Annotated in this window: 64 protein-coding genes, 3 tRNA genes, 1 pseudogene and 1 riboswitch (1 of these 69 cut by a window edge); of the genes and pseudogenes, 30 read left to right on the top strand and 38 right to left on the bottom strand. The window is 47.3% G+C overall.

All coding sequences use genetic code 11. From position 1 onward, the window contains the following. The 5 genes from NWE92_01240 to NWE92_01220 all read left to right on the top strand — a co-directional run. Positions 1 to 491 carry the 3' portion of a hypothetical protein gene (locus NWE92_01240; GenBank protein ID MCW4028258.1) on the top strand. Its footprint begins 469 nt before the window's first position, so only the last 491 of its 960 coding nucleotides appear in the window; its start codon lies off the left edge, out of view; it ends in the stop codon at positions 489 to 491. A gap of 319 nt (positions 492 to 810) precedes the next feature. Next, positions 811 to 2,226: an RtcB family protein gene (locus NWE92_01235; protein MCW4028257.1), complete on the top strand. Its 1,416-nt coding sequence runs from the start codon at positions 811 to 813 to the stop codon at positions 2,224 to 2,226. A gap of 136 nt (positions 2,227 to 2,362) precedes the next feature. Then, positions 2,363 to 3,901 carry an oligosaccharide flippase family protein gene (locus NWE92_01230; protein ID MCW4028256.1) on the top strand — a complete coding sequence of 513 codons (1,539 nt, stop codon included), beginning with the start codon at positions 2,363 to 2,365 and terminating at the stop codon, positions 3,899 to 3,901. Positions 3,902 to 3,961: 60 nt separating this feature from the next. After that, positions 3,962 to 4,618: a PHD finger domain-containing protein gene (locus NWE92_01225; protein ID MCW4028255.1), complete on the top strand. Its 657-nt coding sequence runs from the start codon at positions 3,962 to 3,964 to the stop codon at positions 4,616 to 4,618. A gap of 31 nt (positions 4,619 to 4,649) precedes the next feature. Continuing rightward, entirely contained in the window at positions 4,650 to 5,174 is a 525-nt protein-coding gene (locus tag NWE92_01220; protein MCW4028254.1) for a hypothetical protein, read from the top strand. Here NWE92_01220 and NWE92_01215 read toward each other — a convergent pair. The 3 genes from NWE92_01215 to NWE92_01205 all read right to left on the bottom strand — a co-directional run bounded on the left by NWE92_01215 (position 5,171) and on the right by NWE92_01205 (position 7,205). Next, positions 5,171 to 6,259, bottom strand: coding sequence for a hypothetical protein (locus NWE92_01215; GenBank protein MCW4028253.1), 1,089 nt, complete (start codon positions 6,257 to 6,259; stop codon positions 5,171 to 5,173). The two genes, NWE92_01220 and NWE92_01215, sit on opposite strands and share 4 nt — an antisense overlap. A 106-nt stretch (positions 6,260 to 6,365) precedes the next feature. After that, positions 6,366 to 6,836, bottom strand: coding sequence for a hypothetical protein (locus NWE92_01210; protein ID MCW4028252.1), 471 nt, complete (start codon positions 6,834 to 6,836; stop codon positions 6,366 to 6,368). Between the two features lie 81 nt (positions 6,837 to 6,917). Continuing rightward, positions 6,918 to 7,205: a hypothetical protein gene (locus NWE92_01205; GenBank protein MCW4028251.1), complete on the bottom strand. Its 288-nt coding sequence runs from the start codon at positions 7,203 to 7,205 to the stop codon at positions 6,918 to 6,920. A gap of 233 nt (positions 7,206 to 7,438) precedes the next feature. Here NWE92_01205 and NWE92_01200 point away from each other — a divergent pair, with 233 nt between their 5' ends. Beyond that, entirely contained in the window at positions 7,439 to 7,639 is a 201-nt protein-coding gene (locus NWE92_01200) for a hypothetical protein (protein MCW4028250.1), read from the top strand. Here NWE92_01200 and NWE92_01195 read toward each other — a convergent pair. After that, entirely contained in the window at positions 7,634 to 8,293 is a 660-nt protein-coding gene (locus NWE92_01195) for a hypothetical protein (GenBank protein ID MCW4028249.1), read from the bottom strand. The genes NWE92_01200 and NWE92_01195 overlap by 6 nt on opposite strands. Positions 8,294 to 8,452: 159 nt before the next feature. On the opposite strand from NWE92_01195, the gene NWE92_01190 reads away from it, so the two are divergent. Then, positions 8,453 to 8,531: transfer RNA gene (locus NWE92_01190), tRNA-Gly, on the top strand. 17 nt (positions 8,532 to 8,548) lie between these two features. On the opposite strand, the gene NWE92_01185 is transcribed toward NWE92_01190, so the two are convergent. Next, positions 8,549 to 9,352, bottom strand: a complete 804-nt coding sequence (locus tag NWE92_01185) for an N-acyl homoserine lactonase family protein (GenBank protein MCW4028248.1) — start codon at positions 9,350 to 9,352, stop codon at positions 8,549 to 8,551. 184 nt (positions 9,353 to 9,536) lie between these two features. On the opposite strand from NWE92_01185, the gene NWE92_01180 reads away from it, so the two are divergent. Both NWE92_01180 and NWE92_01175 read left to right on the top strand, forming a co-directional pair. Further along, positions 9,537 to 10,037, top strand: coding sequence for a hypothetical protein (locus NWE92_01180; GenBank protein MCW4028247.1), 501 nt, complete (start codon positions 9,537 to 9,539; stop codon positions 10,035 to 10,037). Between the two features lie 23 nt (positions 10,038 to 10,060). Then, positions 10,061 to 10,264, top strand: a complete 204-nt coding sequence (locus NWE92_01175) for a hypothetical protein (GenBank protein ID MCW4028246.1) — start codon at positions 10,061 to 10,063, stop codon at positions 10,262 to 10,264. Positions 10,265 to 10,294: 30 nt separating this feature from the next. Here NWE92_01175 and NWE92_01170 read toward each other — a convergent pair whose 3' ends face one another. Continuing rightward, positions 10,295 to 10,795: a peptidylprolyl isomerase gene (locus NWE92_01170; GenBank protein MCW4028245.1), complete on the bottom strand. Its 501-nt coding sequence runs from the start codon at positions 10,793 to 10,795 to the stop codon at positions 10,295 to 10,297. An 83-nt stretch (positions 10,796 to 10,878) separates the two neighbouring features. Continuing rightward, a complete protein-coding gene (locus tag NWE92_01165) occupies positions 10,879 to 11,529 on the bottom strand; it encodes a peptidylprolyl isomerase (GenBank protein MCW4028244.1) in 651 nt (216 codons plus the stop codon). Positions 11,530 to 11,711: 182 nt separating this feature from the next. Between NWE92_01165 and NWE92_01160 the strand changes: the two genes are divergently transcribed. From NWE92_01160 to NWE92_01150, 3 genes are all read left to right on the top strand, one after another. Next, on the top strand, positions 11,712 to 12,440 hold the full coding sequence (locus NWE92_01160) for a zinc-ribbon domain-containing protein (protein MCW4028243.1): 729 nt from the start codon (positions 11,712 to 11,714) through the stop codon (positions 12,438 to 12,440). 155 nt (positions 12,441 to 12,595) lie between these two features. Further along, complete coding sequence (gene proS / locus NWE92_01155; protein ID MCW4028242.1) at positions 12,596 to 14,038, top strand: proline--tRNA ligase; 1,443 nt, start codon at positions 12,596 to 12,598, stop codon at positions 14,036 to 14,038. Between the two features lie 128 nt (positions 14,039 to 14,166). After that, positions 14,167 to 15,405: an aminotransferase class I/II-fold pyridoxal phosphate-dependent enzyme gene (locus tag NWE92_01150; GenBank protein MCW4028241.1), complete on the top strand. Its 1,239-nt coding sequence runs from the start codon at positions 14,167 to 14,169 to the stop codon at positions 15,403 to 15,405. Positions 15,406 to 15,530: 125 nt separating this feature from the next. On the opposite strand, the gene ilvE is transcribed toward NWE92_01150, so the two are convergent. The 4 genes from ilvE to NWE92_01130 all read right to left on the bottom strand — a co-directional run bounded on the left by ilvE (position 15,531) and on the right by NWE92_01130 (position 19,585). Next, entirely contained in the window at positions 15,531 to 16,415 is an 885-nt protein-coding gene (gene ilvE / locus NWE92_01145; GenBank protein ID MCW4028240.1) for a branched-chain-amino-acid transaminase, read from the bottom strand. Positions 16,416 to 16,498: 83 nt separating this feature from the next. Beyond that, positions 16,499 to 18,400 carry a threonine--tRNA ligase gene (locus NWE92_01140; protein MCW4028239.1) on the bottom strand — a complete coding sequence of 634 codons (1,902 nt, stop codon included), beginning with the start codon at positions 18,398 to 18,400 and terminating at the stop codon, positions 16,499 to 16,501. An 11-nt stretch (positions 18,401 to 18,411) separates the two neighbouring features. Then, positions 18,412 to 18,681, bottom strand: a complete 270-nt coding sequence (locus NWE92_01135) for a hypothetical protein (GenBank protein MCW4028238.1) — start codon at positions 18,679 to 18,681, stop codon at positions 18,412 to 18,414. Then, positions 18,659 to 19,585, bottom strand: a complete 927-nt coding sequence (locus tag NWE92_01130) for a carbohydrate kinase family protein (protein MCW4028237.1) — start codon at positions 19,583 to 19,585, stop codon at positions 18,659 to 18,661. Before NWE92_01130 ends, NWE92_01135 begins: the two co-directional genes overlap by 23 nt. 151 nt (positions 19,586 to 19,736) lie before the next feature. Beyond that, positions 19,737 to 19,814, top strand: a riboswitch (Fluoride riboswitch). Between the two features lie 14 nt (positions 19,815 to 19,828). On the opposite strand from NWE92_01130, the gene crcB reads away from it, so the two are divergent. From crcB to NWE92_01115, 3 genes are all read left to right on the top strand, one after another. After that, positions 19,829 to 20,218, top strand: coding sequence for a fluoride efflux transporter CrcB (crcB, locus tag NWE92_01125; protein ID MCW4028236.1), 390 nt, complete (start codon positions 19,829 to 19,831; stop codon positions 20,216 to 20,218). Further along, the gene (locus NWE92_01120) at positions 20,215 to 20,526 is read left to right on the top strand and encodes a DUF190 domain-containing protein (protein MCW4028235.1); all 312 of its coding nucleotides are present in this window, start codon (positions 20,215 to 20,217) and stop codon (positions 20,524 to 20,526) included. Before crcB ends, NWE92_01120 begins: the two co-directional genes overlap by 4 nt. Before the next feature lie 140 nt (positions 20,527 to 20,666). Continuing rightward, positions 20,667 to 21,599: a methylenetetrahydromethanopterin dehydrogenase gene (locus NWE92_01115; GenBank protein MCW4028234.1), complete on the top strand. Its 933-nt coding sequence runs from the start codon at positions 20,667 to 20,669 to the stop codon at positions 21,597 to 21,599. Between the two features lie 116 nt (positions 21,600 to 21,715). On the opposite strand, the gene NWE92_01110 is transcribed toward NWE92_01115, so the two are convergent. Beyond that, positions 21,716 to 22,765: a sodium:calcium antiporter gene (locus tag NWE92_01110; GenBank protein ID MCW4028233.1), complete on the bottom strand. Its 1,050-nt coding sequence runs from the start codon at positions 22,763 to 22,765 to the stop codon at positions 21,716 to 21,718. Positions 22,766 to 22,931: 166 nt separating this feature from the next. Next, a complete protein-coding gene (locus tag NWE92_01105; protein MCW4028232.1) occupies positions 22,932 to 23,996 on the bottom strand; it encodes a mechanosensitive ion channel family protein in 1,065 nt (354 codons plus the stop codon). 241 nt (positions 23,997 to 24,237) lie between these two features. Between NWE92_01105 and NWE92_01100 the strand changes: the two genes are divergently transcribed. Then, positions 24,238 to 24,495 carry a hypothetical protein gene (locus NWE92_01100; protein MCW4028231.1) on the top strand — a complete coding sequence of 86 codons (258 nt, stop codon included), beginning with the start codon at positions 24,238 to 24,240 and terminating at the stop codon, positions 24,493 to 24,495. On the opposite strand, the gene NWE92_01095 is transcribed toward NWE92_01100, so the two are convergent. The 10 genes from NWE92_01095 to rpl7ae all read right to left on the bottom strand — a co-directional run bounded on the left by NWE92_01095 (position 24,492) and on the right by rpl7ae (position 32,134). Continuing rightward, on the bottom strand, positions 24,492 to 25,652 hold the full coding sequence (locus NWE92_01095) for an LL-diaminopimelate aminotransferase (GenBank protein ID MCW4028230.1): 1,161 nt from the start codon (positions 25,650 to 25,652) through the stop codon (positions 24,492 to 24,494). The two genes, NWE92_01100 and NWE92_01095, sit on opposite strands and share 4 nt — an antisense overlap. A 1-nt stretch (position 25,653) precedes the next feature. Further along, a complete protein-coding gene (dapF, locus tag NWE92_01090; protein MCW4028229.1) occupies positions 25,654 to 26,490 on the bottom strand; it encodes a diaminopimelate epimerase in 837 nt (278 codons plus the stop codon). Then, the gene (lysA, locus tag NWE92_01085; GenBank protein ID MCW4028228.1) at positions 26,490 to 27,779 is read right to left on the bottom strand and encodes a diaminopimelate decarboxylase; all 1,290 of its coding nucleotides are present in this window, start codon (positions 27,777 to 27,779) and stop codon (positions 26,490 to 26,492) included. The genes dapF and lysA overlap by 1 nt, the downstream gene beginning before the upstream one ends. Before the next feature lie 38 nt (positions 27,780 to 27,817). Beyond that, the gene (gene asd / locus NWE92_01080) at positions 27,818 to 28,876 is read right to left on the bottom strand and encodes an aspartate-semialdehyde dehydrogenase (GenBank protein ID MCW4028227.1); all 1,059 of its coding nucleotides are present in this window, start codon (positions 28,874 to 28,876) and stop codon (positions 27,818 to 27,820) included. 63 nt (positions 28,877 to 28,939) lie between these two features. Beyond that, positions 28,940 to 29,734 (bottom strand): 4-hydroxy-tetrahydrodipicolinate reductase, encoded by a 795-nt coding sequence (gene dapB, locus NWE92_01075; protein MCW4028226.1) that lies wholly within the window; start codon positions 29,732 to 29,734, stop codon positions 28,940 to 28,942. Continuing rightward, entirely contained in the window at positions 29,727 to 30,764 is a 1,038-nt protein-coding gene (gene dapA / locus NWE92_01070; protein ID MCW4028225.1) for a 4-hydroxy-tetrahydrodipicolinate synthase, read from the bottom strand. Before dapA ends, dapB begins: the two co-directional genes overlap by 8 nt. A 152-nt stretch (positions 30,765 to 30,916) precedes the next feature. Next, the gene (locus NWE92_01065) at positions 30,917 to 31,219 is read right to left on the bottom strand and encodes a hypothetical protein (GenBank protein MCW4028224.1); all 303 of its coding nucleotides are present in this window, start codon (positions 31,217 to 31,219) and stop codon (positions 30,917 to 30,919) included. A gap of 98 nt (positions 31,220 to 31,317) precedes the next feature. Further along, a complete protein-coding gene (locus NWE92_01060; GenBank protein MCW4028223.1) occupies positions 31,318 to 31,515 on the bottom strand; it encodes a 50S ribosomal protein L24e in 198 nt (65 codons plus the stop codon). Positions 31,516 to 31,535: 20 nt separating this feature from the next. Then, on the bottom strand, positions 31,536 to 31,754 hold the full coding sequence (locus NWE92_01055) for a 30S ribosomal protein S28e (protein ID MCW4028222.1): 219 nt from the start codon (positions 31,752 to 31,754) through the stop codon (positions 31,536 to 31,538). Continuing rightward, positions 31,754 to 32,134, bottom strand: a complete 381-nt coding sequence (gene rpl7ae / locus NWE92_01050; protein MCW4028221.1) for a 50S ribosomal protein L7Ae — start codon at positions 32,132 to 32,134, stop codon at positions 31,754 to 31,756. Before rpl7ae ends, NWE92_01055 begins: the two co-directional genes overlap by 1 nt. A 164-nt stretch (positions 32,135 to 32,298) precedes the next feature. Here rpl7ae and NWE92_01045 point away from each other — a divergent pair, with 164 nt between their 5' ends. From NWE92_01045 to NWE92_01025, 5 genes are all read left to right on the top strand, one after another. Next, a complete protein-coding gene (locus NWE92_01045; protein ID MCW4028220.1) occupies positions 32,299 to 32,562 on the top strand; it encodes a Gar1/Naf1 family protein in 264 nt (87 codons plus the stop codon). Between the two features lie 16 nt (positions 32,563 to 32,578). Then, entirely contained in the window at positions 32,579 to 33,526 is a 948-nt protein-coding gene (locus NWE92_01040) for a transcription initiation factor IIB (protein ID MCW4028219.1), read from the top strand. Between the two features lie 26 nt (positions 33,527 to 33,552). Next, complete coding sequence (locus tag NWE92_01035; protein MCW4028218.1) at positions 33,553 to 33,819, top strand: hypothetical protein; 267 nt, start codon at positions 33,553 to 33,555, stop codon at positions 33,817 to 33,819. Between the two features lie 65 nt (positions 33,820 to 33,884). Beyond that, complete coding sequence (locus NWE92_01030) at positions 33,885 to 34,499, top strand: DUF116 domain-containing protein (protein ID MCW4028217.1); 615 nt, start codon at positions 33,885 to 33,887, stop codon at positions 34,497 to 34,499. Between the two features lie 59 nt (positions 34,500 to 34,558). Continuing rightward, positions 34,559 to 36,907 (top strand): PQQ-binding-like beta-propeller repeat protein, encoded by a 2,349-nt coding sequence (locus tag NWE92_01025; protein ID MCW4028216.1) that lies wholly within the window; start codon positions 34,559 to 34,561, stop codon positions 36,905 to 36,907. Positions 36,908 to 37,244: 337 nt separating this feature from the next. On the opposite strand, the gene NWE92_01020 is transcribed toward NWE92_01025, so the two are convergent. The 10 genes from NWE92_01020 to NWE92_00975 all read right to left on the bottom strand — a co-directional run bounded on the left by NWE92_01020 (position 37,245) and on the right by NWE92_00975 (position 46,167). Beyond that, a complete protein-coding gene (locus NWE92_01020) occupies positions 37,245 to 37,670 on the bottom strand; it encodes a hypothetical protein (protein ID MCW4028215.1) in 426 nt (141 codons plus the stop codon). A gap of 13 nt (positions 37,671 to 37,683) precedes the next feature. Beyond that, entirely contained in the window at positions 37,684 to 38,352 is a 669-nt protein-coding gene (locus NWE92_01015; GenBank protein ID MCW4028214.1) for a DUF4386 domain-containing protein, read from the bottom strand. Positions 38,353 to 38,515: 163 nt separating this feature from the next. Next, positions 38,516 to 38,594 (bottom strand) — tRNA-Arg (locus NWE92_01010). A gap of 84 nt (positions 38,595 to 38,678) precedes the next feature. Then, positions 38,679 to 40,301: an ATP-binding protein gene (locus tag NWE92_01005; protein MCW4028213.1), complete on the bottom strand. Its 1,623-nt coding sequence runs from the start codon at positions 40,299 to 40,301 to the stop codon at positions 38,679 to 38,681. Positions 40,302 to 40,400: 99 nt separating this feature from the next. Further along, on the bottom strand, positions 40,401 to 42,020 hold the full coding sequence (gene lysS, locus NWE92_01000) for a lysine--tRNA ligase (GenBank protein ID MCW4028212.1): 1,620 nt from the start codon (positions 42,018 to 42,020) through the stop codon (positions 40,401 to 40,403). A gap of 74 nt (positions 42,021 to 42,094) precedes the next feature. Continuing rightward, the gene (locus NWE92_00995) at positions 42,095 to 42,436 is read right to left on the bottom strand and encodes a hypothetical protein (GenBank protein ID MCW4028211.1); all 342 of its coding nucleotides are present in this window, start codon (positions 42,434 to 42,436) and stop codon (positions 42,095 to 42,097) included. Positions 42,437 to 42,444: 8 nt separating this feature from the next. Next, entirely contained in the window at positions 42,445 to 43,422 is a 978-nt protein-coding gene (locus NWE92_00990) for an SPFH domain-containing protein (GenBank protein MCW4028210.1), read from the bottom strand. After that, on the bottom strand, positions 43,422 to 43,961 hold the full coding sequence (locus NWE92_00985; GenBank protein ID MCW4028209.1) for a hypothetical protein: 540 nt from the start codon (positions 43,959 to 43,961) through the stop codon (positions 43,422 to 43,424). The genes NWE92_00990 and NWE92_00985 overlap by 1 nt, the downstream gene beginning before the upstream one ends. Positions 43,962 to 44,030: 69 nt before the next feature. Further along, positions 44,031 to 44,777, bottom strand: coding sequence for a hypothetical protein (locus tag NWE92_00980; GenBank protein ID MCW4028208.1), 747 nt, complete (start codon positions 44,775 to 44,777; stop codon positions 44,031 to 44,033). Position 44,778: 1 nt separating this feature from the next. Next, the gene (locus NWE92_00975) at positions 44,779 to 46,167 is read right to left on the bottom strand and encodes an NAD(P)/FAD-dependent oxidoreductase (protein ID MCW4028207.1); all 1,389 of its coding nucleotides are present in this window, start codon (positions 46,165 to 46,167) and stop codon (positions 44,779 to 44,781) included. 162 nt (positions 46,168 to 46,329) lie between these two features. On the opposite strand from NWE92_00975, the gene NWE92_00970 reads away from it, so the two are divergent. Next, positions 46,330 to 46,791, top strand: a complete 462-nt coding sequence (locus NWE92_00970; protein MCW4028206.1) for a PadR family transcriptional regulator — start codon at positions 46,330 to 46,332, stop codon at positions 46,789 to 46,791. Positions 46,792 to 46,866: 75 nt separating this feature from the next. Here NWE92_00970 and NWE92_00965 read toward each other — a convergent pair whose 3' ends face one another. Beyond that, on the bottom strand, positions 46,867 to 47,145 hold the full coding sequence (locus NWE92_00965; GenBank protein ID MCW4028205.1) for a UPF0147 family protein: 279 nt from the start codon (positions 47,143 to 47,145) through the stop codon (positions 46,867 to 46,869). 75 nt (positions 47,146 to 47,220) lie between these two features. On the opposite strand from NWE92_00965, the gene NWE92_00960 reads away from it, so the two are divergent. From NWE92_00960 to NWE92_00945, 4 genes are all read left to right on the top strand, one after another. Further along, positions 47,221 to 47,598, top strand: coding sequence for a hypothetical protein (locus tag NWE92_00960; GenBank protein MCW4028204.1), 378 nt, complete (start codon positions 47,221 to 47,223; stop codon positions 47,596 to 47,598). A 10-nt stretch (positions 47,599 to 47,608) separates the two neighbouring features. Further along, a complete protein-coding gene (locus NWE92_00955; GenBank protein ID MCW4028203.1) occupies positions 47,609 to 48,130 on the top strand; it encodes a hypothetical protein in 522 nt (173 codons plus the stop codon). Between the two features lie 124 nt (positions 48,131 to 48,254). Beyond that, a complete protein-coding gene (locus tag NWE92_00950) occupies positions 48,255 to 49,202 on the top strand; it encodes an ABC transporter ATP-binding protein (GenBank protein ID MCW4028202.1) in 948 nt (315 codons plus the stop codon). 2 nt (positions 49,203 to 49,204) lie between these two features. Next, positions 49,205 to 50,320, top strand: a complete 1,116-nt coding sequence (locus tag NWE92_00945) for an ABC transporter permease (protein ID MCW4028201.1) — start codon at positions 49,205 to 49,207, stop codon at positions 50,318 to 50,320. Positions 50,321 to 50,390: 70 nt separating this feature from the next. On the opposite strand, the pseudogene tmk reads toward NWE92_00945, so the two are convergent. Then, a pseudogene (tmk, locus tag NWE92_00940) lies at positions 50,391 to 50,984 on the bottom strand (dTMP kinase). A 93-nt stretch (positions 50,985 to 51,077) separates the two neighbouring features. Here tmk and NWE92_00935 point away from each other — a divergent pair. The 3 genes from NWE92_00935 (at position 51,078) to NWE92_00925 (ending at position 53,172) form a co-directional block, all read left to right on the top strand. Continuing rightward, the gene (locus NWE92_00935) at positions 51,078 to 52,358 is read left to right on the top strand and encodes an HD domain-containing protein (GenBank protein MCW4028200.1); all 1,281 of its coding nucleotides are present in this window, start codon (positions 51,078 to 51,080) and stop codon (positions 52,356 to 52,358) included. Positions 52,359 to 52,434: 76 nt separating this feature from the next. Next, positions 52,435 to 52,968, top strand: a complete 534-nt coding sequence (locus NWE92_00930; protein ID MCW4028199.1) for a hypothetical protein — start codon at positions 52,435 to 52,437, stop codon at positions 52,966 to 52,968. Positions 52,969 to 53,097: 129 nt separating this feature from the next. Further along, positions 53,098 to 53,172, top strand: a tRNA-Glu gene (locus NWE92_00925). Here NWE92_00925 and NWE92_00920 read toward each other — a convergent pair. Beyond that, positions 53,173 to 54,417 (bottom strand): MFS transporter, encoded by a 1,245-nt coding sequence (locus NWE92_00920; GenBank protein ID MCW4028198.1) that lies wholly within the window; start codon positions 54,415 to 54,417, stop codon positions 53,173 to 53,175. 72 nt (positions 54,418 to 54,489) lie between these two features. Here NWE92_00920 and NWE92_00915 point away from each other — a divergent pair, with 72 nt between their 5' ends. After that, complete coding sequence (locus NWE92_00915; protein ID MCW4028197.1) at positions 54,490 to 55,137, top strand: winged helix-turn-helix domain-containing protein; 648 nt, start codon at positions 54,490 to 54,492, stop codon at positions 55,135 to 55,137. Positions 55,138 to 55,193: 56 nt separating this feature from the next. Here the strand turns inward: NWE92_00915 and NWE92_00910 are convergent, their stop codons facing one another. Both NWE92_00910 and NWE92_00905 read right to left on the bottom strand, forming a co-directional pair. After that, complete coding sequence (locus NWE92_00910; GenBank protein MCW4028196.1) at positions 55,194 to 55,397, bottom strand: MucR family transcriptional regulator; 204 nt, start codon at positions 55,395 to 55,397, stop codon at positions 55,194 to 55,196. A 96-nt stretch (positions 55,398 to 55,493) separates the two neighbouring features. After that, a complete protein-coding gene (locus NWE92_00905) occupies positions 55,494 to 56,198 on the bottom strand; it encodes a DUF996 domain-containing protein (GenBank protein ID MCW4028195.1) in 705 nt (234 codons plus the stop codon). Positions 56,199 to 56,306: the final 108 nt, after the last annotated feature.

Here is a 56,306-nt window from a genome sequence, read left to right as displayed (position 1 = left end):
AGGCAGTCTCAACTAATAATGTTCTATCTACACCATGGTACGAAACAGCCATTATGGTAATGGCGGTTTCGTTTATGGCGCTAGCTAGTGGTTTAGTTACATTCCGTAGAGTAGCAAATAGAAGTGCTAAATACACTGATCAAAACGATTGCTTAGGTTATCTTTGTGGCAACCATGGCGTATATTCTGAAATGGACAGATATTATGACAAAAGCGAGGTATTGTTTAGAAATGAAGCAGACCGCTTAACGGCTATTGCAGTTAAAAATCCAGAAGAGCGAAAAAAAATTCAAGCCGTGCTTCTGGACCTTCTAGGATATGCGGACCATGTTTCACCTGTAAGTAAAGGAATTATATTTTTTAATTTGGCAAAGATTGCTAAATTGATGGGAGATCAAACGCAGCAAAACCAGTATCTCGAAGACGCAAAAAAATATGCTAAGGACACAGTTGAAGCAAGACTAAAAATTGATCAGATTTTAAAGACTTAAACCGTTTTGATTACCACTCTTTTGGGGAAAATAAGTTCCTGCAACTTTTTCAGATGTATAATACCAGAATACAACTTTTGTTGCTTCATATACTACGACTATTTTTTAATTGGCGACTTGGAAATCTATTGCAGATAGCAAAATCTGTCTTGGAAAATTAATCCATGGGTTAAGATTGTTAAGCAAAGGATAGAAAAAGTCAGTAGTCATAAACATTTTTAACATACCAGCACTTTTGTTGTGACGGTGAAATGTTTTGGGCGAAAACGAAAGCCGAGCCTCCCCAGAAAAAGTTCCATTACAGAAAATTAACGATTACATGTGGCAAATTCCCAAATACAAACATGCAATGCAAGTCCCCGGCATGATATTTGCCAACCAAGACCTGCTAGAAAAGATGCAGACCGACCGCACCCTTTGGCAGTGCAGCAACGTAGCGCAGCTTCCCGGCATCTACAAACACGCCATCACCCTACCCGACGGACATGAGGGCTATGGGTTCCCTATCGGCGGCGTAGCTGCAACCGACTACGAGACAGGCGTGATTAGCCCCGGCGGAGTCGGATACGACATCAACTGTGGTGTGCGCCTTCTTTCAACCAACCTCTCAGAGGGAGATGTAAGACCTAAACTGTCGCCGCTAACAGAAGCGATATTTCGCAATGTGCCTTCAGGGTTGGGTAGCCGCAGAAAAGACTTCACCATTTCTACCCGCGACCAAGAGACCCTCGCGGTCGAAGGTGTGCAGTGGCTCATCGACAGGGGATTAGGCTGGGCAGAGGATGCTAAGCACTGTGAAGAAAACGGGCACATGCCAAACGCAAACCCTGACAAAGTCTCCAACACCGCCAAAAGCCGCGGAATCAGCCAAATCGGCACCTTAGGCAGCGGCAACCACTTCCTCGAAGTGCAGAAAGTGGACAAAATCTTTAACGAGAAAACCGCCAAAACCTTCGGCATCACCCATGAAGGACAAGTAACCGTTATGATTCACTGCGGCAGCCGCGGTTATGGCCACCAAGTCTGCAGCGACTACCTCCACGTAATGGAGCGGGCAGTCCAAAAATACAAAATAAACTTACCTGACCGCGAATTAGCATGCGCCCCCGGTGGCAGCCCAGAAGCCAAAGACTACGCCCAAGCCATGGCATGCGCAGTCAACTACGCCTTCTGCAACCGCCAAGCCATCATGCATTGGGTACGCCAAAGCTTCCAACAAGTCTATGGGCAGGATGCTGAGAAATTTGGGCTCAAACTCGTCTACGATGTGGCACATAACATAGCTAAAGCGGAAACCCACAACATCGATGGTGTTTCACGCAAGGTCTGGGTGCACCGTAAAGGAGCCACACGTGCCTTTCCAGCGGGTCACCCCGATGTGCCGGCCGATTACCGCAGCGAAGGGCAACCCGTCCTTATCCCGGGCAGCATGGGCACCAGCAGTTGGGTGCTTGTGGGTTCGCAGAAAGCCATGGACCTCACCTTTGGCTCCACAGCGCATGGTGCAGGCAGAATGATGAGTCGCTCAGCAGCCAAACGCCAATACTGGGGCAGCGACGTCAAAACTGGTCTTGAGAAACGCGGCATCGCCGTTAGGGCAGCTAGCGCTTCGGTGCTGGCTGAAGAAGCTGACCCCGCATACAAGAATGTCGACATGGTTGCTGAAGTCAGTGATAAAGTGGGTATAGCCACTAAAGTGGCGCGGCTTGTGCCCATAGCAGTTGTAAAAGGCTAAACTTTTACGCTGCAATTTGTCTTCTTTTCTTTTGTTTTTCAGGTTATTTTGGGGTGGATTTAGGAAATTGTATATGTAAGGGTTAGCGATGCATATATGAAACCCAATCTCAGGCGCCAGCAGGAACCCTCACCCCTTGAAGAACAACATACGAGTCCAGTACTCAGGCTTCATCATCTTTAGCTCCCAAATCTTTAGCATAGCCACTGGACTCATCTTCACACTGTTGCTTACTCGAAACATGAGTGAATCCCAATTTGGGATTTGGACCAACATTTTTGATTACACCAGCTACTTTGCCATGTTCAGCGGTGTCATACCGTTTTGGGCAACCCGCTTCATAGCACGCGAAAAAGAAGGCACAGTCAAAACCAGTACCCTCTCACAGCTAACAATAGCAATAGTTTCCACAATAATCTATTTACCAGCCATCATACTGATTTCGGATGCCATCCACACCCAGGTATATTTGCCCATTTACCTAATCGCAGGCATCTACATCTTCAACATCTACATGATTGGCATCTTTGAGGGCACGCTACGTTCAATTCGCCCACAAGTAATCGGATTTGGCTTACTAATTGAAGAAGCCGCCAAAGTTGCAATTGCCGCTGTGTTAATTATCGGATTTAATGAACTGTTCTTGGGCGCCATTTTAGGACTGGTGCTCTCAGGATGCATCCAAGTACTCTACTATCTTTGGCTGCTTCGAAAGGAAATGCGTGAAAAAATCAACTGGGGCTACCTCAAGGAATGGCTAAAGGGTTCAGCAGCCATCGCCTACAACATCATCGGCGGTCAACTGGTAACGTTCACGATGGTTATGCTCTTTGTGTATGCAGGTTCAAACACCCGAGCCTACTATCAAGCCGCCTTCACCTTCACCACCGTCATCGGCTTCTCAGCATCGCTAGCCTTTGCCCTATACCCCAAACTCTTATCGAAAAGCTGCCCCGACAACCAAATCCGCACGTCGCTACGCACAGTTCTGATGCTGGCAATTCCGCTCTCCGCATTAGTGATAACTATGGCTACCTCGTTCCTCACCATCCTACAAGCTGACTACGCCGTCGCTTGGCCCGTTGCGGTAGCTTTAACGTTTGACACTTTGATTGTGCTATTATACACATTCTACACGCAGTGCTTGATGGGCACAGAAGGTTTTGATGCCACAGGAAAAATCTCGCTTCGTGAATTGCTAAAGAGCCGTATCTTTAAGGTCTTTTCTGTGCCCTACATCCAAGCCGCCATCGCCCTGCCCATAGCCTATTATGTGCTCACCAACTTTGCGGTTGCAGGCACCGTTGAGGCAGTAGTGGATGTGGTGCTGATTTTGATGGCTGTCCACTTATCCACGTTCATAGGGCTCTACGGGTTTATGCGTAAATCTGCCCGCTTACCGCTGGATTTGAAGAGCATAGCCAAATATTCCCTAGCCGCCACAGCCATGGGTCTCATACTATTAGCTATCCCAGCCACCACGACGCTGATATTCACTATTCTAAAAGCAGTCGCAGGCTTAGGCATCTACTTCGCGATTCTGTTAGCCATCGATAAAGAGGCACGAAAACTCCTCAATTTAATCATATTTGAAATTCGAGGCAGCATCAAACAGTTAACGTCTAAAAACAACGGATTCAAAGAAGAAAACAAAGCCTTAGCAACTCAAAATTAATATTCACAAAAAAGACTGTTTTAGGGTAGGCGATTTTTCCTCGCAAGGTGGACCCCGCCATTGAAGGATGAATGTGGAATCTGCGGCAGAGTTATGCGGACAACGTACATGCGGCAGTGTCAACGTTGCAAGAAAATGTTTTGCCGCGACTGCATGACCCCCGACGTAGCCACCGGCGACCCCAACGCCATGCTCTGTCTGCATTGCGCCAGACGCATCGTCGCCCCCCGAACCGTATCCAAATACGCTGGGCTTGAGAGTCACCTAAAATTCCGCGCAGCATTCACCGACAGCGTCAAGTTAACGTTTGCCCGCATTGACGGATTAATCGGCAGCAACCTCCCTATGAACGCGTACCGTGACCCCGCATGGTGGAGCAACACCTCCCAAAGCGCCCACGCCAAAGCATGGCTAGAGGCGGGATGGGAGATGCAAGAAGTTAACCTAAAAGAAGGCTACGTGGTTTTCAAAAAAGTCCGCAACCTTCCCCGAAAAAGGTCCAACCGTAAAACCCAAGAAATCACCCAACCCTTCACCCCCGTACCCGTGCGACCCCTAAAATCGAAGGTGCCCTCCAAAACCAAAGTCTCCAAACTCTACGCCCGAATCAAAAACATGGAACGCCAACGCAACATGTCACGGCAGCCCATCCGAGGCTTCAAACCCCGCTCGCGTTATCAGAAAAAACTTTTCAAACCCGACGAAAAACCACAATAGACAGCACACCCAACAAGTAAGTGGTGACCCCTTGCTTACGCATAGCATAGATTTGTCGCTTCCAGAAGCCTACCGAAAACTCAAAATCTGCTTTGTCGAAAACGGCTGTGTAGCCATTGACGAATCGGAGCCGACTCAAATTCGGTTTAGGCAGGGCTCAATGTGGGGGGTTACACCTAAAAACGCCAAAAAAACCATAAACGCCACCCTAAAGGCAACTGGGGGAAAAACTGAAGTTGCGATGGCATCGGCGTGGACGGAGGATTGGCTGTACCTGACGGTGGGCGGCTGCATTTTTGCGGCGCTGTTTGCTGGGATAGCCTTTTGGTTGGCTGTGGATTTGTCGGGTTTTTTGGCGGGTGCCGGGGTGGGGGTTTGGAGCAGTCTAATAGCCGCTAATAGCCTATACCTGGGTCCTCTTAGGTCCTTGGTTAGTTTGGCTTATGGGTTAGGCGTGTTTCTTTTAGCAGTCATACTAGTTGAAGCAGCCATTACTGTTAATGTGAAGAAAAATTTGGATGCTTTTGCCCAAGAAGTCCTGTGCAAGTTGGGTTAAGCAATTTGTTTGCCGCATCGTTCACAGTAAACAGCATACGCCTTGTTGGGTGAGCCACAGTAAATGCAGTATTTAACATCCTCAGCCGCCTCGGATGCGGGAGGTTCATCGTTATTGTCTTCTGTAGTGAGAATCGGTGGAGATGTGGATGATGCCGCGAGGCGGGGGCGACGCACCGACCAAATCGCGAGCGTGATGGATAAGCTGATGGCGAAAACTATGATAACAAACAGTACGGGTTGGTCCGTGATTAAGTTAAACGATAAGGGTCGGACGGGTTCAATTGTTGGTTGACCCATGGTGGGGGAAGGGGTAGTGTTGGGTTCTTGAGTAGGAGCAGGAGTGATGTCTAGGGGGGCACCAGCCTCGGTGGGTTGAACAACAGGCACCGCAGAAAAAGACGCCACATACTGAGTGCTCTCATATATGGGGTACACGTAGGCGCTTTGCCCGCTAAACTCTTCGGGTAAATCTCCGATTTTGAAGTTGTTGCCCGTGGTTTCACAGTAATAGTAGGTTTTGTTGTTGTAGGTAAAGTAGACGCCCTTCAAATCGTTACCCAAGATGCCCACCGCATAGTGGTCGGGGGGGTTAAGGAAAACGGTGCCATACCCCAAATTCAGGGTTAACGCCGCAAACAGAATAGAAGTGTCTTCACAGTCTCCTCCGTCATCCACAAGGGTTTCTATGGGGAAACGGGGATACTCATTGTAGCCTTCAGTCACGTTATCGGAAGTGTATGGTAGACTTTGGACAAAGGCAAGAACAAAACTCACCTGATCATAAGAGCTGTATCCTAAGCTAGTGGTGGTTTTGTTGAGTTCGGTGGCTAAGCTTTGGACGTAGGGGTCACGTGTGGTGGTGCAGAAACCATACCCTGCTGGACCATCCCGAACCCGCGTCGATACAGGAACAGAGCGATATTCATCATAGAGGGCTTTGGGGATACTGAGATTCCAAGTCCAGTGTTTGCCTGAATAATCCCACTCAAAGGTCTTGTTATAGTACTGGTCGGAAGATTGCGCAGCTGCCGAGTCACAAGTGAATAGGGTGAGTAGGGGACACGCTAAGAGGATCAGCAACAAACAAACTATTGAGAACTTGAAGGGTCTAGAGCTTAACCTCAAGGATACATCTATCCATTAAAAGTAAACTATAATTAACGTTTAAAACTCTTCTCCCAAATCAAACCTACTTTTTCCCATTAAACTTACGCCAAGTGGACAAGCTGTATATGGACAACGCCAAGAGGGATGCAAGCACAAAAACCTCAAGAGGCGTACAAGACAACGCGATGCTCATACTGATAGCTAATAAGGGCAAGGGGAACAGCAGGAAATAGATGAGGATAACTGCATCTAGGCGTTCTTCGATGCTTGCCCGCTTAATTAATCCGCGAGCAAAAAATGCGCCAGCTATTTTACCGAATCCGTCGGTGCAGGGTTTACAGCGGCTACAGCATTTACAGCCGTATCGACGCAGGATGCCATAAATCATGATAACCATGAAGATGAGGTACAGCCACCCAAAAACTGGGTTGTAGAATAATATCGCAATGCAAGCAAGCATAACCCAAAGCCCAAGGGCAATATTGCCTAAAATAAGAAAAGTCCGTGTGAATTGCAGTTTTCCCTCAGTCAAATCAAACCACGTGTACTCCAACCAACGCCACACCCACCCTAATAGGCAGTATGTTTCTGAGGTGCCCTGTTTTTATGGAACAACTGCCACAAAAGCAAGGAGTTACTTTTTGATTATACCGTAGCTTTGTTTTTTCCAAGCGTCGCGGAATTTGTTATAATAATCAATAGGTTGAAAGACGGGCGCATATGTTAAGGGCCACTCAAGTCCACATTTGCAGACCGCGAAAACTTCCTTGGTTTTGGTACTTGCATAAATTTGGAGAAGCTCTTTACGGCATTTGGGGCAGTAATAGGGGCCGTTGACCATTTGTTTGGCGTCTTTGGTAAGGATTTTCATGCGGCTTCCAGGGATTTTTTGCCTGCTTTTAGTGGGTTTATCGGAACTCATCTTGAAATCAAACCTATCTTATGCTGGGCAAAGATATACTCTTCCATTCTAAAAACGGTTTTTTTGAGCCGAATCCGCCGATTTTACGCATAATCAACATCACGCGGAGAAACCGGCCATTCACCTCACCCGAAGTGAATTACATATTTAGTTTACAAAAATGTTTGCAATGCAAAATATGTACATAAAAATTTATATGAAATAATCAATGATAAGGAGCAAAGGGTGGCTAAGTGAATACAAAGACCAAAGTTTCCGCAGGGGCACTCTTTATCATAATAGCAATGTGCCTCTCGTTTGTCACTGGCGGAACCATAGGAGCATACCGTAGCGACGGTGTTTTTTACGGCGTCATGGTTGGAGTTCCAGCAGTCGCGTTTCTAATTTCAGGAATTCTGCTTTTATGGCCGAAACTTTTTGTTCAAAACTCATAGTGCATTTGAATGCCTCTTCCTTGTTCTCTTAAAGTAAACCAGTGAAACAGCAGCTACTGCCACTATTACTGTTAGGCTAATTATCTCCAGTACGGTTATTGTGGGTAAAGACTGATTGTTGTCTAAGTCTGCGTCTTGAGTGGGGGTCGGATTATTTTGAGTTTTATTATCTGATACAGTAGAGTAGGTTTGAGAGTAGAAATAGACTTGAGAGTACCCATCAATGATGAAATAATTATGGAAGTCATAAGAAGCACCCATCGCCCTAATTTTTAGACTGTGATTACCTGCAGAAAGAGTAGGCGTTATTATGGAAGTACTATATTGACAAATATTGGGACCCTGCACAAGAGTCCATAATTGATGGGGTATAGTAACAGTTGAATTATCTACGGTATAAAATACATCGACTATGGCAGATCTAGAGTAGTATTGAGGCATAATGACACTAAAGCTAATGTTGAACGTTCCTGGATAGTCCGTGTTATTTTGAGGGCTATTTATGGAAATAACGGGTGGTTTAGCGTCTAATGGAGCATCAATCTGCTTAGCAAAACCAAAAGGGTTAGCCTCCACCCCACCAATTACCTCTGTTCCAACCAATACAAAAACTGTAACAAGTACCGCTAAAGCAGCTATTCTTCTCATATCCACCAATAGCGTTAGGTTGCTATACCTTATGAGGTTTTAGAATTCTCACCAGTTGAAACCAATATGGGTCAAGGGAGGAATTGAGTGTTCAAATGCTTCCCAAAGAGCAGTACAATAAGCTTAAATTAAGCCCAGATATTGGAAATAGAAGTAGTACCAAATGCGGTTGTCGTCTAGTCTGGTTTAGGACTTTAGCCTTCCAAGCTAATGATCCCGGGTTCAAATCCCGGCGACCGCACCAATTACTCCTTCAAAATTTTACTGATAATATCTTGGTGCCAGTTTCAGCGTCTTAAAGAAGGGCATATCATGGGAAAACATGATTTTTGCATCGTACTTTTGCTGTAGGGCTCTTATTTTTTCTATTGAGGCTCTGAAGGATACAGAGTCGTAAACTATTCCTGACATTTTTGTTGGGGGACCATAGTTTTCTTGGGTGTAGAGAGCATCCGCTGGAAAAATCAGTGTGCCCTCCTCTTTGAGATACACCATTAAGCCTAGAATGCCAGGGGTGTGGCCGGGTAGTGAAATAAGCTCGACGCGGTTAGTGAGCTTGTAATCGTCATCTATTAAGTGGAGTTTATCTAGGGGAAGGTTAAGGTCGGCCTTAACGTATGCTCCATAATTCTCTGGGTTAGGGCTTGAAGCCACCAGTTGCTTTGCGTAGTCAAAATCTTTTTTGTGCACATAGAACTCGGCGTTCTTAAACAAGTGGGTGTTCCCGGCATGGTCGAGATGTAGATGTGAGAGAATCACAGTTTTGATTTCTTCAGTAGCGGTGCCGGTTAAGGTTAGTTGTTTAGCTAAGAGCTGATTATCATGATAGTAGTATGGAAAAATCGAGGTTAAGTTAGGCGGCCAATACCCCCTCATTGCGTCTGGGGGGCAACCGGTGTCGTAGAGGATTTTCCCTTCCGGCCCGTCGATTAGGACACAGTATACGGGTATGCTGATCCATTTTATAGGCGGCGTCTTGTTTTCGAGTGTACCAACAGTTGACATTGCTACTATCCAGTTAGAGTCCCCTTCAAGCCAGCCGTTGTCTAAAATAAAGAGCCTCAAACTAAACACCCACCAAAAACCCAAGCAATAATGATTCAGCAGTTTTTCATATTCATTTCGCTGTAACAGCTATTGCTTTCTAAGGGTTTTGAATCCCGAAAACTCCACCATACCATCTAACACCTTTTGCGGATAGAAGTCAAAATTTAAAAATGACTATAACCTTCTACGCTTCGGAGTCCACTTGGCTAGAAACCTCCTAGTTACCGGGGCAGCGTTGGTTTTAGCATGGGCGCTAATGGTTAGTTACCAAATATTCACCCAAACCGCAATCAACAGCGTCACCGCCGCGCTAAGTGACCCCATGCCGCTGGTTGCCGTCTGGCTTAGTTCCAGCTCCGCCGTGGCCACGTTTGTCTGTGGGTTCGCCTGGATGTTTGTGCTCTCAGCCAGCATCGAGTCCTTGATGTTTGGAAAAGAACGTCGCTTATCTATTCAGTTTCTGGTCAGTTTAGGGTTAACCGCGGCTGGTTCAGCTGTCTTGGCTCTGCTTGGACAGGTGGGGATAGATTTAGCGCGTCCCGACCTGCTTTCGAAGCCCTTTCCAGTTTTGTTTAGCAACATGTATTTTTCCCTTTTTTATTTGGCTTTACCGTTCATTTTTATGTTAGCGATAGATTACCGCGCCGTCCTCAAAAAACGAAGAAAACATTTTAGCGAAAAGGTGAAAAGGCACACCGAGTAATACACAAGAGAGGAGAAACAACCATGAGTGACCAACCAAATATGGCAACTATCCAATTAAACGGCGACAAACAAAACTTCATAATCGACAAGAAAGATTTCAAAACCGGAAGCCGAGGATACTATGGAACAGGAAAAATGGTAGCTGGAGGAAAAAAGTACCAAATAAGTATCCAAGTCGTAGAAATCGGCTCAAAACCCAAAGAGAAAGAAGAAAAGAAAAAGTAACTAACTTTTCCTAATTTTTGTTTTCGCCCTTTACGGGACTATCGAAGCGTTGATTATAACAACGTCTTGAAGCGGCTTATCCATGCGGTTGGTTTTTACTTTGGCGATGGCATCAACAACTTCCATGCCAGAGATGACTTTTCCGAACTGCGGATGCTTGCTATCTAAGTAGTTGTTGTCGACGAGGTTTATGAAGAATTGGCTGCTTCCAGTGTTTGGACCAGCGTTTGCCATAGCGATGGTTCCGCGATCGTTGAAGTTTTTCTTGGTGAATTCATCTTTGATGTCGGGGATTGAGGGGTCGCCATATCCTGTTCCTGTGGGGTCTCCGCCTTGAATCATAAAGTCGCGGATGACACGGTGAAAGATTGTGCCGTTGAAGGTGCCGTTTTTGGAGAGGTTGGTGAAGTTGCCAGTGGTTATGGGCATGTCGTTGCGGAGTTGCAACGTTATGTCGCCCATGCTGGTGTGAAGTAGAACTTTGACTCCGTTACTGTAGGGGTCTGTTGGGTTTGTTTTTTGGTCTACCATAAGCTTTGCCCAATTACCAAGTTTGAAGCCTATCTATTATGCCTATTGAGAAAAGACAACAATAACAAAGAAAATAGTAGAGGTTAAGGTACGATTGAAGCCTTAATGATTGTCACAGGGTTTACTGGAAGACTGATTTCTTCGTAAGGCATGTTGGGATTAACGGTTGCGGGAGCATTTGCGATTTTATCACATACGTCTTGACCTGAAATGACATTGCCGAAGACTGTGTAGGTTTTATCAAAGGTTGTGTCACTATTATCGCCGACGTTTATGAAGAACTCACTGCTGGCGCTGTTAGCCTGACTGGTTTTTGCCATGGCGATGGTGTAGTTGACATTGTGGTTGTTTGTGCCGATTTCGTCTTTTATGGTGGCGACGTTACCGGTACCTAGTCCGCCTTGAATCATGAAACCTGAAACAGTGCGATAGAATGTTGTATTGTCGTATATGCCTGCGTTGACGAGTTTGATAAAGTTGCCAGACGTAATGGGCTTGTCAGTTCGCAAATCAATGGTTATGTTGCCCGCGGTGGTTTGAAGCAGCACCTTGGTTGGAGGCACCGCTGCGGGAGTGTCCAAAATTGAGAGCGCCACGAAAGCGCCGACAAGAATGACTGCAATAATGATTATCCCTAATGCTATGTGGAGGTTACGATTAGATTTTTGCTTGCCATGTGAGCGTGCCTTTGGCTTTGGTGGGGGTGGTTTGCGCTGATTTTTTTTGGGTGCCATGCAGAGAGATTCAGCGGCTGTTTATTTAATTCTTTCTTATGTACACACAATAGATGCCCCGCCAGAAGGCAGTAATCGCCCAAAGCAGCAGCCCAAATAGAAACAGAAAACAAAAGTCACTAAATATTAATTTACAGAAGATTTAAAACACTAATCTATCAAATGAACGCTAGGATGTAACGTTGTCAGAAGCCGAGATTATATTAAGACAAGAATCAGGCGTAAAGGACCATGAATCCAAGTCGCCGCCAACCATGGGGCTAAAAGCAGGAGCATTTGCCGAGTTAGGAACTTTAATACTAACCAACAAAAGACTGGTATACATCTCAAAAGGAGGCGCTGCACATGCACTCGCGTGGGGAATCGGCGGAGTATTCGCAGCTCAAGCAATAAAAACCAATGTTTCCAAAGCGCAGATAGATGAACTTTCAACCCAGAAAGGCAGCTACTATACGTCCCTTGAGAACATAACCCTTGTAGAAGCTGGAAAGAAAATGGGTGAATCCTACATCCATGTCGACAGCATCGGCAGCAACAAACCGGTCCACGCTTATGTTGTAGGCGGCGGCAATAGCAATCAAGAGTGGGCAGCAGCCATTAACCAAGCAAAAGCCAACCTTCAATCTACACCTACAGCGCAAACGGAAAATTTTGTGCTCATAGAAACCCAAAAGGTGATTCCTCAGAGCGCCTGCCAGAAATGCGGCGCAGCTAATAGCGGCAACTCAAAATTCTGCACATCATGCGGAACACCACTTAACCAAACTCAAGCCGAGACGCCACGGGTTCTTCCTCCGCCACCACCCCCACCGCCAACTCAAACGCCACTTTGCCCCAACTGCAGAAGCCCAATTCGCTATATTCAGCAGTATCAACGCTGGTACTGCGATAACGAGCAAAGGTACATTTAGAATACCAAGGATTTAGGCTTGCAACAGAGGATTAATTTCCTTTGCTGCCTCCTTGTTAGGTTACATTGCCGCTCCAAGCGGGTTTTTTAGCAGGCTGGGTCCCGTTATGGTTTTATATCTAGCCAGATGCAATACACTGCAAGAAGAGAATCTTCATGTCTGATACTGGTGTAACCGTCAAAAAAAACGTTGACTTCAGCGAATGGTACGTTGAAGTCGTCCTCAAAGCCGAATTAGCCGATTACGCACCCGTCAAAGGCTGCATGATTATCCGCCCCGACGCCTACGCTGTCTGGGAAAAAATCCAAGAAGTTGTTAACCAAAAAATCAAAGCCACTGGACACAGAAACGCCTATTTTCCCATGTTCATCCCTGAAGCCTTCCTCAAACAGGAAGCAGAACACTTTGCAGGCTTCACACCTGAAGTTGCATGGATTACCCAAGGCGGCGACACACCCCTTGATGAAAAACTCGCAGTCCGCCCAACCAGCGAAACCATCATGTACTCCATGTACGCCAAATGGATACGCAGTTGGCGGGACTTGCCGCTTAAAATTAACCAATGGTGCAACATCGTAAGATGGGAAACCAAAGCCACTAAACTCTTTCTGCGCACACGCGAGTTCCTCTGGCAAGAAGGCCACACAGCCCACGCCACCGCCGAAGACGCAGAAGCCGAAGTCCGCTGGGCACTAAACATGTACAAAGACGTCGTCGAGAATTACTTGGCAATCCCAGTTATGCTTGGCACTAAAAGTGAAAGCGAAAAGTTCGCTGGCGCGCTCTACACCACTGCCATCGAATCCATAATGCCCGATGGTAAAGCACTGCAAATGGGCACCAGCCACAACTTAGGTCAGCACTTCGCCAAAGTCTTCAACGTCAAATACATCGGCGAAGACAAAACTGACCACTACGTGTGGCAAACCAGCTGGGGCATCACCACCCGACTCATCGGCGCCATGATCATGGTACACGGCGACGACAAAGGCCTCATAATGCCCCCCAAAGTTGCGCCAATCCAAGTTGTCATTGTCCCAATTCCCTTCAAAGGTTTAGAAGCAGAAGCCATCGCCGCTAAAACCAAACAGGTCCAAGCCGACCTCCAAACCAAAGGATTAAGCGTTATTCTCGATGACCGAGGAGAATACACTCCAGGCTGGAAATTCAACCAGTGGGAACTCAAAGGCGTTCCGCTCCGCATAGAAATCGGACCCCGAGACATCAAAAACGGCCAATGCGTCATGGTACGCCGCGACAATGGACAGAAAACCTTCGTTAAAGACGCCGACATACTCGCAACGGCAGAGAAGCTGCTTCAAGAAATCCAAGACAGCATGCTCGCCAAAGCCAAAGCCATCCTTGCTGACAAGACCACTGCCGTGCAGAGTTACGAGGAGTTTAAGCAAGTACTCGAAGCCAAAGGCGGGTTCCTCAAAGCAGCATGGTGCGGTGACCCAGCATGCGAAGCCAAAGTTAAAGATGAAACAGGCGCCACCATCCGCGTCATCCCCTTCCAAAGAGAAGAGCCCACCACGCCCTGCATCATCTGCGGACAGAAAGCCAAAGACACAGCCTATTTTGCGCGGTCCTACTAACCGCGTTTAACCCCGCTTTTTTGGGGCAACATGTTTCTTTAAAAGCACAGCTCACTATATGGAATGGTTAGGGTTAGCAATGTTTATTTTTTGGACCCGACAAGTGTCTTGGTTACAGGTAACGTACTTTGGCAACCATAAAAGTCACTAGCCGCGCAAGCAACATTGAGTATGCCATACGCGACGTTATAGTTCACACTAAAGAACTCATAAAGAATGGGAAAAAAATCTATTACCTAAACATCGGCGACCCCGCCGCGTTCGATTTCAAAACGCCACCCAGCCTCAAAGAAGCCTTATGCAGAGCCATTGCCAAAGAAGACAACTATTATTCCCCCTCAGAGGGTCTTCTTGAGCTAAGGCAGGCAGTGGCGAATAAAGAAAAGAAAGTTAACAGTGTAGACATCACCGCCGATGACGTGCTGGTGACAGAGGGCATCTCTGAGGGCATCGAGATGCTTTTGGGCGCCATCGTCGAGAAGGGCGACGAAATCCTCTTCCCAGGACCCACCTATCCGCCCTACAGCAGCTATACCAAATTCTTCGACGGAACCCCTGTTAGCTATGAGACCATCGAAGCGGAAGGGTGGCAACCAAACATCGACGACTTACGCAGCAAAATAACCGAGAGAACCCGTGCGATTGTCATAATCAACCCCAACAACCCCACAGGCGCGGTTTATGACAGAAAAACCATCAAAGCAATCCTTGACGTTGCAGGCGAACACAACCTGCCCGTGCTTAGCGACGAAATCTATGACCAACTCACCTACGAAAAACCCTTTGTAAGCGCAGCCAACGTCACCAAAGACGTACCCGTAGTCGGGTTAAACGGGTTCTCCAAGGTCTACCAAATGACTGGTTGGCGTTTAGGCTACATGTATTTCAAAGGCGAAGGCCAATCGCTGAGTGCACTCAAAAACGGTGTTGAGAAGCAGTGCAGAATCCGCATCTGCGCCAACACACCTGTGCAAATCGCCGCCACCGCCGCGCTTAATGGACCCCAAGACTTCGTCAAAGACATCGTCGAACGGCTAAAGGAGAGGCGCGACTTCTCATGGAAACGTCTCAACGAAATCGAAGGCATATCCACCACCAAACCTGAAGGCGCCTTCTACATCTTCCCCAAAATAGAGGGCATTGGCCAAAGATGGAAGAATGACATGGATTTCGTGGTACAACTACTCAAAGAAACAGGCGTCCTAATCGTCAACGGCTCGGGCTTCGACCCCGTGTATGGCAAGGACCATGCGCGGATTGTGTTTTTGCCGCCGATTCATGAACTCGAAGAAGCATACAATGCCTTGGAGGGTTTCATGAAAAAGAAGGCAAAAAGTGACAGCCGCGGCCGCGTAGGCTACGGTTAAACCTTCAACATTTCTCTTTTTGCTTGTCTGCTAAACCCAGAATTCTCGATTTCAATTTTGTTGTTGCCCATTTTTGAGGGCTATCAGTAAATAAACAGAAACAAAAGAAAAAACAAAAAGAAAAGTTAGATTTTTGTGCCGTTAGCTGGGTCTTCGATTACTTTATGGAACTCAGCTAGCAGCTTCTTTGTGACAGGGCCAGGTTTGCCGTCGCCGATTAGGCGTTTGTTGACTTCGCGGATTGGCACCATTTCCATGGCGGTTCCAGTAAAGAAGGCTTCGTCTGCGGTGAAAATCATGAAGGGTGTGAGGTTTGTTATGTTGAGTTTGAGGTTTAGTTTCTCGCAGAGCTTCACTATGACTGATGCGGTGATACCTGAAAGGGCTCCTGTAGCTGCTGGAGGCGTGTAGACTTCGCCGTCCCTGATTATGAAGACGTTTTCGCCGACACCTTCAGTGACGTAGCCGTTTGCTTCAAGACAGATGGCTTCGTCGACGCCCCATGCGTTAGCTTCGATTTTGCCCATGATGCTGTTGAGGTAGTTGAGGGATTTAACTTCGTGAGTGGTTGCGTCAACTGGATTTCGCCTAACCCAAGTGAACATAACTGTTATGCCGGTTTCTTTGGCGTCGCCTGCTTTGATGTTGATGGTGTCTGCGATGATTATGACGGCGGCTTTGGGGCATTTACGGGGGTCAAGGCCGAGGTCGCCGACTCCGCGGGAGACTATGAGGCGGATGTAGCTGTCTTTCATGTTGTTTTTGCGTAGAGTTTCTACGACTGCGGCTACCATTTCGTCTTTGGTTAAGGGGATTTTTAGGGTTATGGCGTGTGCACTGCGGTAGAGGCGGTCAACGTGTTCTTTTAGTTTAAACACGAAACCGTTGTATGCGCGGATTCCCTCAAACACGCCGTCGCCGTAGAGGAACCCGTGGTCATAGACAGAGATTTTAGCCTCTGATTTAGGGTAAAACGTGCCGTCTATGTATATTTGTAGTTCATTGGTCATTTGTTTTCCACTTCTTGGATAGCTGTTTGTTAGTGTCCAAATCTTTGATATATTTTGCGTCGATGATACGTATAATTCATATATCAACCGTGGAATTGTGGACGCTTAGACAGATACATCGGCAGCGGCAAGGACTTGTAAGGTTTACCCGCAATTTTCTCTGAGACTTTCGTCACCAGTTGCTCAACGGTTAGGGCTTCTTGTTTACCCTTCTGTTCACGGTCCCGAACCGACAAAGTGCCAGATTCGATTTCTTTCTCGCCCACCACGATGATGTATGGAACCCATTCCTGTTCAGCTTCACGAATCTTCTTCTGCAACGTAGAGGAGGAATCATCGATGTCCACGCGGATGTTGTGCTGACTGATTTGGGCTGCTAGGGCGTCAACTTTGTCAAGGAACTTATCCGAGATGGGGATTAGGCGCACCTGAGTCGGAGACAGCCAAAGGGGCAGCATAGGCGCTTTGCCCGTCATCTGCTCGCGATACGCCTTCTCAAGCAACGCGTATATGTCGCGTTCGATGGCGCCGCTGGGCGAACAGTGAAGAATCAACGGATACTGCTTTTCGCCTTTCTCATCCACAAAGGTGATTTCGTAACGTTTAGCGTTCTCTACGTCGATTTGGTCGGTGCTGAGCGCTGCAGCTTTGTCTTGGTTATCGACGAAGTTGAGGTCCCATTTTAGCGCGAAGTAGAAGAACCGTTCATTCCAGACTTCGGCGAGGATGGGTTTACCGAATTTCTGCGCCAACTCCGTGATGAAGTCTTTATGTTCAGCGTAGAAGTCTTTGGTGAAGCGCATGGCAATTTCGTAGTCGTCTTTGACTAAACCAATGTTGTCTAGCACGTCAATGCAGAGGTTGAAGCGTATCATGAATTCTTTTTTGGCTTGGTCAAGGTCAGCGCAGAAGGCGTGGCAGTCAGGCATGGTAAACGCGCGGAGGCGTTTGAGACCGACGACTTCGCCGCTTTTTTCTCGACGGAAGCTGTAGCGGGTGAGTTCGTAGAGTTTGACAGGTAACTGCTTGTAGCTAAATTGGGCATCGTGCGCCATGAGGAACTGCCCAAAGCAGGCGGCGAAGCGTAAGAAGAGTTCTTTGTCTTCGCTTTTTAGGATGTATTGGCGTGCGGGGAAGCGGTTGAGGTAGCTTGCGAGACTGGGGTGATGGAAATCATACATGATTGGGGTTTCGACTTCCATGCCGCCATACGCTGCCACACGGGCAGACACGTACTGTTCGAGGAGTGATTTTATCATGCGTCCTTTGGGATACCAGCGGACGTTGCCGGGGTCGCTTCCGGGCTCGTAATCGGCGATTTCAAGCCGCTTCATCAACGGCACATGAGGGGGCATGACGGTGACTGCGCGGGTCTTTTTGATTTCATATTGGCTGAACTTTTGAAGGTTGCTTTTGCCCTTGAATTTGTATTCCTCAATAGGCACCAATGAGCCGTCTGTTTGAAGGATGTGCCAGTAGGATTTCATGGTGTCTTCTGCTTTTAACGCGGCTGAGACGGGTTCTTCTTCTTTTTTGGCTACACAAGGCACCGCGGTTTCTACCTCAGCAACGGGCAGGGGTGCGTAGCTACGGGCTTGCTCCGCTAAGGGGTGCCCTTTGATGGATACGGTGAATTGTTTGTTCCAGCCAAACGGTGCACGGTAGGTTTCTATGCCCTTCTGTTTGGCGTAGGCTTCCATGTCTTTAATTATTGCCAAAGCCTGTGAGGGCTGAGAGAGTTTGCTGCTAAGATGCGCAAAGGGGTAAATGAGGATGCGGTTAACTTTGAGTTTGCCTAAAAAAGCCCGCACGTCATCGATGGCTTTCTGCGCCAACGCGGAGTTGTCGCCTTCTTCTATGGCGGTGAATAACACGACGACTTCTTCAACGCGGTTCTCTTCTTTGGATGCCTCTTCGGCTATGTTGATTTCTTTCTCGATGGGTTTGAAAACAATAAAGTTAGAATGTAACTGTAAGATACGCATGACAGGTTCCTCTAGCGACCATAGCGCCATTTATCAATGGTTTTTTCTTTCTTGGTTTTCTTCTTATATTCTTTATAATGATCCTTACAAAGGAAAGCACGTTTATCGTCGCTGCCTACGCGTAAACCGGCAGCTTTGACTTTGTCAGCTGAAATTGAACGGACGGCTTCTTTGCCGCACACACTGCATTTTTCGCCTTTTTCGATGCGACCCATTAGTCCACGCTCACAACATCGTTTAATTACCGTAAATATACGTCTATTGCTTAAGTTCCTTTTCATACAAACAATGAGCACGGCGATAAATCTCTTCTTTTTCGCCGAAGTAAGTGGGACCTATGCCTTCAACCACGCAAGAAGCCGCAGCAGAACCAACCGCAGCACACCAAAGCGACTCTTTATTTTTGAGGTACTCGGTGAGGAAACCTCCGATAAATACGTCACCTGCACCTGTGGGGTCAACTGCCACTTCCGAAAGAAAAGCAGGAACAACATATTGAGCGCCCTCCACAGAGAGCACACAGCCTTTAACGCCTAACGTGACGATGACGGTTTCGACGCCGACATCATGAATAGCCCGCATGGCGGCTTTGAGGTCTGATTCGCCGGTTAAAGCGTAGATTTCAGTTTGCGAAGATTTGCAGATGTTAATGAGGCTAAAAATCTCGTTTTCCACAACACCATTTTCATTCACATTGCCGTTTTCGTCGAAGCTTCGAATTAGCCCCTGAGGGTCAAGCGAGAAGACATCACAGCATCCTTTGAGTTTCTCAACAACCTCAAGGGAAACTTCGTTGGCGATGGGTGCAATGTGGATGGCTCTAGCATGGAGGTCACTGGGTAAATCCAAGGGGGTTATTGGCGGACCTTTAGTTAAAAGTTTGAGAGAACGCTCACCAAGCTCTTTCCCGTAGGTTAACTCGTAACGAGTGGTTTGCGCATTAGACTGTTTAACAACGCCAGAAACATCAATGCCTTCCTGCTGGAGCCACCAAAAATATGCATCGGGAAAATCCGCGCCGACCTTGCTGATGACGGAGACGGCAGCGTCAAGGCGTTTTGCAGCAAAAGACGTGTAAGCTGCAGGACCGCCTAAAACGTTGAAGGGATGGGCACGGCTGGGCAGAGAGAGGGTGTCAAGTGAGAAGTGCCCTACAACTGCCAAGTCAACTGTCTTTGCAGCCATCTTTCCAATCCACTTGCAATATTCGGCTATGAGGTATATAGGATTGTTTATTCCACAAGACAGCAACCAACAAAACAATCCAAGAGACATTTTGTGTGGAATGTTGGAAGTTCTGGTTTTTCTGACAAAGTTTAATAGCTTTTTTAGCCTCAACGGGGGTGGCTATGGCATTAGCCGTGGCGCAGGCCAGAACCGCAGCCAGATGGATGCTGATAATGCCTACCTAAACAGAAGGTAAGCACTATGAAATGGCTTGAATTTGTCCTCTTGGCAGTCGGCGCGGTAGTCGGCGCATATCTCCGTTATCGAATAGTCGAGTCCCCCACAACAGTCTTTGGATTACCTGTTAACGTGTTGGCGGTTAACGTTGTGGGCAGTTTTGTTTTGGGGCTATTTTCGATTCTATCGGTTGGGTTGAATTTGGATTCACAGTACTCGCTGTTTGTGGCAGTGGGTTTCTGTGGGTCATTCACCACGATGTCGTCGTTTGCTCTGGAAACCAGCAACCTTGCCGACGCAAACCGTTTTAGCCTCATGGCACTCAATATCTTAGCAAACGTGGGGTTATCGTTGGCTGCGGTATTTGGCGGCAAAACCCTCGGTAACGTGTTGATGGAGAGGTTTTTGCGTTGAAACAGAAAATGTGGAACCTAACAATCAGAATCAAGAAGAATGACGAAGTCGGCGGCAAACGGTTACACGGATTAATTATGGACTGCCTAATGCAAGCAGGCATCGCAGGCGCAACCGTTTGGACGGGCGTTGATGGGTTTGGTAAACGGGGCAAATCCACTCTACATCTCGAAGGTGTATCGGTTGATATGCCCCTTATCATCGAAGTGATAGACACCGAGGAAAAGCTGGACCCACTGTTGCCTCAACTTAAGCAAATGGTAGGCGACGACGGGTTAGTCACCATCCAAGAAACTTACATAATCTAACCATAACTGAGCCGTCAAGGGCAATATTGTAAAAACCTCAGGGTTTTCAGCTGATTTTAAATGAACCTGAAACTCAAAAAATATCGGTGAAAGTCTTAAATCATTAAACTGCATCACAAAAATACAAAGGTGAAACCAGTTTGACACAACCAACCTTCAAAACAGTTTTCGTTTTCCTAGACACTGACAAATATTGCAGCCCCTTTGACATGCTCGTCGCCATCGACGCATTCCCAGACTCTATGATATTCAAATTCGAAAACGTCACAGGCGAAGATGCGCCAAAAATCGTTTTCGACCTGCTCTTCCCACGTGGCCCCGCAGGTGCAGCACACACAAAAATCTTCATCAACGGCAGCAACTTTGAAGAAGTTGAAAAAGTCGTAGCAGCCACCCAGAAAGCCATGAAATCGGCTCCATGGGGAAATAGCATAATCGTTGACCCAAGAGGCGGATACAGCACAGCCGCAGCCGCAGTAGCCAAAACCTTTGGTGCATCCATGGAGAAAGGATTAGGCAGCTTAGAAGGCAAAAAAGTCACAGTTCTCGCTGGCACAGGCCCCGTCGGTCAAACAGCCGCACGCATCTACGCCGCAGAGAAAGCAGACGTAACCATCAGCAGCCGCAACCTAGCAAAAGGCCAAGTAGTCGCAGACAAAATCAACGCTGAATGTGGCGCCCAACGCGTCAAAGTTGTCGAAGTTTCAAAACCAGAGCAAACCGCTCAAGCAGTTAAAGATGCAGAAATCATTCTTGCAGCAGGAGCAGGCGGAATCCAACTACTCACCAAAGCAGACCTTGACAAAGCACCCAAATGCAAAATCGTTGGAGACATCAACGCCATCAAACCGCTCGGTGTTGAAGGCTTAGGTCCAAACGACGACGGCATAGAACTCAAAGCAGGCGTCTTTGGCATCGGCGCATTAGCCATCGGCAAACTAAAAATCAAAACCGAAGTCGAAATGATTAAGCGCGCCGCTGCTGAACCACAGGGACTCTTCGACTACGCAATCGCCTACACCATCGCCAAAGAGCAGATTCTTAAGAAATTAGCAAAAGCCGCTGCAAAATAAGCAGCCACATCTATCTTTTCTTTTTAGTTTTTTCAGTAAGCATATTTGTTTTTGGTTTAAGTAGGATTTTGGTTATACTCTATTTAGGGAGGGTCTCTGAAGTAGATGCCGCAGTTTTAGAGACCAAGACCCGTTGTTAAAGTTGTGATGATAAAGAGCGCGTAGATGATTAAGAGTACGGTGCCCTCTTTCCAAGTGATCTTTTTTCTTGACAGGAAGAACCAGAAGAATGTGTTTATGATTATGGAGAACACAATCAGGTTCAAGTAAACCTGCATATCAAGCATTAAGGTTGAACCAATCAAAGTAGGCACAAACAGGGTTACACCTAAAATCAGGGTAGTGTTGAAGAAAGCTGCCCCAATGATGTTACCCAAGGTCAAGTTGGGGTGACCCCGTAGGATAGATTTTACGCCTATGGTTAATTCGGGGAGGCTTGTGCCCAACGCTACAATGGTGGCGCCGATTACCTGTTGAGGCACCCCAACCGCTGTTGCGATGGAGATTGCTGAATCAACCATAAAGTTCGCGCTAATCACGACACCCAAAGCACCCAAAACAGTGAAGAGGATAAACTGTTTGAGTTTTCCTCTCTCTTGCGCGGTTACTTCGGCATCTGATGGTTCAGTTGTTATTCTAACTTTGGTTAATCGATAAAGGTAAACCACAAAAACCCCTAGCAGTATTAAGCCTACAAACCAGGCTGCTTGCGGAGAAACGTATAGGAGCGCTAAAGGCACAACTGACGCAACGAATAAGCCGAATTCTATGTTGCTTAATTCGGAGGATTCAAAATTCGGAATAATATTGGTGCTGTCAACATGGTTGGGCTTTTTTCTTTTCCCGTTAAGGAAGACGTTTAGCCCTAAAATGACGGCTCCGATGCCCAGTATGGCTGAAATGTTGAAGACGTTGGAGCCTATCGCGTTCCCAATTGAAAGTGCGGCTCCGCCGGATAGGGCTGCGGATAAGGCAACTGTCAATTCGGGCAGGGTGGTCGAGAGAGAAATCAACGTGAACCCCACCGATGTTTTGCCCAGCCGGGTTATGGCTGCGATTTTTGTGGCGTATTTGATGACTACGTCGCTTGTGAGGTTTAGCACAACTATCGCTACCGCTATGATAACGATGTTTATGAGGAAGTCTATGCTAAACAAGTCCGCCAAGAGGCTCTTCTCCCTGAAGTTTTTCAGGGTTAAAAAACCATTTTATAATTTAAGTGTTACCTTGACTGTTTGCCCACCAGAAAGTTAACCACCAGTTATTTTTTATTTTACCTCAAACTGCCTCTGCCGCCTTTGGGGCGGAAAGTTATCAAAAAGAGGTGGGGGCTTATTTTTTGAGGTAGACGGTGCTAGTTGGGAACGCCATCTCTATGCCTTCTTTTTCAAAGACTTCTTTGATTGCAAAGTTAATGGCTTGCTGGATATCAAGGTAAACGCCATAGTCAGGCACCTTGACGTAGTAACTGACTTGGAACTTTAAGGCAAAGTCACCGAATTCGGTGAAATGCACGCGCTCTATCTCTGCGTTTGCTGTATTCTCGATGATTCCGCGCAGTATAAGGGGGATTTTTTGGAGTTTCTCAGATGACGTATCGTATGTTACGCCGATGGTGAATACGATGCGTCTTTTTTGGAGTTTTCGGAAGTTTCGGACGCTGCCGGAGGTGAGTTCTTTGTTGGAAATTACAAGTTCTTCGCCTTGGAGCAGTTGGAGTCTTGTGGAGCGGATGCCGATGTTTTTGACTGTTCCGCTGTATTCTCCGACGACGATGAAGTCGCCGATTTCGAAGGGTCGGTCAAAGTAGATGGAGAATGCGCTAAAGAAGTCGCTAAGTGTGCTTTGTAGGGCGAAGGCTATGGCGATGCCTCCGACTCCTAACCCGACCATTGCGCCGGTGAGGTCTACGTTGAACATCCACAGGATGAAGAGGAATGCGGCTACGTAGACGATTATTTGTATGACTTTTTTGAGGATAAAGAGGAGGTGGTGGCTGTTTTTTCCAGCGATAAGTGCGGTTCGGCTTGCGTACCAGTCAGCCACTATGTTTGAGACGCGGGTAACTGCGTAGGCGCCTAATAAGATTTCAAGAACCATGCATATTCCTGACACTGTGTCACTGTAGGGTTGGAGTATGGATAGGGGCTGAAGGGCGTATTCTATGCCGATTACGGCTATCATGATGACTATGATTATTTTTACGGCGGACAGTATGTCGTCGTCGAGGGTGGTTGTGGTTTTGGCTGCCCACTTGGAAAAGTACCTGTTGAACACTAAGTAACTTCCCCATCCGACGAAGGCGACTAAGGCAAAGAGCACCAAAGACGCCAAAATCTCGGCTGTTCCCGCGTTTAAGTGCAGTATTTGCTGGAAAGTTTCGGTGAGAGTAGCCATCTTGCGTTTTTCCTATAGTCTCATTATATTTAAGTCCTCGCTAGATTCTACTCAAGAAAAGAAAACCCCAATGTGGCTAACTTGCGGTGTGTTTTGTTTATTTGTAAAAGACCGGACATAACGCTAAGGGGCTATAACCTCAATCTAACCCTGCTTGTGCCGCCATAGATACCGCAGAGGTGCCCCTCTCAAAATAAAGTAAAAAGCAAAAACCCGAAAAGTAGTAAAATCTTTTATTTTTTTGGAACAAGTTATAGTTGAGGAAACACTGATGTCCAAGGTTGCTGGCAAGAAAGAAAAGAAAAAGCTCTTTTCTGCAAAGTTTTGCCCCAGATGTGGCTCCACCGACGTCTACTGGGCGCAGGGTATGCCTCAACTCTGGTCAGTGTGGGATTGCAAAAACTGCGGTTACCGGGGAGCCTTCATCTTAGAAGACGGCAACCTTGCCGAGAAACTCCAAGTAGAATGGCAACAAAAAAACAAAAAAGAAAAAACTTAGAAAGCCGCGGCTATTCGGCGGCAAGCTTCCTCTATGCGTTCTTTGGGCTGTGTAAACGTAATTCTCACAAAGCCCTCACCGTATTTGCCAAACCCAACGCCCGGCGTCACTGCCACGCCCACGTCAAGCAGTTTAGCGGCGAACTTCATAGAGTCACCCTTACAGTTTACCCAAACATAGAAAGTTGCCTTTGGCGCTTCGCATTCATAGCCGATTTTGCAAAGGGTTTCGACAAGGAGGTCGCGGCGCTCTTGTAGCGTCTGGTTGTTTTTGCGTAGGAACTCGGGTGGTTGGTTGCTCGTGTAGGATGCAAGTGCTTTAACGGCGACTTTCTGCGTATAAACTGGTGGTCCAGAGTCGATTTGGGATTTCACTTTTGCTAAGCCATTTACCAGTTGAGTGTTGCCTACAGCGAATCCGATGCGGTCACCAGTCATATTGAATGTTTTGGATAGCGAATGGAACTCGATAGCTACGTCCATGGCGCCTTCGATTTGGAGGATGCTGGGGGCTTGGTAGCCGTCGTAGGTGATTTCTGAGTAGGCGTTATCGTAGCAGAGGATTATGTTGTTTTTTTTGGCGAACTGCACGGCTTCTTGGAGGCATTTGAGGTCCACTGTTGCAGCGGTAGGATTGTTGGGGTAGTTGAGAAACATCATCTTAACCCGTCGGGCATCCACTGCTTGCAAGTCAGGCTTGAAATTATTCTCTTCAAGTAACGGAAGGGGCGTAACTTGTCCGTCGCAGAGGATAGTGCTGCCGTTTGCGTAGACAGGGTAGGAGGGGTCAGGAACCAACACGTGGTCACCTGGGTTGATGAATGCACGAGCGATGTTTGCGAGGCCCTCTTTGGAGCCTAACAAAGCGACAACTTGGTCGTGGGCTATGTCTACGCCGAATCGTTTTTTGTACCAACCTGCAACGGCTTCACGAAAGTCAGGTTCACCTTGGCTAAAAGAGTAATTATGGTTCTTTTTGTTTGCAGCTTCCTCTTTTAGGGCTTCAACGATGAAGGAGGGCGGCGGCAAATCGGGGTCGCCAATGCTCAAAGAAATCAAATCAACGCCCTGTGCTTTCTTTTCTTTTTGGATTTTCTCTATTTCAGCGAACAAGTACGGTGGTAACCGCTTGATGCGTTCTGCATACTCAAATGTCAAATCAGATTGTCTCCTTGAATAGTGTACCTTCGAATACTTTCTCAGCTGCCCCACACATCAGAATCGTGTCTGAAACTTCAACTTGCAGGTCTCCGCCGAGGGCATGAACAATAACTTTGCCATCCACCTTGCCGAGTTTGTTGGCTGCCGCGACGGCGGCACAAATTCCTGTTCCACACGCAAGGGTTTCGCCGCATCCCCGCTCCCAAACCCGAACCTTCATTTCGTTACGACCCAAAACTTGGCCAAAGCAAGCGTTAACTCTGCGGGGAAACGCTGGGTGGTGTTCTATGATTGGACCGATTTTTTCCACGGGGTATTTGGTGACATCCTCGACAAAGGTTACGCAGTGAGGGTTACCCATGGATAAACAGGTTACCTTAAAGCTTTCACCGTTAACATCCAAATCCTGATTTATGCAAGTACCTTCGCCGACCATCGGGAGCGCGCTGCGTTGCCAATTAGGAGCACCCATATTCACTGTGACAGCGGAAACTTCGCCGTCGCTAAGAGTTAACTGAACATGCTTTATGCCTGCAAGCGTCTCAACCGAGAACTCCCGCTTAGAGGCGATGTCATTTTCGAAACAGAATTTAGCGAAACAGCGTATGCCGTTGCCGCACATTTCAGCTTCGCTGCCGTCGGCGTTGAAAATCCGCATCTTCACATCCGCAACCTCTGACGGGTAAACGAGCAGCAAGCCGTCTGCGCCAACCGAGAAACGCCGTTCACATAGCCTCTCCGCTAAAACAGATGCTTGAATATCGCTGATTTGTCCCTTACGGTTATCGATGACAAGGTAGTCATTGCCTAATCCGTGCATCTTCCAAAAACGCATCAGGTTTCACTCTGTATCTTTTGGCTATTCATCAAATCGCCCAGTTCTTCACGCTTTCGGACCAGTACGTCTTTGCCGTTTCGGATCATCACTTCGGCTGCACGGGGACGTGAATTGTACTGTGAACTCATGCTAAAACCGTAGGCGCCAGCGTTTAGCACCGCTAAGAGGTCACCTTCTTCAATGGAGGGGAGTTTGCGTTCTTTGGCTAAGGCGTCGCCTGACTCGCAGATTGGACCCACCACATCGTAGGTCTCTTTGTCGGCGGCGTCAAGTTTGTTAGCGACCAAAATCTGGTGATAGGAGCAATACATGGTGGGGCGCACCAGAGTGTTGAATCCTGCATCTACGCCGACGAATTGACGAGAAGGCGTAACCTTCACCGTATTAACGCTTGTAAGGAGGACGCTGGCGTCGCATACTAGGTATCTACCGGGTTCGATACATAGAAACGGCTTACCTAAGCCATATTCCTTGACTTTACTCTTGAAGTTGCCAACTACTTTCTTCGCGAATTCTGCAACATCTAATTCTTTGTCTTCGGGCTTGTAGGGCACACCTAAGCCGCCACCTAAATCGACAAATTCAAAGTCAATGCCCACTTCATCATGAACCCGCTTAGCAATGCTAAGAAACTTCTCGACAGCTGCAACATACGGCTCCAACTCAAGTATGCCTGAGCCAATGTGCATGTGGATACCGAAGCGGCCTACACGGGCTCGTTGAGCAATAGCGTAGGCTTGGATGGTTTCTTCTTCCCAGAGCCCAAACTTTGACTCGGCACCTGCGGTGATGCAGTGGCTATGGTGTCCAGCGCCGACTTCGGGGTTCACGCGAACCGAAATCATCGGAGGGACCGAGATTTTTAGCAACCTGTCGAGTTCTGATTGCGAGTCAATGTTTACGGTGATGCCTGCGCCCGCAAGGAAAGTTAATTCGTCGTTGCGTACGCTGGTACCTGTGAAGAGAATGCGGTCAGGAGTGAAACCACTGCTTAGCCCCATAAAGACTTCGCCAGGACTCACGGTATCTAGGTAAGCGCCTTCGGACTGCAAAATCCGCAGCACCGTTAGGTTAGTGTTTGCCTTGGCGGCGTAGTATATACGTACATACTTGTATTCGTTTACTAGGGCGTTGTAGAGGCGAGTGTAGTTGTCGCGGATACGCTTCTCGCTAATCACATACAAGGGCGTATCATATTTTTCGGCTAGCTCCTTGGCTGAGTAACCGTCAAAATAGAGGTTGCCCTTGCGGTTTTCTAAGGGTTCACGAAGTTTTCTCTTGACCATCACACTTCACCAAACACGTAAATGATAATTGATGAAAGTTAAGCTAAGCCTTTAGCGACATAGAGCTCCGCACTAAGGATACCGCCGCCTGCAGCTCCCCGAACAGTATTGTGGCTTAGACACAGATATTTTAGCGTCACAATCGGATCCTTACGTAAACGACCGACAACAACACTCATTCCTGAACCTGCATCTCGATCGTAGCGTGGTTGGGGACGGTTCTTTTCATGGCGAACAATGATTGGTTGAGCAGGTGCAGAGGGCAACTTGAGCATTTGTGGAACACCTTTGAAGCCTTCGAATGCAGCTTCCACTTGTTCAAGCGATGGTTCTTGGTCTAGCTTCACGTATACGGATTCTAAGTGACCGTCTTTAACGTTGACGCGATTGCAGCTTGCACTCATCTGGAAATCTGCAAAATCGATGGCTTCACCGTTAAAGGCACCCAAGATTTTTCGGGGTTCAGTCTCCATCTTGTCCTCTTCGCCTGAAATGAAGGGGACAACATTGTCAATGATATCAAGCGAAGGAACGCCAGGATAGCCTGCGCCACTTAAGGCCTGCATAGTTGTAACCGTCACCTGTTTTAGCCCGAATTGGACTAGGGGTTTGAGGGTGATAACGAGACCGATGGTGCTGCAGTTAGGGTCAGTGGTGATATAGCCACTCCAGCCACGCTTTTTCTGCTGAATCTTCACTAACTCTGCGTGGTCAGGGTTGATTTCAGGCACTATCAGCGGCACATCTTTGTCCATGCGGTGTGCGCTCGCCTTACTAAATACTGGATACTTGGCGGCAAACTCTGCTTCCACAGGACCTGCCAAGTCACCAGGTAATGAGGTGAATACGAGGTCAAAGTCGCCTGTTTTTTCTGCTGATGCTACGTCGATGTTTGCTACAGGCATTTCTGCGATTTCTTTAGGCATATCGGTCTCCATCAGCCAAGTGCAGGCGTCCTTGAATTTTTTGCCTGCTGACCGCTCAGAAGCTGCGAGTACCGAGATTTCAAACCAGGGATGCTCTTGCAATAGTTGGATGTAGCGTTGTCCAACGGCTCCGGTTGCGCCTAAGATGGCGACTTTACGCTTATTTGACATGACTTTTTCTTCCTTGCTTTCTTTTAGTGTTCCAATATAAAAAAGGTAATGGTAACTAAACGGTTAAGTTAAACCCAAAACATCCGCCATATTGTAAACTTTAGGCTCTGTTTGGTGAATTAACCATTCTGCTGCATACACAGCGCCCTGTGCAAGCACGCTGCGGTTAAACGCGATGTGTTCTATGCGGAGCATCTCGTTGGGTCCTGCGACTACGATGTTGTGGATTCCTGGGACACCGCCTGCACGTAACGCAACTGACTCTAACTCGCCAGGTTGCCTTGGGCTTATGCCTTCGCGACCGTAGACGGTTTTGGTGTAACCGCGGGCTTGCATGATGATCTGTTCTATTTTTTTGGCGGTTCCGCTGGGGGAATCTTTTTTGCCTGTGTGATGAATTTCACTTAGGCTGAAATCGTAACCCGCTGGGAAAGCTTTGAGGGCTTCAGCTAGTTTGAAGAGTATGTTAACGCCAACACTGAAGTTAGGCGAAAACACTGCGGGAACTTTGCCCGACATCGCCGCAACGATTTGCCTATTTTGCTCGGGGGTAAAGCCTGTGGTGCCCAAGATTATGCGTTTATCAAGTCCCGCAACAATGGGGATGTTAACCAGTTCAGCGGCAGGTACAGTGAAACTGACATAGGTGTTAGCTTCACTTAGAGCTTGGCTTAGCATGTCAGAGCTTTGTATGACTGTGTCAGAGCTGCATAATCCAAGTTGGCGAAGAGTTTTGCCGATAGCGGGAGAGTTAGGAGCTTCGATGGCACCTACGATTTGGTAGCCTTTTGCGGTTGCTTCTGCTATGATGGCGTTGCCCATTCTGCCCGCTGCGCCAGCGACACAGAGTTTAAGCATAGGTTAATCCCTCCAGATACCGCTCGTTGTAGAGACGATCTTGTAGGTTTACATCAAACGCGTCAGCTATTGGATCGAGAATCTGTGGGTTTGCCTCGTAAACTTTGCGTGTGCTACTCAATACAATTTCGAGTCCTGCACGAGTCATTTTGCCCAGTGGTTGGCGGCAGGGTCCTGCAGGCATACCCAATACAGCCATTAGTGTTTTGTAAGCCAAGGGGTTTCGAGCCTTGCATACTACGGGTCCGTAGGGGGTTTGCTCAGTGGTCTTTACCGTGACGATGTTAAACAGCGGCTGCAGGGCTTGGGAAATTACGTTTGCGGCTTCCTCGTTGCCAGTCAACGCGTAATGTACCATGTCAGACATGGCACGCGGTGCGATGTTTGAAACCACAGATATTACGCCACTAGCGCGGATGTCAGGGGAAATTATCATGGTGAGGGTTTTGTCGTCGTCGCCGCTTAGGATGTCGAAGTCGTCTCCGCAAAGTTGTCGTGTTAACTCCATGTTTTTGAGGTCGCCTGTTGCTTCCTTGACGCAGCGCACATTGGGGAATTCGGCGTGAAGTGCGGCTAAGTCGGGGGGGAGCAGTTGGGTTCCTGTTCTGCCAGGGATTATGTAAGGTATAACTTGGACATCTGGAAAGCGCTGGGCTACGGGCGCGATGTATTCTCTTCGTATTTCCAGTGAGCTGGGTCCATTGTAGTAGGGGTCGACGAGGAGTACGTTGGTTACTCCGAAGTCGCGGGCGTGTTGGGTGCCTTCGATTGTTTCTTGGGTTGAGTTGCTGCCGGTTCCGGCAATGGTTATGGCTTTTCCGTTTGCGTATTCGTGTGTTTTTTCTGTTACTTTGTTGTGTTCGCTCCAATCTAAGGTTGGGGATTCACCAGTGGTGCCAACGGCGAGTATGCCTTTGACGCCGTTTTTTATTTGGAATTCTATTAATTGTTGTAAGCCTCCGTAATCGACTTGGCGATTGCGGTTCATGGGGGTTATTAATGCAGTGTAACAACCACTGAATGTGACCATTTTTTATGCCTCTTGCAGTGATTTGTGTAACGAACTGGATATTTAAGCATTACGTTTTACACACTATTTTTCCGAAAACCGCATCCAATAATGCCATTACTGAGTAAATCACACGTCAAACAACTGCTTTCCGCAAAAAACAGAGCGAAAAGCTACACTGCCCCAAGATAATACGCAGTAAAAATCCCGCCGCAATCCCCATAAAGCCGCTCAAAATACGCAAACGCCTCCGCCAAACAACCCGCCGAAGGAATAATCCAACGATAATTATCCTCCAACAAAACCTCGGAGAGCCGACCCGACACGACCTTCACCACTCTAAACTTCAAAGAAGACGGCCCTGACTGAAAAACCGCCAACTCGCCAGATTTAGGGGAGCCTTTTCGGATGTCGATGGTTTTTTTGCCATCTTTGAGCCATTGGAAGACTTCCTTTTTCGCGAACAGAAACGGCAAAGCTACACCTAAACGGTTGATTGAGGAGCTAGAAGATAAGTTTTCAGTTAAAAACAAATTAAAAATGAAAAAATGGTTGGAAAGCGTAGAGATGCGATTTACCCTTTGCCTTTTTCTTCTTTACCGAAGTACTGAGTCCATTTCAGCTTGCGTGCGTCACGTTTGAAGCTTAAGCTGCTTTTCTTGCATTTGCTTGAGTCAAACCAGAGGATTGAGCCGTCGTTCTTAACGTACATCATGCCTGTGCCAGCTGGGAAATCAGCACCACAGAATGAACATTTTCTCGGTTTTGGCATGACAATTTCTCCTTATAGTTTTATCGTGTGATTTTCTTTGCTTCCCTTTCAGTTTCGCGGAGCATCAGTATGTCTTGTACGCGGACCGGTCCTTTAACGTTGCGCGTGATGATTCTGCCTTTATCTTTGCCTTCCATAATGCGGACGCGGACTTGCGTGATTTCGCCAGTTACGCCTGTGCGACCGATGATCTGTATAACCTCAGAGGGAATTAGTTCTTCGGCTACTTCTTTACTCATTACTGAGTTCCTCGTTTAACCTGATCGATGCGTGTCACGATTTCTTTTATGAGTCCTGCCGCTTCGCCTTCTCTCATAATGCAGGCTGCTGCACAGGGGACGTCGATGCCGATGGATTTGCCGAGTTGTTCTTTGCTTGGAACAAAGACGTAAGTGATTTTTCGTTCGTCACAGAGGAGCGGTAGGTGCGCAATGACTTCTGGTGGGTCAACATCTTCAGCTATAACGACAAGTTTTGCTTGGCCACGTTCTACTGCTTTAGTGGCTTCGTTGGTTCCTTTCCTAACGGATCCTGATTTTGAAGCAATCGTTAGGGCTTCATAGGCTGCATCCACGATTTCTTTTGGAACTTCATATTTTACATAGAATGGTTTAGACATAGTTCTTAGCCTCACCCTTGTTAAGGCACAAGTTTATCCACACTTCTTGTTTATGAAGCTTTCTACTGTAAAAGTCTCGTCTAAAGTTGCCGCATATGTACCCCCAGAAACATTTAAATCCGCAGTCACGTTCTCGTACATGTTTTTCGAGAGGGGAATTGCGTTTGCAAAAATTGGGCAGAGCGTCAAATGTATCTCCTTCACGAAACGTTATAGTTAAAGCTGAAAAACCACCTCAACTCGGTTCAGAAGTTGTCGACGAAAACCTAAACGTTGTCGGAAAAGTTTTTGATATCATCGGGCCAGTCTCAGCACCATATGCCGTAATAAAGACGAATGTTAAGGACCCTGCTAGGCTACTGAATAAACCGTTGTACTTGCTTCTCTCGAAAACGAAACGGAGTAGCAGAGAGAATGAGCAGAGATAGCAAGCTACATGAAGAAATGGAGTCAGAACAAGCCGCCGCGTCAAGGTCAGAACATCATAAGACGGAAGTTTGCCCTGAATGCGGAAGCACCAGACTTATGCGTGACTATGAAGCTGCAGAAAAAGTCTGCATGGACTGCGGATTTGTTATGCAGCAAAAAATCGCTGACCGCGGACCCGAATGGCGAGCTTTCGACGATGAACAACGCTCAAAAAGAACTCGCGTTGGCGCACCTCTAACGTACACTATCCATGATAAAGGCTTATCAACAACCATTGATTGGCATGACCGTGACATATACGGCAAAAGCCTCTCACCGGGTCAGAAAGCCCAAGTTTATCGCCTAAGAAAGTGGCAACGCCGCATCCGCGTCTCCGACGCGACTGAGCGAAACTTGGCGTTTGCACTTTCTGAGATTACTAAAATCTCCAACAACCTAAACTTGCCTAAAAACATCCTTGAAACTGCCTCAGTGATTTATCGCAAAGCAGTCAAAGAACGCCTTATCCGAGGCAGGTCCATTCAGGGTGTCACCTCCGCAGCGATTTATCTGGCGTGCAGACAATGCGGGTTACCGCGTACCCTCGACGAGATTGCACAGGCATCTACCGTTAACAAAAAAGAGGTTGGTCGCAGCTATCGTTTCCTTATCCGCGAATTAAACTACTCTATCCCGCCGCTTCGCCCCAGCCAATACATAACTAAATTCTCCAACCAACTCACCATGCAGGGCAAAGTGGAAGAAATCGCGCACAAAATCTTAGCCACGGCAAAAGAACTCAAACTCACTTCTGGCAGAGGACCCACAGGCATCGCGGCAGCCGCAAGCTATGTAGCTTCAGTGTTGACGGGAGAACGCAAAACGCAGCGGGAAATCGCTGAGATCGCGCAGGTTACTGAAGTCACCATCCGAAACCGCTACAAGGAACTGGTTGAACGGCTGATGTTTGACATCAGTATCTAACCATCTTTATTTTTTGTGACAGCGCGATGGCTAAACCACAAGACTCTGACAAACTTAGCCTTAAAGATGCCGTTTGTAAGCTCAAAGAGGTCGAGTTGGAGCTAAAAGAACTTTTAGTTAATCTACATGAGAGCCTCGAAATATGGAGCACAGAACCGCAATTTCAGACCAGTTTAGAGGTGCTTAAGCAGAATGCCCAATCGCGTGCAAGCGATTTGGAGGCAGAAGTAAAACAACTTCGAGAGGAACTCGAATCAATTAAAGACGTTTTAGGTTTCAACCTGAAAAAATAGCGAAAAAACCATTCAAGTTAGATACATAGGCACTTTTTTAAGCGGGATAAGTGATATCCTAACTTATGCCCTATAAGTTCACGTTCGACCTTTCCAAGGTCCCACGGTTCTTCTTCACTGAACTCACACTGCTTAGCTACCAAAAGGGCATGCATAAAACTTTCCTCAAACACGCAAATGACTTAATCATAAAGTTCCGCATCCAAGAAGCCACAGGACTCAACCTCGCGGATGCCATGGTACTACTTGAGGACCTTATTGATTTGCAGGCTGTAAACATAATCGAGAGAGGAAAATTCGCGGCAACCAAAAAACGGGCGCTTTTTCTGCCGCATTGTTCCCGTAAATACATGGATAGCCGATGCAAAGCAAACTTCAACTCAGACATCCCCTCCTATGTCTGTGGACACTGCTCAGAGGACTGCTTAGTGAATAAGGCAGAAGTCTACGCTCAAAGTAAAGGCTATGACGTTTTTGTTCTACCGGGCGGCTCCTGCATACCCAAGATTCTAAAATCTACACACTATGAGGGCATAGTGGGGGTTGCGTGCGGTGAAGAAATGAAATTGATGGGGCATTTGCTTAACAGCATGGATGTCGCTGGTCAAGGCATACCGCTGATTAAGAACGGCTGTGCGAACACGCTCTTCAACATGGAAACCCTTGTAAAAGTGCTATAGAGTAAGATTTTTAGCATATTTAATATCTCTGATGCTATGATTGCCTGTTAAGGATAACTATGCGGAAACACGGGTGGTTGCTGCTTAGTTTATTGGTTCTTGTTTTAGCATCCAGCACTTTTTTTGCTGCAAGCGCCCAAGACTGGACAACCTTTCGTTATGACACGAACCGTAGCGGCGCAAACGGCACCAACAGCTCAAGCAACGCAGCCAAAACGTTGTGGATTCACAGCATGAACGGTGCAGTTTGGTCTTCTCCCGCGGTAGCTGAAGGCGTGGTTTTGGTGGGCGCTAAAGACTGCAAAATCTATTGTCTAAACGTGTCTACTGGAGAATTAGTTTGGAGTTACCCAGTTGGACATGAGGTGAATTCGTCACCAACCATCTTTAACGGAACGGGCATTGTGGGGTGTTTTGACGGCAACGTTTACTGTATGAACCTTTCGAGCGGCAAACCTGTGTGGGTTTCGTCGGTTGGGGGGGCAGTGTTTTCGTCGCCTGAGGTTTATGGGGGGTGTGTCTTTGTTGGTTCGGGTTTGCAGGGTCTTTATTGTTTGAACGCTTCTAATGGCGATGTGCTCTGGAGTTTTCCAACTGATGCGAGGGTGAATTCGTCGCCTGCTATCTTTGAGGGGGTTGTCTATTTTGTTTGCAACCGTGACGTTTTCGCAGTTAATGTGTCCAGTGGCAGGGAGATTTGGCGTCAGTTCACAGGCAGTTTAGGCAACACACCTTGCATATTCGGGGGCTGCGTGTATGTCGGTTCATACGATGGAACATTTTTTTGTTTAGATGCTGCCACGGGCAGGCAGATTTGGAAGTATCAAACCGATGGTTCAATTGTTTCTTCTGCAGCCGCCATGGATGGATGCGTTTTTGTTGGTTCAGAGGATAATTGCGTTTACTGCTTTAACGCAACCAACGGCGAGAAGCTTTGGCAGACGGCAACAGGTTATTGGGTTTGTTCCTCCCCTGGCCTCGCAGACGGCTACTTGTATGTGGGCTCAAAAGATTACAACATATACTGCTTCAACGCTTCGACAGGACAGATAAAATGGACTTACGCCACTTGTGAAGCTGTGGATTCCTCGCCCGCCATTGTAAATAACACGCTTTTTGTGGGCTCCCATGACTACCACCTATACGCCCTGACAATCTACAACTCAACAACACCACCCGCAATTACACCGCCGACAAGCGTGGCGTGGGGAACACTGCTCTTTGACGGAATCTCATTAGCAGTTGCAACGGTAGCAGTTGTATTGGTTACAAGGTCACTCTACGGGAAAATAACAAACAAGCCACCAAAGCTAACCCCCACAGACAAGACCCAGCCATGGATTGTCACCCACAGTGGTTTATTGTGCGCCATAGCTATCGGGGTTTTTGTGGTTGCTGGGTTTGTCGTGTTGGGGTGGGGTCCGTTGTGGTTGGCTGATGAGCAGACCTATTCTCAGATGGCGTATCATATGGTTAGAAGCGGCGATTATTTGCTGCCATGGACTGATGGTGGACTCGGTATTTGGACGGGGAAGCCGCCGTTGCTTATGTGGCTGATGGCTTTGTCTTATCAGGTTTTTGGCGTCACGAACTTTGCGGCGCGCATTTGGAGTTTGCTGTTTGGGGTTTTGTCGCTGGTTGCCGGGTATTTTTTGGGTAAAAAACTCTACAACGGCACGGTTGGGTTGTTATCGGTGGTGGTTTTGGGTTCGTTTTTGACGTTTTTTGCGTTCGCGACTCACGCCATGACGGATGGTCCGCTGCTGTTTTTCATTTTAGCCAGCGTGTATTTGATGCTGCAAAGCCAAGAAAACCCCCACAGCAACCGTTACGCTGTTTTGGCGGGGGTGTGTTTTGGGTTAGCGTTGATGACTAAACAGATTGAAGCATTGCTGATTCCGCTCATAACCGGAGTGTACTATGCCGTCTCTACCAAAAGCCCGCGGTTCATCTTTACGAAGCGGTTTATTTTGTTTTGGGGTGTAGCGTTGCTCATTTTTGCGCCCTACGTGCTCTACATGAATTGGCGTTTTTTTGAATTCTGGGACTGCTACTTCGTCTACAGCGTATTCTCCCGCACAGTCACCCCACTAGAGGGGCACTCGGGGGATTACCTGTTTTACTTCAATTATTTGGCTACCAGAGAAAACCTCCTATGGATAGTTCTATTGCCGTTTGCGGGGGCTTTATGCGTGTATAGTGCGGTGGTTAAGCGGGTTAAAGCTGATTTGTTGTTGGTTGTTTGGATGGTTGTGGTGTTGGGGCTGTTCACGGTGGCGCAGACAAAAATATACTGGTACGTGCTACCCGTCTTGCCCGCTTTTGCGTTTGCGATTGGCAGCTTCATCTATCGGGTGTGGGAGCGACTGGACCAGCGTAGACAAAATAAGGCGGTCGTGAAAGGGTAAGAGGCCTACGGATACTAGATGACCCAACTGCCTCAAAAGAGGGTTTTTACTGGTTTTCAACATGTTAAGGGGATGTTTCTGCGTCAATAGGACCCTACCCCCCCTTAGGTTTCTGCATAGAACCACTAATAGCATCCAAATAGGCACCAAATAGATTGGGAACAGAAAGCCTACCGTACAATCGTAGCGTAAATCGGCAAACCCAAACAGGAATCGTTTTGAAACCACCAAAAGCAGACAAGGGGATTGAGAGTCCGCTGGATAGTGATGCATTTTCAAATTGTAGAGTTTGTAGTCGCCGAGATACAAACCTAAAAGGTTCAAAACCAGACCAAAATTAGGCTGAGTCTAGTCTTTTGTATAGATAGCCAACAACTATTCCAAAAACGAGAAACCTTGGCACGTTAAGCAGTACTCCAATGAGGAAGTAATACGAAGCGTCGCCTGTCCTTAATGCTGAGGGAACCTCGATTACGAGCAGCAGAATCAGTAGTGCAATGAAGCTAAGGATCAACGATTTCAAGATCGGATTCTTTATTGGAATCTTGCCGTGAAATCGGACCAAGATATAGCTGATGATGCCCGCCATAATCAAGCCAATAATAAGGCCACCAACCCAGACTAATTGGATGCTGGCAATTGACTCTGCAACTCTGTAATCTGCAGCGGTGGGAGTTAAAGAAATTGCGAGGGTAGCTACCCAGAAGGCCAAGCCGCCCGCGAGAGCTAATGTTAACGTCTTCTTGTAAATCCCAGATGACATTTGGCGCTTACCTTCAGTGGGGGTTGTCATTTAATTTCTGTTCCTTCACAGCCATAATCAAAAGCCACACAGTTAGAGCAATTTCCGCAATGAAGCTGATCGCATTTCCTGGATAAGATAATATTCTGTAGTCGGGGAGAAGGAAAACCTGCAAAAACCAACTCATGTTACCGAAGAAATCAAGGATTAACAGTAAGCCTAACCATTTAGGAAGGAAGCCAGATTTATAAACTAAGTATCCAAGGGGAAGTAACCAAGCGCTAAAAAATATCTGGGCGATTGCAAACCCACTTGTGTATAAATCGAGAAATGACATTGCCATGGCTTGCAGTTGACCTGTTTGAAACGCGGTTAAGTAATTAGCGCCGCTCAAAACTTGAAGGGCAGCAAACAGATTTAGCGCATTAAGGCACTCTACAGCGACACCGCCCAAGTTTAATAACAAGAACAGCAAAGCCAGGTTTTTGTTAACCGGTTTTAACAACACGTATAACGCCCATGCCGCTAAAACGAAAAACACTGCAGATACTAGCTCGGTTACAAAACCGACCCGGAATAGCCCTTGAGAAGCCACAATATTGTTAGCTGTGACTGCTGCGTCTCCGGTCACAATAATATTTCCTCGAATATACGAGGCGAAAACAGTAGTTAAGATGAAAATGAGGTAAAAAAGCCCCGCCATTCTTGCGGTTTTACAGGGTGATAAATCTGCAAGTAAGTTTGTTGTCGTAAAGATACCTTGGCTCTTTCATTTCGCTATATAGCGCTAATAAACTTTTCTTAGCAGGGTAATCGGGCGCACCTAAAAGATTAATCAAAGCCTTTTTCTCTTGAAAAAGTAAAGTTGGCGGGCCCGCTGGGATTTGAACCCAGGACCTCCGGCTCCGCAGGCCGGTGTCATAATCCGTACTAGACGACGAGCCCACTCGGGTGTGTGCCCACAATTTTAGGGCGCAGAGAAGTAAATACTTTGCCTAAACTTAAGAATAGTGGTCGCAAACTCCACGGTTAGGTTGATTGTTTGGGAAAAGTTAGGATGAATTGGGTGCCTTTGCCGACTTTGCTCTCAAACGTGATGGTGCCGCCCATAATTTCCACCAGCCGCCGAACCACCGCTAAACCGAAACCTTGCCCTTTTGATTTGGTGGTCATAAGCGGCTGGAAAAGTTTAGGTTTAATGCTATCGGGGATGCCCACGCCCGTGTCAATCACCGCTATTGATACGGTGTCTTTTTGTTGGGTGGCTTTGATAGTGAGTTTCCCGCCGTCTGGCATGGCTTGAATAGCGTTAGTAACCAAATTAACCAAAATACGCTTCAAAAAAGTTAAGTCCAACTTTATTTTCGGGAGGCGCGCGTCGCATCGAGCCACAGCATCTATGTTACTGGGGACATAAACGGAATTTAGCAGTCGAGGGATAGTTGTGCAGAGATCCACTTCGGTAAGTTCAGGCTGCAGCGGTCGCGCATAATCTTGAAGGTCAGAGACAATCTTGTTTATGTAGTCAATTTGTTGCTGTATTGAGGTTAGGCTTTCTTGCATTCTTGATTTGCATTCGCTATCGGAAGATGTATCGACATCTTGCCGCATCAAAAACAACTCGCCCGCAATAGCCTGCAGAGGGTTGCGGATGTCATGCCCAATCATGCCAGCGGTTTGCCCAATCGCGGCTAGACGTTCCACATCACGCAGCTGTTTGGTACGTTCATCGACTAGGCGTTCGAGGTTTTTTGCGTATTCTTGAAGTTTTAGTTCGGCTTCTTTGCGCTCCGTTATGTCCTGCTCTACACCCACAACCTGTAGGGGTCTCTTGTCGGCGCCGACTTCTCTAACTACCCGCTCAGTATGCAGTACACGCACTGTGCCGTCGTCTCGGATAATGCGGTAATCAAAACTGGCAGCCGCCATTAGGTTTCCATTGAACATTTGCTGATCCATTGCTTTTCGGTCGTCAGGATGAACATACGCCAAATATTCATCCATACTCAAACCGGTGGGTCGAGGGGTTAAACCAAAAATGTAGAAAAGTTCTTCAGACCAAACCGCGCGGTCCTCCTTCACGTAGTATTCCCAGTTGCCGACATGCGCGATTTTCTGCGCCATGTTTAGGCGTTCCTCGCTTTCTTTTAGGGCCTGCTCGGTTTTAACGCGCTCCGTCACATCATCAAATATGGCTATAGCCGCAGTGACTTCACCCTGCTCATCATAGAGGGGTTTAACGCTGAGGTTTAAAATGAAACGTTGACCATCAGCGCGTTCAATAATCACGTGAGTATCCCGCACGGTTTCCCCGTTGAACAGCGCTCGATAAATGTGAAGTTCCTTTGTGGGGCTTACGCGGCCATCCATCGTTAAAATCCTTAGCGATGAAACATGTTTCTCTAAGCTGACCCCGCAGGGGTTGACGCCGTATAATTCGATGGCGCGTTTATTGGCGTAGGTTACGGTGGCGTCTGGTTTCTCAATTAGAATAACGGCTGAAGGAATGTTCTCCAGGATACTTTGAAGCCGTTCCTTATCCAAAGACACCTTGCATGTCGAAAAAACAGAACCCACATTTTCGAAGGCAAAATCGGTTTGAGCATGGGTTGAGGGTTCTATTTTGGCAGAGTGTCTTGACAACTCAACCATAAATTCCTCCAAATGAACCTACTTTGCACTTAATCATTATAAAGAAAAAGAAGAGTTAAGGGTTTTGCTAAGAACACATCCACTCAAAAAGGAAAAAGTTTAGGCGCTTTTACTTAGCACCCGTTCCAACGCCGCAACCACATTCTGCTTCCCCATAGCCAAAACGTAGGGACCAAGACGTGGACCCTGCGGCGCACCCATCAAGATGGAGTAGAGCAGCTTAAAGAACGCGGCGGGTTTTATGCCGTTGTCTTTGGCGGAGTTAAAGATGGCGTTTTGGATTTTGTCGGGGTCATCTTCAGCCTGCAGCTTTGCAACCAACTCGGTGAGGGCCTTTTTCTCTTCCGCTGTAAGTTCCACTTCGGTTTCTTTGATGTCTTCAAAGTCCGCTGTCCAATTCACCGCAAAGGTGATGCGTTGCAGCAACCCCGCATCAAGGGGCTGGTTCTTTTGGAGGTAACCGTAGCTTTGGAGCTTCTCTGCGACGTAGTCGTTTAGGCATTCTTTGGGCGCCATCTTGACCAGAAACGCCAAGAGGTTGTAGGGGACATGGATGCTGGGTTTGGCGGGGGGCTTCATGACATTGCAGTAGAGGAAAAGCCCCTTTAGGCGGAGAGCTTCTTTTTCGCTAACCTGCTTCTTACCAAAGTAAACTTCCTCAAGAGAATCAAGCTCATTCATGTATGATGGAATATCTGAGACGTCGAGGCTGCGGGTGCCAACGAACCGCTTAAGCATCAACAGCAACAAAGACTGCGGCGACCCATAACGGAACCACACCTGCGGCGTAAACACGTTACCAGCAGATTTGCTGATTTTTTTTCCGCCCTTATCAAGAAACATCTCATATTTGGCGTGGCTGGGAGGCTCAAATTTGAGGACTTCCCGACAGATGCGGTCGTTTATGCGGACTGAGTCAGCGATGTCTTTGCCGTAGGCTTCAAAGCGGATGTCAAGCGCTTTCCATCTTGCGGCAAATTCGCTTTTCCAAGTGAGTTTGCCCTCGCCGCTTTTGATGTCAACTTCACCTTCATGACCGCAACCCGGAATTTTTCTGCCGCGAATTTCTAGGCCTTCGCATTTGTAGGTTACTTTGTCGGTTTTGGGGTCAAACTTGTAGGCGCGGGTGGTGTAGAGGTGACCGCAATTTTCGCAGACTGCAAAAAACGGCAGCACTTCAGTGTAGGTTTCTTGTCCTACTTCTTCTTTGACGATTTCGCCGACTTGTTTAGCGTTAGTTAGAAGGGTACGAATTTCGTTTAGCAGTAAGCCCTTATCGTAGACTTCTTTGGCTGAGTAATACTTGTATTGGATACCACACTTGTCAAGAGCTTCCAGAAGTAGGCTACTCATGTGTTTACCGTAGCTTTCATGGCAACCAAACGGGTCAGGAATCGTGGAAACCGAGTAACCAAGATACTTCTCCAAGTTCTGCGCCATCTCTGGCGGCAACCCCGCGGGAACTTTGCGTAAGCCATCTTTATCGTCGCAGAAGGCAATCAACTCAGAATTACAATCCATATCTTTGAGGGCTAACGTGACGGCGTAGCTGCGGCTGGCGTCGCCTAAGCTGCCGATGTGGGGAAAACCTGAAGCGCCTAACCCCATTTCTGTGCGAACCCGACTCATATCGCGGTTTAGGGACTGTTCGCGTTCGATGACTTTCTTAGCCATCATGTCATACCATGTGCCGTGGCCAATTATGGTTTCTTCACTCATTAGCGTGCCTTCTGTAGAAAGTGACTGTGCAGGGGTATAGAAAAATGTTTAGAGCCAAAAAAGGCTCAAAGAGACTATTTGCGTCTTTGGGCGGCAACAATTGCCAATACAGCAACGAACACCAGCACTACTATCAGCGAGTAGAGCCAGTTGTAGCTGAAAAGGAACCATGCGCCTCCCACAGCGGCTATACAGCAGCCTATGGCTACGGTGCTGAAGGGGCTACGTTCGTACTTGATGGGTTTGCCTGCTCGGATGGCACCAAGCCCAATCATCCACAACCCAAACAGCAGCAACACGACTGGAACAATCAGGGTCCAGCCGATTAAGCTAGCCACGTAGAGCACAACGGCTACTGCGATTGTGAGGATGAGGACGCCGATGCTTAAGAGTTGGCGATTGCTTTCAGTCATCATTGGTGGTCCTATTCGATTTTGGTTCCGCATTCAGGACAGAATTTGCTGTTGGCTGGGATGGATTTGCCGCATTTGGGGCAGTTCATGGCTCCTTGCGAGGGCGGGGTAAGGTTGGTTCCGCAGTTGGGGCAGAACTTGCTGGTTGCGGGGACTTTCTCTGCGCATTTGGGGCATATGACCAGTGCCGCTGCGGGTGCTGCCTGTGGTGCGCCTGTTTGGCTCATGATTTGTGGGATAAGCACCATGCCGGCTCCGAGTGCGCCTGAGCCGCCTCCTTTGCCAAGAGACTCTGCCGCGCTCTTCATGGTTTCCATACGTAACACGTCGCCGGGTGCGGTCTGGCCAGTTTTGAGCCAGAAGAGACGTTCACGGTACTCGGGTGTGGTGTCGATACCTTCGAATCGCAGATCGGTTAGTTCGATGCCTACGCGTTTGAAGTAGTCGATGAGGCTGTTTTTGACGATGACGCTGGTTTCGTCGAGTCGGGTGAAGACGGTAACGAGGTCGTAGTGGCTGAGTTCATCGATGATTTTCTCGTTTAGGAACCCGCGTAAGAAATCGTTAACGCCCTGTGTGGTGTAAGCGTTTTGTCCGCCGACCACTTCGTTAACGAAGAGTGAGGCGTCGCCGACTTTGAACCAGAATTGCCCATAGGTCTGAAGAGGGGCGAGTTCGGTGGTCTGTGCCTTTGTTCCCCATTTGCCCGCGAACACTTTGGTGCTGATGAAGAGCACAGTGGCTTTAAACGGTTTGTTGCCTCCAAAGCCTACAAGTCTTGTAAGTAAGCTGGTGAGCAGGGGCAAATTCAGGGTGGTCAGCGTGTGTCTGCCCGCGCCGAATACGTCGTAGGCTTTGCCGTCGCGGAAGAACACCGCCATCTCGTATTCGTGGACGATTAACTGTGCGCCCCATGTGATGTCTTCGTTGGGGTAGCGCCAGACAATATCTTCAGAACCTACATTGGTCCATTCTATTACTTGTGGCATTATGCAGTCACTCCTATGATGATTTCTGATCGTTTATCAAAGGCATCCTCGAAGAGTTCAAACTTGTCGGCTATGGCTTGGATTTTGTCTTTGAGGTTACCATAGTCACCGCTCAACAGTTGGGTTTTGAGGGCATCGATGCTGTCGGATAGGGTGCTGACGCTTTCTAAGAGCTGGTTATCGTAGGCAATCATGCGGTCAAGGTTTTCCTCTTTGATTTTAACGACATCAAAGAAGCCGCTGTACCCATAAGAAGCGTGGTTGACTTTCTCGGTTATGCGGTCCATCTTGGCGTTTAAGCGGTCGATGTCGGGCAGGATGTCGAGGTAGCGTTTGTCCGCGATTTTTTGGGCGATGCTGCGGACGTTATCTTTATCTTTGGATAACTTGAGGTGAAGGTGATTTCGGATGAGTTTATCAGATTCTCGCCGCAGTTCTTTCTCTTTGTATCCACGGAAACCGGGAAGCGCCGCGGCTATGCGCTCAGAGAGCCTCATTTGGCTTTTCGCTTGGGCATACACATCTTTATTTTCGCTCATTTCGAATTTCCCCTATTTTTTGCATTCCGTTATAGAAATGCGCTTGCTTTTAAAGGTTATTCAAGTCAGCTAAAATTTGCCAGAAGGGATATCGCCCCTCAAAACCATGCCCACTGCACCATCAACAAGCATCTGATAGGCGCTGCCTCTATACTCATAGCGTATGAACCAGACAGGCGCATGCAAATACACCATCTGCTTGAGGTTCACCGATGTTGCAGCATCTACCACACGGTCGATGTCTTGCTCAAGCAAAAACCGATGATGAGCATCAATCTGTTGGCGAGCAATTTCGACAGCTTGGTCGCGTTCCATTTCGCTGTTTAGCAGCTTGGCGAAGCCTTCGATTTTGCGAAAATCATAGGGAACCTTGCCCGAGAGAGGCACATCATATTCACGGGTGGGAAAATCAGAAGCTGCCCGCGCCAACACAAGCCAGTTGTATTCTTTTTTGATTTCGCCTTCCTTAACAATCGGGGGCGCAATCCGCTCAAAGATGCCCTTGTATTTGGTTGAGGCTTCAACGGTGACAACCCAGAAGGGAAGGTAAGTGAGGGTTTTTTCGGATATTTTGGATTTTTTGGCGAAGTCGCCAGGTTTCATAAATCCCGAACGCATCCAGTCACGGATGAGATTATCCATCTGCTCTGGAGTGTAGACGTTAAGAAGAAGAGAATGTTCGAAGTTGAAGGCTTGACCCGTTTCGATGACGGTGGTGAAGCCGCAGTATTTGCAGGTAGCTATGATTTCGCCCGGCTTGAATTCGACGGGGGCACCGCAGTGGGAACAACGGATTGCCTTAGCTACCGCCGTCATGCTACTTTGCCTTCAGCAGCTTTTCTCGTTTTAGGATTTCTCTAGCCACGATAACGCCTGAAGCTGAAGCTTGAATGAGTCCGCGTGTGACGCCTGCGCCGTCGCCGATGGTGAACATGTTTTGGATTTTGGTTTCCAAGGCGTCGTTAAGTTGGAGGTGGCTGCTGTAGAATTTGACTTCGACACCGTAGAGTAGCGTGTCACGTGAGTGGACGCCGGGGGCGATTACGTCGAGGGCTTGGAGAATTTCACGTATGTCAGATAAATATCGGTAAGGCAAGACGAAACTTAAGTCACCGGGCGTGGCATTCTTGAGGGTTGGTTGAACTACACTTCGTGCTAGCCGTTCAGGGGTTGAGCGTCTGCCTGCAGTTAAGTCGCCTAAACGTTGAACCATGACTCCGCCGCTAAGCAGGTTGCTGAGTCGCGCGATGTATTTGCCATAAGCGATGGGTTCTTTGAAGGGTTCAGTGAAGGAGGTGCTGACCAGTATAGCGAAGTTTGTGTTGCTAGTCTTGCTTTCAGCTTGGCTTCCGCCGTTAACAGTTAAGACGCCATCGTAGGATTCGGTTGTAACTTCGCCGTAGGGTGAAACACAGAATGTGCGAACTTGGTCATCGAATTGCCGTGAATAATAGATCAGTTTAGGTTCATAGAGAACTTTGGTGAGTCTCTCCATAACAGACGCCAAAACTTCCACACGAACGCCGATGTCGACGGGGTTGTTAACTGTTTTTAACCCGCGAATTTGGGCTTCGGTCTGGAGCCATTCTGCTCCGCCTCTGCCGGGGGCAATAATGACGTATTTGGCGTAGTATTTGTCGCCGTTTGTGGTTTCAACGCCTTGGATAACGTGGTTTTCAGCGATTAAGCCTTTAACGTCTGTTTTGGGTTTGAAGGTTATTTTGCCCTCGAGCGCTTTGAACATGCGTTTTAGGACTTCGAGGCATTTGTCGGTGCCCATGTGGCGGACTTCTTGCTTGATGAGTTTTAATCCTGCAAGGGAGGCTTCTTTTTCTATTTTTTCAACTTCCTCATTTACGGTGCCATATACGGTTTCGCTTGCGCCGAATTTGAGGTAGATTTCGTCGCAGTATTTGACTAAATCAGCTAATTCTTTGTGTGAGACATACTGGTTTAGCCAGCCGCCGACTTCGGTGGATAAGGTGAGTTTGCCGTCACTGTAGGCGCCTGCTCCGCCCCAGCCGGAAAGAATAGCGCAAGGTTCACAATGGACACATTCAAAGCCTCGTTTAGAGGGGCATTTGCGTTTGTCGATTTCTTGCCCTCTATCTAGGACGAGTACGTTTAGGTTTGTGTTCTGGGTTAATTCTAATGCTGAGAATATGCCTGCGGGGCCTGCGCCTACAATTATCACATCATATTTCAAAGGAAATCTCTCCCCTGGAACCCTGAATTACATATAACAGGTGCAATATATTTGTTAGTGCCCCCAAGCTTGAGTGAAACGGGCGGATATCGTGTGTATTTTTAAGATATATCTGATAAACATTTATTACAACAAACCGACACAGTCAAAAGAAGAACACAAATGGCAACAAAACCCGACAACATAGACGAGTTACTCAGCGATTTTAGCCGCTTCTACATACTCACCATACTCTACGAAGGCCCCGTCCACGGATATAGCATAATCAGCCAATTCAAACGACGCGTCAAAAAAGAAATCAGCCCCAGCCTCGTCTACCCCTTCCTACAGCAACTTGAAGAAAAAGGACTCGTTACCCACACCGAAAAACCCGTCGGCGAAAAAGAACGCAAAATCTTCGAGCTAACCCCTGCAGGCAGAGAACTCTGCACAGGTCTCTTCAAACGCTTCGCCGAGCTGGTAACCATAGCCATTGAACCCAGCCTTGACGTCTGTGCACATTGCGGCTGTAAAGTTTACGAAGGCGCCTACCGCGAAGTCATAGACGGCGTAGAGATGGCGTTTTGCTGCATACATTGTGCCAAGTCATACAAAGAATGCAAAAAAGCAGCCAAACAAAAATAACAGCCAATCTGATATTCCCTTACAAATCATAGCAAGCAACTAAATTTAGAAAGAAAACAGTAGCCGTATGTCGGCTTAATCTTTTATGGCTTCTATGAAGCTCATAACGTTCCAGAGTTTAACTCTGGTGTAGGGTGGCATGTTAGGGTCTTGGAGAATCTCGTCTAGGAGCGCAACCGCGTTAGAAGCCTTCACTGCGGCGGTGTATTCGGTGCCTTGCAGAGCGTTCATGGCGTCTTTGGCGCTTCGCCGAATGTTACGTGGAGTCGTGCTATCTTCAGAAACTTCGCCCAGCACAACTAAAGCCTGCTTAATTTTAGCTTCGTATTCTTCAGCTTTCTTTTTCCGAACCATAAATAATTCCCCTTCCACTGATGAGGCAGTGAGCAGTTATATAAGCATTGACACGTATTTACTTTGGGGTCTTATATGCAACCAGACAAACAGAACACTCCCATCAAACGTATGGCTGAATTACTGCGGCAAGGCGCCACCCTAACCGACCTCTCCTGCCCGGTCTGCGCGTCCCCCCTATTCCGACTAAAAAACGGCACCCTATGGTGCGCTAAAGACGAGAAAAAAGTCATCATCGTCAAAGAAGGCGAAGAACCACCCAAACAAGCCGCCAACCCAACCGCCGCCTCTAATGGACCATACGATAAACTCGAAGCCACTCTAATGGCCAAAGTAGCTGATTTGCAGGCTCGCATAGAAAAAACCGAGGACATAGACGAAATCCAAAAACTCACCTTGGCTCTAAGCGAGCTACTTAACAGTCTGGATAAAATTAAAAAAATGAAAACCTGAAGCGACCCCTTTGACGCTGGGTTATTATCAAAACTTTCCCCAAAACATCCACCACATTGATAAATTCAAAACTACCCTGTCCAGTCGTCAACTTCAGCAAAAACTAATCCAAGTTCTCCAAGAGGTTAATCGTAGAGAGTTTAGTTTTGAAGAAGTCGCAAACCCCACCCTCCCCGAGGGTAGAGTAATTTTTGAGTTTGGCATAGCAGAAGAGGATGCCTTCACCTTTATCGATGCTGAAGAACTCAAAAAAGCCCTCGAAACAATAAATAAAACCCGCATGGGCAGTTTGGATTTTTTCTGCTCCATACGTTACTATAAAGTAAACGGGGACAAGAAGAAGGCGTTAAAGTTTGATTATTACATGTTGCGAACGGGGTTTGGTAAGGAAACCTTTGAGGTGCAGGTGTTTCATGAGCGTGGGCCACGTTATCTTTCGCCGCAGGAATTGGTTGAAATTATTGTAAATTTTGTCAACTCATCATCCAAACGAAAAATTCTCAAAGAAACAGCCCCCGACAGCGCTATATAAACTGTAAATGCGGATATTGTGGTTATAGCCGAAAGTTATATCTGTCCCATAATGTACCTAAGAAAAGAACCAATTTATCCTTTAAAATCCAAAAGGAGCCAAATTAGGCATGTTACCGATTGAAGTGACCTCACTTAAAAAAGCGTATGGCAGCCTCAAAGCAGTTGACGGCATCAGCTTCGACGTCAAAGAAGGCGAAGTCTTCGGGCTACTGGGACCTAACGGCGCAGGCAAAACCACAACCATCGAAATCATGGAAGGACTGCGTGAACGCGACGCCGGAGACGTCAAAATCCTCGGCTTCGACCCCTGGAAAAATGGGTATGCGCTACACAAAAAAATCGGCGTCATCCCCCAGAACTTCACGTTCTTCGAAAAGACAACGCCCAGAGAAGCCATCAACTACTACGCAAGTCTATTTGACACCAAAGTTGACGCAGACCAGATTCTGCGAGAGGTTCTTTTAGAAGATATGGCAAACACAAACTTTGAAAACCTCTCCGGCGGGCAAAAACAAAAAACAGGTCTTGCCCTCTCACTGGTTAACTCGCCAGAGTTGCTCTTTCTTGACGAACCAACCACAGGCTTGGACCCTAATGCGCGACGCGCCATCTGGGAAGTCATCCGCCGCCTTAAAGCCAAAGGCAAAACCATCATCTTAACCACCCACTACTTAGACGAAGCCCAACAACTAAGCGACAGAGTTGCAATCATGGATCACGGCCACATCGTTGCTATGGGGACCACCGAAGAGATCATCCAGAAACATGGCTCAGGCGAACGCCTAGAAATACAGGGCGACCAAAAATTAGCTGACTACATAAAAGCTAACACGGAATTACAGGTAGACTTCGACGCAGCTAAAGAAGTAATCACAATTCCCCTCAAAAAGAGAATTGATGCTTTAGCAGCGTTAGCAGCGGCAGAGCAGTCTGGAATGGATTGGGGCAACATTCAAACTCGAATGGATAGCCTCGACGACGTTTTCATAAAACTCGTCAGCGAACCCCTTGGCGAATCGTCAGAAGAGATGCCAACAGAGGAAAACAAAAGTAAAAAACGGAGGCGCTAAATATGGCAAATCCAAAACGCATATTTGCAGACTTTAAAGTATTCAGTGTCGGATATCTACGTAACAAATTCGGATTATTCTTCGGGTTAATTTTCCCAGTAATCTTGATTTTGATTTTCGGCGCCATCTTTTCAGGCGGCAGCTCCGGAACCGTAAATGTCTATGTACAAAACCAAGATACGGGTCCATTTGCGGTGCCTCAGATGGATATTGGCTCCCAATTTCTATCGGCACTTAACGAATCAAGCACTATCAGAGTGATAACGGTTAATGCTTCAGAGAATTTTGCTGATTACTTAGCCTCGCATTCGGCATCGGATGGCATAGTTATACCTGCACATTTCTCAGCGGACTATATTGCTGGAAACAAAGTGAACATTACAGTTTATGGCAACCCAGCCTCGAGCACCAGTGGCATAGTCAGCGGAACCGTTAGTGGATACGCCAACTACTTCAACCTGCAAAGATACAACGGAACCAACGTCATTGGCATGACCACCGCCACCGTCAACACCCAACAAACCAATTACGTCGACTTCCTTATCCCAGGCTTAATCGGTTTCTCCATCCTAACCAGCCCAATGTTCTCCCTAGTCAACATATCCTCGGAATACAAGAAGAACAAGCTCTTCAAACAGCTCTCCCTGACCCCACTAACCAAGATGGAGTGGTTAACTTCCAAAGTCATCTGGTACATCGTGCTCACAATTGCAGGGTTCCTTTTGATGGTCGGCGTCGGCATCTTAGTCTTCGGCGCCCACGTTACCCTATCACCATGGTTAATACCCTTCTTGGTTTTGGGTCCAATGCTCTTTGCAGCGTTAGGTATGCTGGTCGGCACAGTAACCAAGAGTCCTGAAACAGCAGGCGTCATCGGCAACATCGTCACATTCCCCATGATGTTCTTGGCAGGCACGTTTTTCCCCATCAGCAGCATGCCCGAGTACCTGCAAGCCTTCGCCCACGTACTGCCATTATTCTACGTGACTGAAGGCTTAAACAACGTCATGGTGTACAACAACATACCAAACGCAATCTTTGACATTGTTGTCCTTGCAGTCATAACGGTGGTTATCTTCACTTTGGCAGTTAAACTGTTTAAGTGGAGAGAAGACTAAACCGCCACCCCCCTTCTTCTCTTCTTTTTGTAAATATTAGAAATATGTAGCCTAAAGAATGCAGATAGGTTTACGGCACAAAACTCTCAGCAGTTTTAAGTAAGCCCAGAACCCGCTCATACAAATCCTGTGCCACAACCTCTCTTGAACGGTCCCCGTCAACACAAATCAACTCGCCTTTCTCCACATACTGCATATAGATTTCGCGGACTTTCTGCTGAGTCTCCAACGTTTCCATCACTGATTTACGCCGTTGCAATCGCTCAAGCACACGTTCCGCAGGCACATCCAAAAGCACACTAAAATCCGGCTGCAAAGCCCTAGCATTGATGGTTTTTATCCAATCTAAACTCAGCCCTGCACTACCCTGATAAGCCAACGACGAGTAAAGGTAGCGGTCGCAAATCACAAGTTTACCCTCCTCTAATGCAGGCTTGATTTCGTTATACATGTGTTCAATGCGGTCTGCGGCGAAGAGAAGGGCTTCGGCTTCTGTGGGAAGACGCTGTTGTTCATAGAGGCAGCATTCGCGAATGAAGGTGCCCGTCTTGCCGTAACTTGGCTCAGCAGTGAGGAAAATTGGGTAGTTTGGAGCTAATTTTTTGGCCAGCAACTGAGCTTGGGTGGTTTTTCCGCTTCCATCCAAGCCTTCGATAACCAGAAAAACGCCTTTTTTTGCCGTGTCCGTCTACTCCTTGGGTTTAGCGTTACACATTAATGGAAGTTACCTAAATATAGCTTACAACGAGGTTTGGTTGTGCCGAAAGCTTACTGGGGAGAAATCAAAGACCCCGTCCATGGATATGTCTACGTTACGGATGCAGAAAAAATCATCATTGACTCCTACCCCATGCAGCGGCTACGTAGACTCCGCCAACTGGCAGGCTCAGAATACGTGTACCCCGGCGCCAACCATACGCGCTTCGAACACAGCTTAGGCGTCATGTATCTTGCAGGTCAAGTGCTGGTTAACCCCAACATCTCCCGCGTAGTCAACGACGAAGAAGTGGATGTCTGCCGCATCGCCGCCCTACTTCATGACTGTGGACATGGTCCCTTCTCCCACGTGTTTGAGCATCTGTTAATAAAAAACCTTGAAAAAACCCATGAAGACCTAACCGCATGGATTATTGAGAAAAGTGAATTAGCCGACAAACTCTCCAAAAGAGGCTTTGACCCCCGACAAGTCGCCGCCTTAGCGGTAGGCAAGTTACATAAGCCAAGCAGGGCGTTTTTGGACCAAATCATCAGCAGCGCAGTGGATGTGGATAAACAGGACTACATTATGCGCGACACTTACCACACGGGTGCAGAGTATGGCTTCATAGATGTTTACCGCCTAATCCATGCACTTGACATTTTAGGTGAGAACTTGGCAGTAGAGTTGGGGGCGCTCTCAGCACTAGAGGCATTCATGATTGCCCGTATTGAATCGTTCAAAAGCATCTATTTCCATCGTGTGGGAAGAGCTGCCCAAATTATGCTAGCCGCCGCCATGGAGAAAGCCAACAACGAACTCAACTTAACCAGCTTTACAACCCCCGAAGAATACCTGGAGCTGGACGATTACACGGTGTGGACTGCACTCAAAAGATGCAAAGCCTCCCAAGAAATCATAAACAACCTTGAAAACCGCCGCATGCTCAAATGCGCCTACGAACGTACCTTCTACGAAAAAGACACCCTGAGTTCAAACTTATTTGGACGAGAATCCTACCGCCGGCAGATACAGAGCGAAATCGCCAAAGAAGCCCAAGTAGACCTTGACGCAGTCATAATTGATGTACCAACTGTCGCGTCGGTACCTTACCATCACGCGGTACTCATGGAATCCATGGAGATCCCCGTGTTCACGCGGCGCCAAGCAGGAGAAAAAATGCTCCAACGCCTCAGTGAAAGCTCAAAGATTATTGAAACCCTCAAGGGCTTCATGAACATCCTACGAGTATACACCGACCAGACCCACCGCGCCGAAGTAGAGAAAGCAACCGCCAAAATCTTAGGAAAAATCCCTTCAGCAACAAAAATCTCTTTTTAGAGCTGCAAAGCTGTTTCTTAAATACTAGGTGTTGCTTAAGAACCAAACAACAAACGTTTACAGGGAAGCGTGTAAAGTGTCCAAGGAACCCCAAACTCAAGGGAACACAAGCGATAAGGGCATAATTAGCGTGCGAATAAAAAGCAAACCCGAACCAAAAAACGAACCGCAGGCAGAGCCCCTGTTTTCAGACCAAGACGTCCGCAAATACGTCAGCGAGTTTGTGGCATCATGGATACGTGGCGACATCATTATCCGATTTCCCACCGCGGCTGAACTATCCAAGAAAACTCCGCTAAGCATAGCCTTCCCAACCGACCCCTCAGTTAATGCAGAACTAAAAATAAAAGAGCACTACATCGAGTTGCTCTCAATTGTTGCAGGAATCAAATCTGCCTCAGCTAGAGAACAAGAAGAAGCCGTTAAAGAGGTTTTCAAGATGCTTTTGATGTTCCGCTCAGCGAACCGCATTGAGGGCAGGATAATCTCGAATGATTTGGATAAAAGAGTGCAGCAACTTGAGAAAAGTTCGGAGTCAACGGGCAAGCTTGTTGAGCAGATAACGGAGTTTTTGTTTACTAAAAAACCTAAGAAAACACCCAAAAAGTAACGCTCCGCCGAGATAACAAACCCGCAGGGTCTCGCCTAAAAATCGCTGAAAACTGCATTGTCAACTTGTAATAGAAGGGTAAGGTTTATTCGAGTGAAGTTGTATTTTGGTTGTGCTTTCCATAGTTGTGCTCCGGTAGTATAGTCCGGCCAAGTATGCCGGCCTTTCGAGTCGGCGACCCGGGTCCAAATCCCGGCCGGAGCACTACACACTCAAATTCTGTTGCGGTAACTCCATTCTTTCTACACTCCGTATATCCGTAAACATCCACACCAACGTAACCGCCACTAAACCCGTGATGGCACATACGGCGAAGAGAACGTTAGTTGCAACAAAAGTCACAAGCACCCCGGACGCGATTATGCCGATGGGCGCTGCCGCAGTAGCCAATGACAAATTAACAGAGTTAACCCGACCCTGCATATCTAATGGAATAACCGTTTGGATAATAGTTGCCACTACCACGTTAACGATAGGAACACAGACAGCCGCCATCAAACTGGTCACAGCCATAAATAGGAAAAAACCTGTTGGCGCAAGGGCAAACAGCAGATACCCAAAGAAGATAGCGTAAAATGAAACAGCCATTACGAGGGCTTTTCTCTTAAAACCAACAATCATCGACATTATCAACCCGCCAGCAAGAATGCCGCCCTCGAAGGTTGCCTCTATCAACGCTAAATCAGAAACACTGCCGAAGTGATCAAATTTGATAAAGTAAGGCAGAAGCGTTGTTAGAGGCGTAATCAGCAAATTAAGCAGCATTGAAAGCAGTATTAGAGGCAAAAAGCCACGGTGGCTTTTTATGTGGACAAAACCCCGTTTGAAATCCGCCTTAAAGGAAGGATGAGTTGCGTTTGATTGGGCTACAGAGGGAATTTTTATTGCTAATAACGGGGCGATGGCGACTGCGAAGGTTGCGATGTCGACCCAAAGAATCTGGTTGAGGCTCCAAAATGACAACAGCAACGCCGCTAACACGGGACCGACCAAGTTTACTGTTCCCGAAAAGAAGAAGCTGAGTCCGTTTATGCGACTTAACTTGTCAACGGGAACCATTGAGGGGGTAACTGCGATGACTGCTGGAGAATGGAATGCTTGGCAGACGCCACGAACCGCAAGAATTACAAGGACACTCCAAACCGACGCCAACCCTAGCCAGAACAGAATGATAAGTGCAAATGTAGCTATTGCCTGTGCGGAGTCTGCAATTGCGATTAGGGCTTTGCGGTTCCATCGGTCGATGAGCACGCCAGCGAAGGGACTCAATAGTATAACAGGCATTAGACCCAGAAACGCCGCCAAGGAGAGGTAGATGCCGCTTTGCGTTTGGAGGGTTATCCACCATATGATGACAAATTGTACGATTGATGAACCTAGTGTAGAGGTTATTTGACCTGACCAAAATAGTAGGTAGTGGTTGAAAGTTTTGTTGGTTTGGTTTTGCATTTTTGTGTCTCCTTTTAGGGAAACGTTTAATTGGGAACTTCTTTTAAACATTCATTTAATAGGAGAACCGCGATGCAACCCAAAATCCAACTAGTCACCGACCCAAAGAAAGCAAAAGCCTTAGCCAGCGAAACCCGCATAAAAATCCTCCAAGACATCGCTACTCGACCCCAATCAATAAGCCAAATAGCCAGAACACTAAAGATAACACCAGTAGCAGTCCTATATCACATCAAAAAACTTGAAGCAGCAGGCTTCATCAAGTTAGCAAGCACCAAAGTTGTTAACAACAACTTGACTGAAAAATTCTATGAAGTAACAACCTCCTCTTACTTAGTGGCTCTTAGTACGGAGGATTTGCCTGTTAGAGGCCCTGTTCCACCCAAAAAACAAGCAACAAAGCAAATCCTTGGCGTAGGCGAGCCTGAAGTCGAGAAGCTCTTCAGCATACTTGGCTTGACTTATTCCGCTGAGGCTAAAGCGCAAGTATTCAAAGACACCATCGCACTTTTAGAGGCTGCCATTGAGGAAGCAGGAGTTGCATACAGAGATATTCTTGGCCAGATGAACCTTAAGCTCGCGCCGACAGACCGCCTCAAGATTGAATACGGCGCTCAGGCAGCTATCCCCATTACACTTGACAGGTTGTTGGATAAGCCAGAATCGTTGCAAAAGTTCCGCTCCATCATCCGATCAGTTCATCATCAGAACGAAAACTAATCGTCAACCGGTACTATCATTGAGATGTACCCAAGGTTAGAGGTAACTCGGCAGGTTTAGAGGTGAGGGGCAGTATGGGTTTTTTCGGGCGTACCATGCATGTTTTCTAGGTGGCGATCAAGCTGGCTGTGAGTTTTGAAGACTTTGCCGCATATCTCACACACGAGTTCTCCGTGTGGTACAGTATCAGTTGGTTCTTCAGGCACCGGCGGAGCTTTGGGATAAACAGAGCGATTGGGTAACGAGGCATTCTTTTCCATAGAGAAAACCTTCAAAGAAGAAACGTGCCTACTGACATCTAAACATATGTGGCTTCAGAAGGAGGCAACATAAAAAGGAAAAAAGAAGAAGAAGGGCTATGGGGATTGTTGTTTGCCACAGCTAGGGCAGAAGGTTACGCCAGACTGAATGGATGCTCCACAGTTGGAACAGAACCGTGCGGCAGATGCTGGTTGTTCTGTTGGGGGTGGCGGAGGGGGAGGGGGTGTGTAGCCGTATGGTTGTTGGCTATATTGTTGCTGTTGTCCAGTGGTTTTCATGGAGAAGAAGCCGATGGTTGCAAAGATCCAAGCGATGAAGATCAAGATGCCGCCTATCAAGATTATCGTTAAGATGGCACCCCAATACAGGAGTGTACCAGCGGTTTCAAAGGATTTTTCGCCAGTTTTTTGAGATAGCGCATTAAGTGATGTTCTTAGTCGTTTGGCAGCCATGACGTAGAATATGAAAGCGACCACCAGAGCTACAAAGAAACCTACGATACCAATGAGTCCAAGCCCTATAAGGAATATTGTTGCGAAGCTAGCAATACTGGCCCATAATAAGGCAACGGAGACAGCTAACACAATTGCAGCAATTATGTAGTAAATGAAACCTCTGAGAGCATTGCTATACATTGCTGGGTCTTGATAACTCTGCGAGAAGCCTTTGAATGCCATGAGCAGCAGGATTACGCCGACGAGGCTCAATACGCCAAGATAAGGAACAAAGGGAATTCCACCGATAATCAGTAGTATCGAACCGATCATAGCCATTGTTTTATTGGATTCTAAATTACTCATTTTAAGAATATCCTCAATAAAATGGCAGTAGTTTACAAATAAAAGCTTTTTCAAGCCTATGATTACTTCATCCATCCCCTGCTTAAATAAGAGGCAAGTTAGGGCTAA

Source organism: Candidatus Bathyarchaeota archaeon, assembly GCA_026014745.1.
GTDB lineage: Archaea > Thermoproteota > Bathyarchaeia > Bathyarchaeales > Bathycorpusculaceae > Bathycorpusculum.
The sequence above is the reverse complement of the archived record's forward strand: the minus strand, read 5'-3'. Positions and strand labels throughout refer to the sequence as shown.

Bases quoted from the DNA above. Each gene is read 5' to 3' on its own strand.
- NWE92_01235 (MCW4028257.1), top strand. From the start codon at position 811: ATGTGGCAAATTCCCAAATACAAACATGCAATGCAAGTCCCCGGCATG.
- NWE92_01205 (MCW4028251.1), bottom strand. From the start codon at position 7,205: ATGAGTTCCGATAAACCCACTAAAAGCAGGCAAAAAATCCCTGGAAGC.
- NWE92_01175 (MCW4028246.1), top strand. From the start codon at position 10,061: ATGAGTGACCAACCAAATATGGCAACTATCCAATTAAACGGCGACAAA.
- NWE92_01170 (MCW4028245.1), bottom strand. From the start codon at position 10,795: ATGGTAGACCAAAAAACAAACCCAACAGACCCCTACAGTAACGGAGTC.
- NWE92_01165 (MCW4028244.1), bottom strand. From the start codon at position 11,529: ATGGCACCCAAAAAAAATCAGCGCAAACCACCCCCACCAAAGCCAAAG.
- proS (MCW4028242.1), top strand. From the start codon at position 12,596: ATGTCTGATACTGGTGTAACCGTCAAAAAAAACGTTGACTTCAGCGAA.
- ilvE (MCW4028240.1), bottom strand. From the start codon at position 16,415: ATGACCAATGAACTACAAATATACATAGACGGCACGTTTTACCCTAAA.
- NWE92_01140 (MCW4028239.1), bottom strand. From the start codon at position 18,400: ATGCGTATCTTACAGTTACATTCTAACTTTATTGTTTTCAAACCCATC.
- NWE92_01135 (MCW4028238.1), bottom strand. From the start codon at position 18,681: ATGAAAAGGAACTTAAGCAATAGACGTATATTTACGGTAATTAAACGA.
- NWE92_01130 (MCW4028237.1), bottom strand. From the start codon at position 19,585: ATGGCTGCAAAGACAGTTGACTTGGCAGTTGTAGGGCACTTCTCACTT.
- crcB (MCW4028236.1), top strand. From the start codon at position 19,829: ATGAAATGGCTTGAATTTGTCCTCTTGGCAGTCGGCGCGGTAGTCGGC.
- NWE92_01105 (MCW4028232.1), bottom strand. From the start codon at position 23,996: ATGGCTACTCTCACCGAAACTTTCCAGCAAATACTGCACTTAAACGCG.
- dapF (MCW4028229.1), bottom strand. From the start codon at position 26,490: ATGCGTTTTTGGAAGATGCACGGATTAGGCAATGACTACCTTGTCATC.
- lysA (MCW4028228.1), bottom strand. From the start codon at position 27,779: ATGGTCAAGAGAAAACTTCGTGAACCCTTAGAAAACCGCAAGGGCAAC.
- asd (MCW4028227.1), bottom strand. From the start codon at position 28,876: ATGTCAAATAAGCGTAAAGTCGCCATCTTAGGCGCAACCGGAGCCGTT.
- dapB (MCW4028226.1), bottom strand. From the start codon at position 29,734: ATGCTTAAACTCTGTGTCGCTGGCGCAGCGGGCAGAATGGGCAACGCC.
- dapA (MCW4028225.1), bottom strand. From the start codon at position 30,764: ATGGTCACATTCAGTGGTTGTTACACTGCATTAATAACCCCCATGAAC.
- NWE92_01060 (MCW4028223.1), bottom strand. From the start codon at position 31,515: ATGCCAAAACCGAGAAAATGTTCATTCTGTGGTGCTGATTTCCCAGCT.
- NWE92_01055 (MCW4028222.1), bottom strand. From the start codon at position 31,754: ATGAGTAAAGAAGTAGCCGAAGAACTAATTCCCTCTGAGGTTATACAG.
- rpl7ae (MCW4028221.1), bottom strand. From the start codon at position 32,134: ATGTCTAAACCATTCTATGTAAAATATGAAGTTCCAAAAGAAATCGTG.
- NWE92_01040 (MCW4028219.1), top strand. From the start codon at position 32,579: ATGGAGTCAGAACAAGCCGCCGCGTCAAGGTCAGAACATCATAAGACG.
- NWE92_01035 (MCW4028218.1), top strand. From the start codon at position 33,553: ATGGCTAAACCACAAGACTCTGACAAACTTAGCCTTAAAGATGCCGTT.
- NWE92_01030 (MCW4028217.1), top strand. From the start codon at position 33,885: ATGCCCTATAAGTTCACGTTCGACCTTTCCAAGGTCCCACGGTTCTTC.
- NWE92_01025 (MCW4028216.1), top strand. From the start codon at position 34,559: ATGCGGAAACACGGGTGGTTGCTGCTTAGTTTATTGGTTCTTGTTTTA.
- NWE92_01020 (MCW4028215.1), bottom strand. From the start codon at position 37,670: ATGTCATCTGGGATTTACAAGAAGACGTTAACATTAGCTCTCGCGGGC.
- NWE92_01015 (MCW4028214.1), bottom strand. From the start codon at position 38,352: ATGGCGGGGCTTTTTTACCTCATTTTCATCTTAACTACTGTTTTCGCC.
- NWE92_01005 (MCW4028213.1), bottom strand. From the start codon at position 40,301: ATGGTTGAGTTGTCAAGACACTCTGCCAAAATAGAACCCTCAACCCAT.
- lysS (MCW4028212.1), bottom strand. From the start codon at position 42,020: ATGAGTGAAGAAACCATAATTGGCCACGGCACATGGTATGACATGATG.
- NWE92_00995 (MCW4028211.1), bottom strand. From the start codon at position 42,436: ATGATGACTGAAAGCAATCGCCAACTCTTAAGCATCGGCGTCCTCATC.
- NWE92_00990 (MCW4028210.1), bottom strand. From the start codon at position 43,422: ATGCCACAAGTAATAGAATGGACCAATGTAGGTTCTGAAGATATTGTC.
- NWE92_00985 (MCW4028209.1), bottom strand. From the start codon at position 43,961: ATGAGCGAAAATAAAGATGTGTATGCCCAAGCGAAAAGCCAAATGAGG.
- NWE92_00980 (MCW4028208.1), bottom strand. From the start codon at position 44,777: ATGACGGCGGTAGCTAAGGCAATCCGTTGTTCCCACTGCGGTGCCCCC.
- NWE92_00970 (MCW4028206.1), top strand. From the start codon at position 46,330: ATGGCAACAAAACCCGACAACATAGACGAGTTACTCAGCGATTTTAGC.
- NWE92_00965 (MCW4028205.1), bottom strand. From the start codon at position 47,145: ATGGTTCGGAAAAAGAAAGCTGAAGAATACGAAGCTAAAATTAAGCAG.
- NWE92_00960 (MCW4028204.1), top strand. From the start codon at position 47,221: ATGCAACCAGACAAACAGAACACTCCCATCAAACGTATGGCTGAATTA.
- NWE92_00945 (MCW4028201.1), top strand. From the start codon at position 49,205: ATGGCAAATCCAAAACGCATATTTGCAGACTTTAAAGTATTCAGTGTC.
- NWE92_00920 (MCW4028198.1), bottom strand. From the start codon at position 54,417: ATGCAAAACCAAACCAACAAAACTTTCAACCACTACCTACTATTTTGG.
- NWE92_00915 (MCW4028197.1), top strand. From the start codon at position 54,490: ATGCAACCCAAAATCCAACTAGTCACCGACCCAAAGAAAGCAAAAGCC.
- NWE92_00910 (MCW4028196.1), bottom strand. From the start codon at position 55,397: ATGGAAAAGAATGCCTCGTTACCCAATCGCTCTGTTTATCCCAAAGCT.
- NWE92_00905 (MCW4028195.1), bottom strand. From the start codon at position 56,198: ATGAGTAATTTAGAATCCAATAAAACAATGGCTATGATCGGTTCGATA.